Annotated in this window: 47 protein-coding genes and 1 other annotated feature (2 of these 48 running past the window's edge); of the genes, 8 read left to right on the top strand and 39 right to left on the bottom strand. The window is 46.8% G+C overall.

Annotated elements, in window-relative coordinates; genetic code table 11:
- The 5 genes from HP552_RS15870 to speB (HP552_RS15850) form a co-directional block, all read right to left on the bottom strand.
- Nucleotides 1-17, bottom strand: partial view of an ABC transporter permease gene (locus HP552_RS15870; RefSeq protein ID WP_175396383.1) — the 5' end (the start) only. The gene continues 934 nt to the left of window position 1, outside the view; only the first 17 of its 951 coding nucleotides appear in the window; it begins with the start codon at nucleotides 15-17; its stop codon lies beyond the left edge, outside the window.
- Between the two features lie 35 nt (nucleotides 18-52).
- Nucleotides 53-1066 (bottom strand): ABC transporter ATP-binding protein, encoded by a 1014-nt coding sequence (locus tag HP552_RS15865; RefSeq protein WP_175396382.1) that lies wholly within the window; start codon nucleotides 1064-1066, stop codon nucleotides 53-55.
- Nucleotides 1067-1098: 32 nt separating this feature from the next.
- Nucleotides 1099-2058: an ABC transporter ATP-binding protein gene (locus HP552_RS15860; RefSeq protein ID WP_175396381.1), complete on the bottom strand. Its 960-nt coding sequence runs from the start codon at nucleotides 2056-2058 to the stop codon at nucleotides 1099-1101.
- 22 nt (nucleotides 2059-2080) lie between these two features.
- The gene (locus HP552_RS15855; RefSeq protein ID WP_175396380.1) at nucleotides 2081-3718 is read right to left on the bottom strand and encodes an ABC transporter substrate-binding protein; all 1638 of its coding nucleotides are present in this window, start codon (nucleotides 3716-3718) and stop codon (nucleotides 2081-2083) included.
- Between the two features lie 64 nt (nucleotides 3719-3782).
- Nucleotides 3783-4763 carry an agmatinase gene (speB, locus tag HP552_RS15850; RefSeq protein ID WP_175396379.1) on the bottom strand — a complete coding sequence of 327 codons (981 nt, stop codon included), beginning with the start codon at nucleotides 4761-4763 and terminating at the stop codon, nucleotides 3783-3785.
- Nucleotides 4764-5218: 455 nt separating this feature from the next.
- Here speB (HP552_RS15850) and HP552_RS15845 point away from each other — a divergent pair, with 455 nt between their 5' ends.
- A complete protein-coding gene (locus tag HP552_RS15845; protein ID WP_175396378.1) occupies nucleotides 5219-5659 on the top strand; it encodes an ANTAR domain-containing response regulator in 441 nt (146 codons plus the stop codon).
- A 60-nt stretch (nucleotides 5660-5719) separates the two neighbouring features.
- Here HP552_RS15845 and speB (HP552_RS15840) read toward each other — a convergent pair whose 3' ends face one another.
- The 5 genes from speB (HP552_RS15840) to HP552_RS15820 form a co-directional block, all read right to left on the bottom strand.
- Nucleotides 5720-6691: an agmatinase gene (speB, locus tag HP552_RS15840; RefSeq protein WP_175396377.1), complete on the bottom strand. Its 972-nt coding sequence runs from the start codon at nucleotides 6689-6691 to the stop codon at nucleotides 5720-5722.
- Nucleotides 6692-6878: 187 nt separating this feature from the next.
- Entirely contained in the window at nucleotides 6879-9503 is a 2625-nt protein-coding gene (locus tag HP552_RS15835) for a PAS domain S-box protein (RefSeq protein WP_175396376.1), read from the bottom strand.
- A 268-nt stretch (nucleotides 9504-9771) separates the two neighbouring features.
- Complete coding sequence (locus HP552_RS15830) at nucleotides 9772-12162, bottom strand: polyprenyl synthetase family protein (protein ID WP_175396375.1); 2391 nt, start codon at nucleotides 12160-12162, stop codon at nucleotides 9772-9774.
- 188 nt (nucleotides 12163-12350) lie between these two features.
- A complete protein-coding gene (locus tag HP552_RS15825; RefSeq protein WP_175396374.1) occupies nucleotides 12351-13148 on the bottom strand; it encodes a sulfite exporter TauE/SafE family protein in 798 nt (265 codons plus the stop codon).
- 433 nt (nucleotides 13149-13581) lie between these two features.
- Entirely contained in the window at nucleotides 13582-14049 is a 468-nt protein-coding gene (locus HP552_RS15820; RefSeq protein WP_175396373.1) for a DUF6376 family protein, read from the bottom strand.
- Nucleotides 14050-14191: 142 nt separating this feature from the next.
- On the opposite strand from HP552_RS15820, the gene HP552_RS15815 reads away from it, so the two are divergent.
- On the top strand, nucleotides 14192-15160 hold the full coding sequence (locus HP552_RS15815) for a bile acid:sodium symporter family protein (protein WP_175396372.1): 969 nt from the start codon (nucleotides 14192-14194) through the stop codon (nucleotides 15158-15160).
- Nucleotides 15161-15269: 109 nt separating this feature from the next.
- On the opposite strand, the gene HP552_RS15810 is transcribed toward HP552_RS15815, so the two are convergent.
- The 6 genes from HP552_RS15810 to HP552_RS15785 all read right to left on the bottom strand — a co-directional run bounded on the left by HP552_RS15810 (nucleotide 15270) and on the right by HP552_RS15785 (nucleotide 22384).
- Nucleotides 15270-15941 carry an SGNH/GDSL hydrolase family protein gene (locus HP552_RS15810; protein ID WP_175396371.1) on the bottom strand — a complete coding sequence of 224 codons (672 nt, stop codon included), beginning with the start codon at nucleotides 15939-15941 and terminating at the stop codon, nucleotides 15270-15272.
- Nucleotides 15942-16083: 142 nt separating this feature from the next.
- A complete protein-coding gene (gene asd, locus HP552_RS15805) occupies nucleotides 16084-17169 on the bottom strand; it encodes an aspartate-semialdehyde dehydrogenase (RefSeq protein WP_175396370.1) in 1086 nt (361 codons plus the stop codon).
- A gap of 167 nt (nucleotides 17170-17336) precedes the next feature.
- Nucleotides 17337-17610 (bottom strand) — a binding site (T-box leader).
- Nucleotides 17611-17799: 189 nt separating this feature from the next.
- Nucleotides 17800-18672 (bottom strand): UTP--glucose-1-phosphate uridylyltransferase GalU, encoded by an 873-nt coding sequence (gene galU, locus HP552_RS15800; RefSeq protein WP_175396369.1) that lies wholly within the window; start codon nucleotides 18670-18672, stop codon nucleotides 17800-17802.
- A 1-nt stretch (nucleotide 18673) separates the two neighbouring features.
- On the bottom strand, nucleotides 18674-19111 hold the full coding sequence (locus HP552_RS15795) for a GtrA family protein (RefSeq protein WP_175396368.1): 438 nt from the start codon (nucleotides 19109-19111) through the stop codon (nucleotides 18674-18676).
- Nucleotides 19104-20090 carry a glycosyltransferase family 2 protein gene (locus HP552_RS15790; RefSeq protein ID WP_175396367.1) on the bottom strand — a complete coding sequence of 329 codons (987 nt, stop codon included), beginning with the start codon at nucleotides 20088-20090 and terminating at the stop codon, nucleotides 19104-19106. Before HP552_RS15790 ends, HP552_RS15795 begins: the two co-directional genes overlap by 8 nt.
- A 47-nt stretch (nucleotides 20091-20137) precedes the next feature.
- On the bottom strand, nucleotides 20138-22384 hold the full coding sequence (locus HP552_RS15785) for a glycosyltransferase family 39 protein (RefSeq protein WP_246310906.1): 2247 nt from the start codon (nucleotides 22382-22384) through the stop codon (nucleotides 20138-20140).
- 201 nt (nucleotides 22385-22585) lie between these two features.
- Here HP552_RS15785 and HP552_RS15780 point away from each other — a divergent pair, with 201 nt between their 5' ends.
- Complete coding sequence (locus HP552_RS15780) at nucleotides 22586-23269, top strand: response regulator transcription factor (protein WP_175396366.1); 684 nt, start codon at nucleotides 22586-22588, stop codon at nucleotides 23267-23269.
- Between the two features lie 11 nt (nucleotides 23270-23280).
- The gene (locus HP552_RS15775) at nucleotides 23281-24795 is read left to right on the top strand and encodes a sensor histidine kinase (protein ID WP_175396365.1); all 1515 of its coding nucleotides are present in this window, start codon (nucleotides 23281-23283) and stop codon (nucleotides 24793-24795) included.
- A gap of 76 nt (nucleotides 24796-24871) precedes the next feature.
- Here the strand turns inward: HP552_RS15775 and HP552_RS15770 are convergent, their stop codons facing one another.
- The 7 genes from HP552_RS15770 to HP552_RS15740 all read right to left on the bottom strand — a co-directional run bounded on the left by HP552_RS15770 (nucleotide 24872) and on the right by HP552_RS15740 (nucleotide 30237).
- Nucleotides 24872-25468 (bottom strand): HAD-IA family hydrolase, encoded by a 597-nt coding sequence (locus tag HP552_RS15770; protein WP_175396364.1) that lies wholly within the window; start codon nucleotides 25466-25468, stop codon nucleotides 24872-24874.
- Between the two features lie 76 nt (nucleotides 25469-25544).
- A complete protein-coding gene (locus HP552_RS15765; protein ID WP_175396363.1) occupies nucleotides 25545-26090 on the bottom strand; it encodes a hypothetical protein in 546 nt (181 codons plus the stop codon).
- A gap of 46 nt (nucleotides 26091-26136) precedes the next feature.
- Nucleotides 26137-26487 carry a VOC family protein gene (locus HP552_RS15760; protein WP_175396362.1) on the bottom strand — a complete coding sequence of 117 codons (351 nt, stop codon included), beginning with the start codon at nucleotides 26485-26487 and terminating at the stop codon, nucleotides 26137-26139.
- Entirely contained in the window at nucleotides 26484-27080 is a 597-nt protein-coding gene (locus HP552_RS15755; RefSeq protein WP_246310905.1) for a GNAT family N-acetyltransferase, read from the bottom strand. Before HP552_RS15755 ends, HP552_RS15760 begins: the two co-directional genes overlap by 4 nt.
- A gap of 134 nt (nucleotides 27081-27214) precedes the next feature.
- Nucleotides 27215-27508 carry a hypothetical protein gene (locus HP552_RS15750; protein ID WP_175396361.1) on the bottom strand — a complete coding sequence of 98 codons (294 nt, stop codon included), beginning with the start codon at nucleotides 27506-27508 and terminating at the stop codon, nucleotides 27215-27217.
- Between the two features lie 159 nt (nucleotides 27509-27667).
- Complete coding sequence (locus HP552_RS15745) at nucleotides 27668-29398, bottom strand: ATP-binding cassette domain-containing protein (protein WP_175396360.1); 1731 nt, start codon at nucleotides 29396-29398, stop codon at nucleotides 27668-27670.
- Nucleotides 29383-30237 carry an ATP-binding cassette domain-containing protein gene (locus HP552_RS15740; protein WP_175396359.1) on the bottom strand — a complete coding sequence of 285 codons (855 nt, stop codon included), beginning with the start codon at nucleotides 30235-30237 and terminating at the stop codon, nucleotides 29383-29385. Before HP552_RS15740 ends, HP552_RS15745 begins: the two co-directional genes overlap by 16 nt.
- A 113-nt stretch (nucleotides 30238-30350) precedes the next feature.
- On the opposite strand from HP552_RS15740, the gene HP552_RS15735 reads away from it, so the two are divergent.
- Nucleotides 30351-30941 carry a biotin transporter BioY gene (locus HP552_RS15735; protein WP_175396358.1) on the top strand — a complete coding sequence of 197 codons (591 nt, stop codon included), beginning with the start codon at nucleotides 30351-30353 and terminating at the stop codon, nucleotides 30939-30941.
- A gap of 124 nt (nucleotides 30942-31065) precedes the next feature.
- Here HP552_RS15735 and HP552_RS15730 read toward each other — a convergent pair whose 3' ends face one another.
- The 6 genes from HP552_RS15730 to HP552_RS15705 form a co-directional block, all read right to left on the bottom strand.
- Nucleotides 31066-33327 (bottom strand): FAD-dependent oxidoreductase, encoded by a 2262-nt coding sequence (locus HP552_RS15730; RefSeq protein WP_175396357.1) that lies wholly within the window; start codon nucleotides 33325-33327, stop codon nucleotides 31066-31068.
- 5 nt (nucleotides 33328-33332) lie between these two features.
- Entirely contained in the window at nucleotides 33333-34178 is an 846-nt protein-coding gene (locus HP552_RS15725) for a carbohydrate ABC transporter permease (protein WP_175396356.1), read from the bottom strand.
- A 22-nt stretch (nucleotides 34179-34200) separates the two neighbouring features.
- Nucleotides 34201-35082, bottom strand: coding sequence for a carbohydrate ABC transporter permease (locus tag HP552_RS15720; protein ID WP_175396355.1), 882 nt, complete (start codon nucleotides 35080-35082; stop codon nucleotides 34201-34203).
- Nucleotides 35083-35348: 266 nt separating this feature from the next.
- The gene (locus tag HP552_RS15715; RefSeq protein ID WP_312884299.1) at nucleotides 35349-36662 is read right to left on the bottom strand and encodes an ABC transporter substrate-binding protein; all 1314 of its coding nucleotides are present in this window, start codon (nucleotides 36660-36662) and stop codon (nucleotides 35349-35351) included.
- 154 nt (nucleotides 36663-36816) lie between these two features.
- Complete coding sequence (locus tag HP552_RS15710; protein ID WP_175396354.1) at nucleotides 36817-37578, bottom strand: response regulator; 762 nt, start codon at nucleotides 37576-37578, stop codon at nucleotides 36817-36819.
- 25 nt (nucleotides 37579-37603) lie between these two features.
- Nucleotides 37604-39400, bottom strand: a complete 1797-nt coding sequence (locus tag HP552_RS15705; RefSeq protein ID WP_175396353.1) for a sensor histidine kinase — start codon at nucleotides 39398-39400, stop codon at nucleotides 37604-37606.
- A 446-nt stretch (nucleotides 39401-39846) separates the two neighbouring features.
- On the opposite strand from HP552_RS15705, the gene HP552_RS15700 reads away from it, so the two are divergent.
- Nucleotides 39847-41571: a cellulase family glycosylhydrolase gene (locus tag HP552_RS15700; RefSeq protein ID WP_175396352.1), complete on the top strand. Its 1725-nt coding sequence runs from the start codon at nucleotides 39847-39849 to the stop codon at nucleotides 41569-41571.
- 127 nt (nucleotides 41572-41698) lie between these two features.
- The gene (locus HP552_RS15695) at nucleotides 41699-42598 is read left to right on the top strand and encodes a manganese catalase family protein (protein ID WP_175396351.1); all 900 of its coding nucleotides are present in this window, start codon (nucleotides 41699-41701) and stop codon (nucleotides 42596-42598) included.
- 83 nt (nucleotides 42599-42681) lie between these two features.
- Here HP552_RS15695 and HP552_RS15690 read toward each other — a convergent pair whose 3' ends face one another.
- From HP552_RS15690 to HP552_RS15680, 3 genes are all read right to left on the bottom strand, one after another.
- Nucleotides 42682-44643 carry a sucrose-specific PTS transporter subunit IIBC gene (locus tag HP552_RS15690; protein ID WP_175396350.1) on the bottom strand — a complete coding sequence of 654 codons (1962 nt, stop codon included), beginning with the start codon at nucleotides 44641-44643 and terminating at the stop codon, nucleotides 42682-42684.
- A gap of 26 nt (nucleotides 44644-44669) precedes the next feature.
- Nucleotides 44670-46145 carry a glycoside hydrolase family 32 protein gene (locus HP552_RS15685; RefSeq protein ID WP_175396349.1) on the bottom strand — a complete coding sequence of 492 codons (1476 nt, stop codon included), beginning with the start codon at nucleotides 46143-46145 and terminating at the stop codon, nucleotides 44670-44672.
- A gap of 163 nt (nucleotides 46146-46308) precedes the next feature.
- On the bottom strand, nucleotides 46309-47292 hold the full coding sequence (locus HP552_RS15680) for a LacI family DNA-binding transcriptional regulator (protein WP_175396348.1): 984 nt from the start codon (nucleotides 47290-47292) through the stop codon (nucleotides 46309-46311).
- Between the two features lie 540 nt (nucleotides 47293-47832).
- Here HP552_RS15680 and HP552_RS15675 point away from each other — a divergent pair.
- Nucleotides 47833-48915, top strand: coding sequence for a bifunctional 3-deoxy-7-phosphoheptulonate synthase/chorismate mutase (locus HP552_RS15675; RefSeq protein ID WP_175396347.1), 1083 nt, complete (start codon nucleotides 47833-47835; stop codon nucleotides 48913-48915).
- A 121-nt stretch (nucleotides 48916-49036) separates the two neighbouring features.
- Here HP552_RS15675 and HP552_RS15670 read toward each other — a convergent pair whose 3' ends face one another.
- From HP552_RS15670 to HP552_RS15640, 7 genes are all read right to left on the bottom strand, one after another.
- Nucleotides 49037-50710, bottom strand: coding sequence for a ribonuclease J (locus tag HP552_RS15670; RefSeq protein WP_175396346.1), 1674 nt, complete (start codon nucleotides 50708-50710; stop codon nucleotides 49037-49039).
- A gap of 206 nt (nucleotides 50711-50916) precedes the next feature.
- Nucleotides 50917-52188 carry an L-rhamnose isomerase gene (gene rhaA, locus HP552_RS15665; RefSeq protein WP_175396345.1) on the bottom strand — a complete coding sequence of 424 codons (1272 nt, stop codon included), beginning with the start codon at nucleotides 52186-52188 and terminating at the stop codon, nucleotides 50917-50919.
- A 17-nt stretch (nucleotides 52189-52205) separates the two neighbouring features.
- Nucleotides 52206-54275, bottom strand: a complete 2070-nt coding sequence (locus tag HP552_RS15660; protein ID WP_175396344.1) for a bifunctional aldolase/short-chain dehydrogenase — start codon at nucleotides 54273-54275, stop codon at nucleotides 52206-52208.
- 260 nt (nucleotides 54276-54535) lie between these two features.
- Entirely contained in the window at nucleotides 54536-55468 is a 933-nt protein-coding gene (locus tag HP552_RS15655) for a glycoside hydrolase family 5 protein (protein WP_376768962.1), read from the bottom strand.
- Nucleotides 55469-55819: 351 nt separating this feature from the next.
- A complete protein-coding gene (treR, locus tag HP552_RS15650) occupies nucleotides 55820-56530 on the bottom strand; it encodes a trehalose operon repressor (protein ID WP_175396417.1) in 711 nt (236 codons plus the stop codon).
- Between the two features lie 115 nt (nucleotides 56531-56645).
- The gene (locus tag HP552_RS15645; protein WP_175396342.1) at nucleotides 56646-57299 is read right to left on the bottom strand and encodes a carboxylesterase family protein; all 654 of its coding nucleotides are present in this window, start codon (nucleotides 57297-57299) and stop codon (nucleotides 56646-56648) included.
- Between the two features lie 16 nt (nucleotides 57300-57315).
- Nucleotides 57316-57671 carry the 3' portion of an SDR family oxidoreductase gene (locus HP552_RS15640; RefSeq protein ID WP_175396341.1) on the bottom strand. 661 nt of this gene lie beyond the right edge of the window, so only the last 356 of its 1017 coding nucleotides appear in the window; its start codon lies beyond the right edge, outside the window; the stop codon is at nucleotides 57316-57318.

Raw genomic sequence — 57671 nt, 5'->3', positions numbered from 1 at the left:
AGCACGTAATTCAACATAAAAGGCCCCCTCTGTGCATACATGGTTAGAACGTTTATCCAAGCGGATCATGACAAGCATACAAGTGTCCTTTACGGAAGATATCCTCAGTAAGAAGCGGCTCCTCCTCCTGACATTTGGTACTGGCGAGTGGACAGCGGGTATGAAAACGACAGCCTTGTGGTGGTGATGCGGGACTTGGTACATCCCCTTCGAGTACAATTCGCTCTTTGTTTCTCAAATGGGGATTCGGAATAGGATAAGCATCGAGCAATGCTCGGGTATATGGGTGTCTGGGCGAAGAAAACAACTCTTGAGCCGGGGCGAGTTCTACCACTTTGCCGAGATACATTACAGCTATGCGATTACTCATATACTTTACGGATCCAAGGCCGTGACCAATAAACAAGTAGGTTAAGTTAAATTCACGCTGCAAGTCCTTGAGCAGATTCAGGATCTGGGCCTGAATGGAAACATCAAGTGCCGAAACAGGTTCATCACAAACAATCAGTTTGGGTCTAAGGGCAACCGCACGCGCGATACCTATTCGTTGACGCTGACCTCCCGAGAATTCATGTGGATATTTCCCCAAACCTTGAACCGATAATCCTACAATCTCCATTAACTGTGAAGCTTCCCGCAAGGCTTCGGCGTCCGACATGCCTCGTAATACATGAAGAGGCTCTGTGATGAGATCGACAATCCGCTTTCGGGGATTCAACGATGAATAGGGGTCTTGAAATATCATCTGAATATCCCTGCGCAATGTTCTCATCTCTGCGCCCGACATTTGGGTCAGATCCCTTCCTTCAAACAGCACCTTGCCTGAACTAATATTCTCCAGCCCGATAATGCTGCGTCCAAGCGTAGATTTGCCGCAGCCTGATTCTCCGACCAGACCAACAGTTTCTCCGGGGTACACCTGAAGGTCAATTCCATCCACTGCTTTGATCTGTCCAACTGTTTTTGAAAATATACCCTTCTGAATGGGATAATGTTTATGGACCCCTTCCAGCTGAAGTAACGGTTTATCCGCGCTTTCCTTGATCGGCTTTCGCATCGCTGACATGTCATATCCCCCTTATCCTGTAGGTTTAAGTCTTACGCCGGAAACCAGCAGCGTACTTTATGAGCTTCGCGAATCTCTGTCAGTGGTGGGGGTGTATGGCATTGGGCTGCCGCCCTGCTGCAGCGTTCCATAAATCTGCAGCCTGAAGGCATGGATTGCAGTGAGGGTACCGAACCGGGAATGGAACGCAGCTCTGCGTCTTCAATTTCGATATGTGGGATGGATTCCATTAGTCCAATGGTGTATGGATGTTCGGGATGATCGAACAGCTCATATACCTCTGCCTCCTCGACGACCTGCCCTGCATACATCACGATGATTCGATCCGCCATTTCGGCCACGACACCCAGATCATGCGTGATTAACATAATTGAAGTCCCAGTTTCCTCACGAATTTGTTTCATCAAACTCAGAATCTGGGCCTGTATGGTTACATCAAGTGCTGTTGTCGGCTCATCAGCAATAAGAAGTTTCGGTCTGCATGCCAGTGCCATAGCAATCATGACACGCTGCTTCATTCCACCGGACAAGGTGTGGGGATACTGGCCAAGCAGCTGCTCGGCCCTTGGAAATCCAACCTGTTTTAACAGGGAAATGCCATGCTGTTTCGCCTCCTTGGCTCCCATCCCAAGATGCAGTCGAATAGTCTCCGTCAATTGATTGCCAATGGTAAAGACCGGGTTAAGAGAAGACATCGGATCCTGAAAAATCATGGAGATTTCCTTGCCACGAAGCTTGACCAGTTCGTGTTCAGGAAGTTCGGCCAGATCCCTTCCATCAAATCGTATGGAACCACTGCTGATATAACCGCTTCGTCCAAGTAAACGCAGGATAGATAATGAAGTGACACTTTTGCCGCATCCGGATTCTCCTACAATGCAGAGTGTCTCTCCTGCTTTCAGAGAGAAGCTCACATCATCCACCGAAGTCACTTCCCCTTGATTGGTACGGAAGTTAGTCCTGAGATGCTGTATTTCAAGCAGTTCATTCATACCTGTTCCTCCCCGATTCCATTTATTTGCGCTCCCATATGTTAACGTCATAATGCATGCCGTCCACCACGCCGCCTTTACCCTCGATCTGTTGTGAGATCGCCATCAGATTAAATTCGGAGTATACCGTAATCAGCGGTACGTCTTCCTGAATCATATTTTGCAGCTTGTTGTAGATCTCTTGACGCTTGGCTGAATCTGTCTCTGCCATTCCCGCATCAAATAATTCATCCACTTCCGGATTGTTGTAGCGCATATCGTTAAGTGCTGCTGTGGAGCGATATACGGTTGCCGGGCCATCAGGGTCCATAATACTGCCAAAGCTGCTAAGCACCAGATCGAATTCTCCTGCAACAAGCTTCGAAACCGTCGTTGGAAAATCATAATTCACCTGGTTAACCTGAAGTCCGATGGCTTGAAAATTTTGCTGAATGATATTGCCTGCCATCTCACGAGTGCGGTCGCCGGTAGGCACAATCAATTCAATGGGGCGTTTCATATCGAAGCCGGCTTCTGCTAACATTTGTTTGGCTTTCTCAGGGTCATAACCATAGCTGATAATATTGTCGTCATGATAAGGATGACTGTTGGCATACGGGCCGTCCTGCAATTCTCCGGTGCCTGGCATCAGCTGTTCTACAATCATCTGCCGGTTGATCGCATAGGCCAGGGCTTGTCTTACTTTTTTGTCCTGAAAACGTTCCGTATTAATCTCGATCGAGTTGTATCTTCGGGTCTGCTCCTCTTTGGTTGTCAGCCCCTGAATGGATTTTACGGTCTGCCATTCTGAAGCCGGGATATTCCCTACCCCCTGCGCCGCATTCATGTCCAGCTCTCCGGATTGAAGCTGTGCAACCATATTGGAGGCAGGCATGATTTTGATAAATACCTTTTCAATCTTGGGAGCTCCCCGGTAATACTCCGGATTGGCAGCGAGTTCCACATAAGATTTGTTCTCATATTTTACAAAAGTATAAGGACCTGAAGTTACATTGGGACTGCGCCAAAATGAGTTTTGATTCAGCTCTGCCGGATTTACATCCTGCAGCACATGTTTGGGGACAATCAATACATCGGAGAAGCGTTCATAAACCAGATTGGGGTCCACCGGCGTTTTGGTTCGAATCTCAAGATGTTTCTCATCAATTACCTTGATCGAATCCAGTCCTTCAGAGCCTTCAGGCAGCGTTCCTTTCTCATTCAATCCATCCAGGGAAAATATAGCGCTGCGCTGTGTAGTGATCGTCTTGGGATTGGCAATCAGATTGATCGTAAATTCAACATCCTGTGCAGTAATAGGTGTACCATCTGTCCAGTTTGCATCCGGTTGAATGGCGATGCGGAACGTTTGGTTATCCTCCGTCTCAAAGGACTCGGCAAGCTGCATTTCGAATTGAAGCGGACCTGTTGTTTTGACCAGACTATCGAAGAAATATCGGTAGGTGAATACAGCACCACTTGAGCCACTTCCGTCCGAATCGATCGGATTAAACATCAGAGGCGGGTTCGTTATTCCAATGGTCAACTGGTTTGCTTGAGTATGGTTACCATTGGCTGCACTTGCAGATGTCCCTGATCCTTGTCCTGCTGAACCACAACCTGTGATAAGCATCATTCCGAACAATGGAAACAGCGCTGTCCTCTTCAACCATTTTTTCATATGAACGCTTCCCCCTTATGTTTTGCTATCATTTATCCTTCCACGCCGATAGGTCTTTTCAACGCTATAATGCTGCTTCAGCAGTCTCCGTCACCTGCATATCCGCTCTGCGCTTCACAGCAAGCAAGCTGATAAACTCAAAGGCAATATTCGCTGCATTAAGCGCTGTGACTTGACTTGGATCGCGATCCGGAAGCACCTCTACCAAGTCAAATCCGATAAAATCGATACCGGCTAGACCCCGAAGCATTTTCTGTGCTTCGTAAGTCGTAAAGCCGCCAACCTCCGGTGTTCCAGTACCAGGTGCATATACCGGGTCCAGAAAATCAATGTCAAAGGTTAGAAATACCGGGCGATCTCCCACGCGTTCTTTAATTTTCTGACATAACTCAGGGATGGTAAGCTCCCTTACATCATCAGTTGTCATCACTTCAAACCCCATCGCTCGTGCCTCATCCAAACCTCCAGCACGATAGGTCGTTCCTCTCATTCCCATTTGAATCGAGTGGTGTGGATCAATCAGCCCTTCATCCACGGCGTAGCTGAAGACTGCTCCATGAGACCACATTCGTTCAGGTTGTTTGGAACGTCCTGTATCCGAATGAGAATCAAAATGGACAAGGCATACAGGTCCATGTGTTCGCGCAGCTGCCCTTAGATGCGGAAGCGATATGGAGTGGTCTCCACCCAATAGAACGGGAACGACTCCTGCCTCAAATACAGGCGCTAATTGCTCTTCGATCGCTTGATAGGATTGTTCAATATATCCGGGATGTACAAGAAGGTCACCAAAATCGATACCTGATAAAAATTCTGAAATATCAATCTGGTGAACGGGAGATATCGGCCGAATCCGCTGTGACATCGTACGGATGGAAGCTGGACCAAAGCGTGCACCAATGCCATAGCTTACACCTGTATCAAAAGGAACTCCGATGACTGCAAAATCAACCTCTTCCAGTGTTTGTACATACGGCAAATGCATGAAGGTGTGGATGCCGGAATAAAGAGGCTTTCCCATGTCGATCTGTGGACGGTATTTCATGTTTGATCTCTCCCTTTGTTTATGATTTCAACTTAAAAAAATACAAAAAGAGGCCGCTTGTGAGTAAGCGGCCTCTTTGCCATAGACAACCATCCTCCAGATAAAGGATGATTGCTTGTATGCAGTTGTGTAATGCCAATTATAGAAACAGCCTCAATCAATGTCAATATATTTGACACAAATTCTCGAATAAAAGATTTTACAGCTAAACTGCGTTATGTTATATCACTTGTTCTGTTGACTTTTGTCGGGATGTATTATATAAATTAACATTAATCAGGTCATCCACATCCAGTTCATACACGAAGATGTTGTCTCAATTCCGACTTCGAGGTGATGGGTAAATTATGAAACCAAGACTATTGCATGTTCATGATATCCCGACTACAAAATGTCGAGTTGATGTCAAATTCAACGAATTAGGTTATCGGGTTGAGTCAATTGAGGCTGAATGTATGAGTCAACTGACCAAGAGCAGGTTTGAAATGATTATTTTGGATGTTCCCGCATGTCGACTGAAGAAATGGCTGTATTCAGCCAGTCACTTGTTCTCTTACCCTATTCTATGGTGGTGTGACGAGCGTAAACCTGCCACCACTGCGCCTCATGAGAAGCTTGACGGTGTACTCTGTTCAGGAATGAATGATAATGAACTTCAATGGTCTTTGCTGATCGGTCTTAAAAATTACCAGACCCGTGTTCATTTGGAGCGGGAATACCGTTTCTTATCCACCAAACTGGAAGAAATCAAACGAGTGGAGTGTGCCAAAATATCACTTAGCAAGCAAAAAAACATCAGTGAAACCAAAGCCTATGAATGGATGCGCACGCAGGCCATGAATGAACGCAAGAAACTGGTTGATATTGCAGAATCAGTGTTGACTGAAATTAAATAATAGCTAAATCGTCAAGAAACCCTGCCTGTTGAACAGGCAAGGTTTTTTTTATGCATTTTTTTAACCTGTAACACTGACAGTCAACGCTTCCTTGGTACTCCGGCGATACAGGGCCAGCAGTGTAATAAATTCAGATACGATGGAAGCCGCATTGAGGGCTGTAACACGTGTAGGATCACGATCCGGCAGCACCTCCACCAGATCACAGCCGATCAACCGAATTCCCGCAAGCCCCCGAATCATCTGAATCGCTTCATACGTCGTGAATCCGCCCACTTCCGGCGTGCCTGTCCCGGGAGCAAACACAGGGTCCAGAAAATCAATATCAAAGGTCAGGAATACGGGCGTATTGCCCACCCGGTCTTTGACTCGCTGACACAGTGCCTCAGGCCCCAGCCTTTTGACGTCATCGGTGGTGAGCAGATCGAAGCCGAGTCCCCTTGTTTCTTCATAATGTGTCAAACTGGAATGCCCCCTCATTCCCATCTGAATCGAGGTTTCGGCATTGATCCAACCCTCTTTCACCCCATGATAAAACATATTGCCGTGTGAATATTTACGGATCTCGTCCATAGGCTCCCACGCATCAGAATGCGAATCAAAATGCACCAGACTGATCGGCCCGTATTGCTCCGCTGCTGCTTTCACATGAGGATAGGAAATGGAATGATCTCCACCCAAAATAATTGGTACGATTCCGCTTGAATAAATGGGTGCTAATTGTTGCTGTACCGTTTCATATGTCTGTTCAATGTATCCGGGATAGATGGAAAAATCACCATAATCAATACCTGATAAGTATTCACTGCTATCAATGCCTTGAGCAGGATTGGTTGTTCTGATCCGCTGCGACATTTCCCTGATGGCCGAAGGGCCAAATCTGGTGCCTACCGCATACCCGGCTCCTGTATCAAAAGGGTTGCCGATAATCGCATAATCTACGTCCTCCAATGTCTGAATATGGGGCAAATGCATAAACGTTCGCACCCCGGCAAAGGCCGGCTTTCCTCTTTCCAGTAAGGGACGATACATGAACAACACTCCTTTGGATTTTTTCGCATATAAAAACAAAAAAACCGCTCCCTTATCTATGATAAGTTAGCGGCTCTATTGCCGATCAAGTGTTAATCTATCCAGAAACAACACTTGAATATATGCATTTGTTATGGGTGTAATATAGCAAACTTTGCGATTATCGTCAACTTTTTCTTTTGCCTGATTATGGATTGATCCTATAATACGTCTCCATCACTTGCATAATGGACTCTCTTTTAATAGGTTTGCTTACATACGCATCCATGCCTGCCTTCAAGCACTTGTCCATGTCCCCTCTCACGGCGTTTGCCGTTACCGCAATAATATATGGACATGCTTCAGGACCCAATAGCTCCTTAATCGCTTTTGTCGCTTCGAATCCATCGAGTCTTGGCATATGCACGTCCATAAAGACAATATCGTATGCATTACGTTTGACAGCCTCTACAGCCTCAACACCGTCCGCCACATGATCTACAAAGTGTCCCTTTTTCTCGATCATCCTGCTAAGGACAAGCTGATTCACCTCATTGTCTTCCGCGATCAGAATTCGCAGAGAGGCTGCTCTGTTTTTTTGCTGTTGTCGATCAAACCTGCTGCTCTCTTCACTGTTGTTTAATTTGAAGCTGGTTGTAAATATAAAGGTTGTACCCGGTTCATCCGACTCTTCAATCCAGATATCACCCTGCATGAGCTCCACTAGTTTCTTGCTGATGGCGAGCCCCAAACCGGTGCCTTGAGGTTTGCGGGTCATGAAGTTCTCCAGCTGGTAGAAGGGCTCGAACAATTGTTTTCTTTTCTCAGCCGGAATCCCTATTCCTGTATCCTTGACTTTAAAATACAGCTGTACGTTATTGCCGCACTGCTCCTTAACCCCAACTTCGATATCCACGCCGCCTTCTGAAGTGAATTTGACCGCGTTGCCGATGATATTGGTAAGTACCTGCTTAAGGCGGTAAGCATCGCCATACACCGGAGTTGGAATGGCATCATCCAGCGATAAGCGGATATCCAGCTTTTTCTCGCGAACAAGTGGTTTTACGATTTGCACGGTCTCTGTCACGATTTCTCCAATATCAAAGGGATCGTCCACCAGATCGGTTTTGCCTGATTCGATTTTGGAAAAATCAAGGATATCATTAATAATGGCCAGCAGGGAATCTCCACTCTTCTGGATAATTTCAATATATTCTTTTTGTTCCCCGCTAAGTCCAGGGGTATCCAGGAGCAGGTCCGTCATCCCGATGACACCGTTCATGGGGGTACGGATTTCATGGCTCATCATCGCCAGAAATTCACTTTTGGCCTTATTCATTCTCTCGGCTGTCTCTTTGGCTACAAGCAGTTTTTTCTGCTCGGTAATATCCTTCGCAATCAGGTAAAACCCAACATTGTTTTTATTAATAATGATCGGAGCAAGCGTAGCCAAGACTTCTGTCTCACTGCCATCCGTGTGGCGAACGGCGTTAATCTCCTTCTCGGCCATCTCATAATTACTGCGCAGGATCAGGCCCAGATTACTGACTCCGATAAATCTGCTGATGCTTGTACCAATCATCTCAGATACCGGACAGCCCGTCATGTTCACGGCTACAGGATTCGCATTCATAATGTTACCATCCATGTTAAACGAAATGATGGCGTCATGATTATATTTCTTAAGTGAAGTGTACCTTTCCACAGATTCCTGCAACTTAAATTCAATGAGTTTCCGTTCGGTGATGTCCTGCAGTGTTCCATTTAACTGGACTGGCTGATGGTGTTCATCGAGGGTAATCAACCCGCGCAAGTGAAGGTATTTTTCACTTCCATCTGACCGGACGTGCTTGTATTCAAAATCAAGCGGCTCCCCTTGTTTTACCCATCCAATTTGTTCTCGTAAAGATGCTGCATCCGCCGGAGTCATCACATTGAAAACATCACTTGCCCGATATGGTTTGCGGGTACGTTCAAGTTCAAAGATCTCAAAAATCTGATCTGAAATGGCAAGCTGGTCATTGACCATATTCCACTCCCAACTGCCGATCATGGCTATGCGCTCCGCTTCTGCACTGATTTCCTCATGTTTCTTTCGCTCGGATACATCCCGTCCAATCGAAAGAATCTGCTGCTCGTGTTCAGGATCCCCGATAATCTTGTACGTGGTTTCAAACCAAAGATAATGCCCATCTTTATGACGGACCCTTATATTCAGCAAATTACCAGAACTCAAGTCCATTTGCGAGATCTGCTCCAAATCTTGTGGATGGAAATAGGCATTATTATTTTGGCCAATTACGTCTTCTGGCGAGTAACCCAGTAAATGTTGGACTGAGGGTGAGCAGAACCGGCATATCCCATTAAAATTGGCGATATAGATGATCTCCTGAGCGTTATCCGAGATAAGCTTAAACATCTCTTCACTATGCAAAAGTTTTTGTTCGTACACTTTCCGATCGGTAATATCTACAATATGGCAAATGAAGTAAAGAGGCTCATCCGTTACTTCGTCTCGAGCCAGAGATACATGCAAGGAAATCCATAGTACCTCACCATTTTTTCTGATGTATCGCTTTTCATATTTTTGCTCGTTGGACATGCCCTCAAACAGCTCGCACACATAGACCGCATCTTTTGGTGTATCATCCGGATGGGTAATATCCTGGTAACTAAGATGGATTAACTCCTCACTAGTAAAACCCAGCATACAGCAAAAAGCAGGATTTACTTTCATCCATTGCCCTGTTGGAGCAACGAGTGCAATTCCAATAGGCGCTTGGTTATAGATCTGCTCGAACAATTCATGATGGTCGACCTTTTGAACCTGCATGTTAAGCTCTCCTTTGGTGTATAACTCTAGTTAATCATTGTCGAATATTTTAATTTTGTTAGATATTCTTTGCTCACTATTTAATCGGTTTAATAACGATAATCTCTGCTTAGTACCCAGTATTTTAACCATTGAAACGGTTCTTTTCAAGAGATTTGTGTCTTTGAAACCAAACAAGGCCTGGAATCCATTATCATGGAACTCCCGACCTATGTCGCTATATATCATTATAAGTCATATGAGTACACGGAGTCGTAAGTAAAAAATGTCAACGTTCCCGCCCAACGATATAATCCAGCAGATGCTTCAGAAATGGAACATGCTTGGGCATATCGTTTAGCGCATCGGTTGCAAGACAATAATGTTCCCACATCTCCTTTTTCGCCCCATCTTCCCCTAAAATGGATACAAAAGTTGAATTGTTGTTCCGTGCATCCTGTCCTGCTGGTTTACCAAGAACAAGATGATCCCCTTCCAGGTCCAGCAGGTCATCCTTGATTTGAAAAGCGATACCTGCATGATATGCAAATTTCTTCAAAGAGGCGATTTCCGATTCCTTCACTTGTGCCAGAATGGCCGGCATTACAAGTGCTGCTTCAAAGGCAATGCCTGTTTTGTAGAAACAGATCATGTTTAATTGTTCCAGTGTCAGTGCTTTTCCTTTGGAGTTCAGGTCCATCGCTTGCCCCATGCACATGTCTTCTGCTTTTTCAGCCGAATACCGAATAAGAGTTAGCACCGTTGCTGCGTCGAATTGTCCGAGAGAAGATTGTTCCCCTATGGCTTTCTGGATGAGAAACAGACCCGTCAATTCCGCTGTGGCGCTGTTATGCACCTGATGCAAGGTCGAACGTCCCCGCCGGGTTGAAGCATTATCCTGTGTCGGCAGATCATCAAAAATGAGGGAAGCAGTATGCATATACTCCAGTGATCTTAATAGGGGAACGATCGATGCTTCTGTAAGTCCATACTCACGCACACCCATTACCCAAGTTAAGATAGGCCTCAGTCGTTTGCCATCTCCCTGCAAACTGTAATTGGCTGCATCAATCAGCGTTTCTTTCATCTCCGGTATTTCAGTCGGTTTGGAGATTTGCAATTCAATATTAATCTGTTCGCGAACCGTTCGAATCGTATGAAGAAAGTCTTCTTTTTCCTTTTTGTCATTTTGCAGATGAACAATCACCTGATCCCTGAGCAATTTGTCGAGAAAATCCACATCATCCGCTTTTCGAACCATTTGCTGAACAAGCTGATTAAATTCGGGCTGGCCCGAAGCAAATATGTTCATGATCTCATTGTATTTCGCCTGGCCAAGGCGCTCTTTGCTGCGCTTGAGGCCGTTAATGGCGCGATCCAATATGACTTCACGTGTCTTCTCGTCCGAGTCATACACGCTATGGATCAGATGAGAGATGACCGTCCAATACAGCTCATACGGATTAATTAAATCGGGACGCAGATCACGATATTTCAAATAGTACGTATACGGGGTGACAGCCCCCTCTTCCATATCGTCAAACATATCGGCAAAATCATCAGCAAGCTGATTGTATATTCCATAGTAGAACGTCCGCAGATCAAATCCTTCGTCCTCCGAAGCGCTAAGAACTGAACGAACGATGAGTCTCGATGAAGATGACTTGATAATAATCGGTACATACAGCTCTTCATTGGTATAATTCGCATTGCTGATTTTCTTCGCCCGGTCCAGTTCCTGGGATTGGAAAAATACATAGGATTGCTCGAAAAATGTACGCTGCATCTCAGGTCGCTGGTAGTTCTTGATGTATTCAAATGCTTCCCGCAGCTCCGAATGAACATACTGAATGACTTCCTGGTTCGCTCCATTCCACTGGCCAATGTCAGGTACAATTCCAGTGAGCAGCGCTTGGCGAATCATCTGGGAATACTGCTCTTTCTCCTGCAAACTCAATGCTTGTGAATCCAGAAGGTCGTCAATAAAAGGATAGGTCAATCCATATGAATAGCCCAGTCTGATCGCTGCATCAAACCTCTGCGAACGTTCCACAATTGGAGTCATCTCATCCATTTCATCATTCACGTGGAGGACAACGCCAAGAATAATTTTAATGAGCTTTCGCTGTGCCTGCTCTGCGTCCAATTCCTTTGGAATATTCGAAGCTACATTCTTAAGCTTCTGGATTAGCCAGATTACGGCTGTCTCCACATTTTCCTTCTGAGCCCAGCGATACAATGAGGCCACACTGATATAATCGGGCTGCTCTTTGCGTTTGCCTGCATTGGAGCTGGAGCGCATGAAATACTTCTTGGTATCCCGCGCTACGCGCTGAATGCGAGCCTGCGTTTCGGGAGAATCCAGCGCCTTGCCCAGATCTCTCATGTAAATGTATGAGATACTCCGATCCAAGTAATCATCCAGTTTGCCTGTAACGTTAAGCCATTGGATGTATCGATACACATCCCGGGAATCGGGTTTTCTTTTGCTTCGTGATACCAAGGGCAACCAGGAGTATCGATGAATATGTTTTTTTTGCCATAATTGAAAATCTTGGGTAAGCTTAGTTGTATATGTGTTGTTCATTAGCTGCTCGTGTAGGGAAGTAAAATACTGGGCTGCCTTTTGCTCAGCCAACTGATATCCTGTCTCAGCCTGATCTATAAGTACGTTATTCATAGGATGGATACCTCAACTTCTATTAATGTTAAACATGTATCCATGAGATGAGTATGAAGGCGCTCCATGGACGAAACTGTTGTGAATTCATGCTGTAACAAATTCGCCAGCTCATGTTCATAACCTATATACGGTGTTCCAACGTTTTGGTTACGAAATCGTCATGGGTACACCACGAATGCTTGTTTCTACAGAATGGAAGCCCAGACTTTAACTGCTGTGATGGCAATGAGCACGATTAATCCATAGCGAAGTACACTCACATTGATCATCGAACTGACCCTCGAACCGAGGGACGCCCCCAGAAGACTGCCAATAACCGTATAAATAATAGGTTCAATTGGAATGTCTCCGCCCGTAATTTTCCCGATCACTCCACCGATGGCGGATATAAACACGATGGCAAGGGAAGAAGCAATGGTTGTTCGTGTAGGTATTCGGAGCACCGTCAGCATGATCGGTATCAGGATGAAAGCTCCACCCGCACCTACGATTCCCGAGACAATCCCCACGGCAAAAGCGGCACCCGCAGCAATCCATCTGTTAAATACCAGATCATCAGCAGCCACTTCTGTTCCCTTTCCAGGAATCAGCATGAGCACAATCGCCACAATCGCCAATATTCCATAGATCAGATTAATGACATCCCCATCCAAATGTCCGGATAGGATACCTCCAATCAGACTGCCGGCAAGAATGCTGGTGCCCATGTATGCCACAAGGGCTCTGTTCACCAAAGCATGCCCGTTTCTTGCTTTTCTTTTCTTTCTCTGAAATGCCACCACACCTGCCAATGAGGAAAAAAACACCTGGAACATACTAATGGACGAAACCTCATGTGCAGTGAAGGGCTCAAGTCCCGTCAGAGAAGGAACATACAAAAGCAGCGGGTAGTTAATGATAGCTCCACCAATACCGAGTAAACCCGAGAAGAAGGAACCGAACAGACCAAGTATAAACATGATGATAAAAAGCAGAACATCCATCGGGTTATTCTTCCTTTCATGTGATGAAAAATCTTGTCAAAAAACAGTATACGCAGCGAATATAATCGGCTATAATAAAAACCAAGTAAATTAATCAGAAATGAGTGATTAAGCATGTTCAATGTGTTGAAGACTCTTTTTGAAAATAAATGTCCACTCTGCAACGAAAAATTGCATGTCCATAATGACGCACTGTGTGCCACCAAAGCTTGCTCACAATGCCATTACAAAGAAGAGAGCTATGGCTCTCTCGGTGTACGTATTGTGTATGACACCACAAAATGATAAAAATTACATGCCTGCTTATTGTATCACGTCTGAGCTGACTCGATAAGCACCCGGTACTAGATGAGATATGTTCTTATAAATATAAAAAGGTGCTAAACGAATTGAAATCGTTCCGCACCTTTTTGCTGTCTATTCGAAAATTCGGTTAATTTCCAAGCCCGCTCAACGGGTCTTTTAAATTGTTGATATTATTGATCAAATCGGGAATCCCGGTATTCTGCCAGTTTTCCGCGGTAAACCCCTGCTCTGCAATCGTTGTCTCGAAACGATCCACTACTTCGGTTAATTGATTGTTGTAACTGACCAAATTTTCATGAATGCTCTCTCCGATGGCGGGAGCCGTAAGCTGCGAGAATTCACTCGCTTCCGCTTGAATCTGATCGATTTTCGCTTGGATCTGCTCTGTCACTTCCGGGTTGTTTACCGCTTCCGTTGCCAGCTGCTGAAGATCCGCCCCAGCACTGGATACCTGCTCTATATATTCGGTAGCCCCACTGACGTAATTCAAACTTTGGTTCGCTTGTTCCACGACAGAACAGGCAGAGATGATCAAAATACTTGAAGCAATAAACCCCGTCATTAACAGTGTTTGCCTTCGTTTACGTTGAATCATGAGCATCTTCCCTTCCTCATAACAGAAGTATTATCCCAACTTGAATGATAGCTGTTCCACATACCCGAATGCAAATGAGTCTGCACTCACGGGATTGAACATGTATAATGGAAGAATCACACGGTAAAGGGATGTCATGAATATGCTTCAGGCTTTGAATCAGCGCTTGAACCGCATCATGCCACTGATTACTCCAATCAGCATTATCATTGGCGTACTTTGCGGAAATCTTCTTTCTTCGTATACTTTTTTATCACCATGGCTTTTTGCATTTATGACGTTTGCAGGAAGCATCAGTCTCGGGATCAGGGATTTTCTGAACGTGCTGAAAAAGCCTTTCCCGCTGTTTGTTTGTTTATTTATATTACATTTGGCGATGCCTCTGATCGCGCTCGGTATGGGACATCTGGTTTTCCCGATGGATGCCTATACGATAACCGGACTTGTTCTTGCAGCCGTCATTCCGACAGGTGTAAGCAGCTTCATCTGGGTAAGCATTTACCGGGGCAATATTGCACTGACGCTATCCATCATCCTAATCGATACCATGCTGGCTCCGTTTGTCGTTCCTGGTGTGTTATCTCTGCTGATCGGCACCAGTGTTACGCTGGATATGGGAGCAATGATGAGCAGCCTGTTCTGGATGATCGTCGTGCCTTCTCTGCTCGGCATGCTGCTAAACGAGTGGACCAAAGGAGCAATCGTTCCGGTGTGGGGCCCAAGACTAAACCCATTCTCCAAGTTGTTTATGGCAGCCGTTGTTGCGATTAACGGATCCGTTGTAGCCCCATATCTCGCCGATTTCAACTGGAGACTGGCCGGCCTTGCAGCAATCATCATTTTTCTGGCTTCCTTTGGCTATGCATTAAGCTACTTCATTGCTAGATTGCTGGGCTGGAATGAGGCTGACCAAGTCGCACTCGTGTTCAATGGAGGCATGCGTAATATCAGCGCAGGAGCGGTGCTGGCCGTCTCCTATTTCCCACCTCCGGTAGCTGTTCCGGTTGTTCTGGGGATGGTATTTCAACAGATGCTGGCTTCGCTGACAGGGTATCTGCTTGGACGACGCTCGCAGCTGCTGCAAAATGCGGATAAAACATCCGCCGCCTAACATTTGCAAAGTTTGCTATAAAAAAAACAGCAACGCTCCAATATAAAAAATGGAGTACGTGCTGTTTTTTTATTAGCCACATAAATCATAAGACGCTTCTTAGTTAAACCTACAACGTATTAAGGAAGCCCACGATTCTTGCCGCCAATCTCGAATGTCCGGCCTGGTTGGGATGAAGCCCATCAGGCACACCGTTTTCGCCAGTAAAGTATAAATTTTTATGTACCTTCAATAAAGGTTGTATTCCCGCAATGTTCCACAGATCACAGACTGGAATGGAGTACAATGATGCCACCTCTTTGATCGCAGCAATATACTCTGAGTATACTCGTCCGGTCACCGGATTGGGCAAATATTCAGGTACGGCTGTACTTGATCCATGCGGAGGAGTCAAAAAGACAATCAGCTTGGTTGGGTAGCGCTGGATCAAGCCCTCTGCAACATGCTTAAGTGCCCCATAAAATGTATCTGTCGAGCTCGGGGAGATGTTGATGTTACCAAATGCAGTCGTACCGCTGGAAAAATCATTTCTTCCTCCCATAAAAAAAATGATATCTGCATCAGCATTCAGTTGTTCCATTCGATTGCACATGGGCTCAAGCCCTCCATCGACTACACTACTCCCCGAAATTCCATGATTCTCATAGGATCGAAACCCTAATGCTCTACTGACAAGCTCCGGATATGGATGCTCTCCTTCGCTCAGCCCATAACCATAAGTAATGCTATCTCCTAGAAAGACAGCCTTTTGTCCTTTATATAGCTCAGATTGCAGCAACATACCCCACTCCCTCTTTTTCCCATTATAATATATCCGCATAACCTGTCTGGCTCTGGATCTTCATTTTTTCCCGATGGGTGTAATAAAAACACCATCAGCATGTGATGGTGCTTTTATCCTTAACACTTACTTTTACATTTGCTTATTTCGGCTGAATATATCCTTCAGCTTTAAGCAATTCCGCGATCAGAACCGCACCGCCTGCTGCTCCGCGGAGCGTGTTGTGGGACAATCCCACGAATTTATAATCATAGAGCGAGTCCTCACGCAGTCTGCCTGTCGATACGCCCATTCCGCGCTCGATGTCACGATCCAGTTTCGTTTGTGGTCTGTTTTCTTCTTCAAAATACGTAATAAACTGTTTTGGCGCACTTGGCAATTCGAGTTCTTGTGGGCGTCCTTTGAACTGCAACCAGCGGTCCAAAATTTCATCTTTGGATGGTTTTTTCTCAAAGTTTACAAATACGGTAGCCAGATGTCCATCCGTAACCGGAACACGGATACATTGCGTCGTGATTAGCGGTGATGAAGCCTTCACAATCTCATTATTTTGAACGCTGCCCCAGATGCGCAGAGGTTCTTGCTCACTCTTTTCTTCCTCGCCACCGATGTACGGGATCACGTTATCCAGCATTTCAGGCCAATCCGTGAAGTTTTTGCCTGCTCCCGAGATGGCTTGGTAAGTGGAAGCTACCACTTGAGTTGGGTTGAACTCACGCAACGCGTGAAGTGCAGGTACGTAGCTCTGAATGGAGCAGTTTGGTTTAACTGCAATAAATCCGGTTTTGGTGCCCAGACGTTTACGTTGCGCTTCAATAACTTCCAAATGCCCTGGATTGATTTCAGGAATAACCATCGGTACATCAGCCGTCCAGCGATGAGCCGAGTTGTTGGAAACCACCGGTGTGCCTGTTTTGGCATAAGCCTCTTCGAGCGCTTGGATCTCATTCTTTTTCATATCCACTGCACAGAAAATAAAATCAACCTGGCTCGCAAACGCTTCGACCTGGGAAGCATCCTGCACTACGATTTTTTTCACCGCTTCCGGAATGGGGACCGCCAGTTTCCATCTGCCCTGAACGGATTCTTCGTAGGTTTTGCCTGCCGAATTGGCACTCGCCGAAATAGCTGTTACTTCAAACCATGGATGACCATCCAGCAGATCCACAAAACGCTGGCCCACCATTCCTGTTCCTCCAACAATACCGACTCTCAATTTTGCTGTCATATCATCATCAATTCCTTTCGGTGTGAGTAGAATATTAGTTATTTCATTTCCTGTAATGGTTGCTGGGACTTCGTGATTCTTCCCTTAATAAACACTATTCAGGTGATTCCAAAGCGTGTAGCCAACACCCCGGAAAAACCAAAAAATCCCACCCCCAAGACAGAAGTCTCAGGGACGAGATTGAATACTCGTGGTACCACCCAGATTCGCCAATATGTCGCCATATCCGCCTCTTTGAGTTAAGGATAACAACACGTAATAAGTTGTCATTGCCTATACTCCAGCTCTGTAACAGGAGCTCCTGTCACACCATCCCTTACGTTTAAGTTCCGATGTGCTGCTCTGAGTCTTTATTCAACAAAAAATTCTTTACCCCTTTTCAGCTGCCGGGGCTCTCTGAGAAAGAATACTTTTATCTACTCATCTCTTCGTCGCATTTGATATTGCGATTATAATATCAAAGTTACCATTGCGAAGTAAACATATTTTTTATAATTTGCTGCAAATGGATATTTAATTACTGCATTTTAGTGACAAAAGTATAAGTTACCAGGTAGGTTGAAGATTTAGCGCAAAAAATTTACCAGTGTGCCCCTTCAATATTCAGGTGCTGTTTGGAACAGTCATTAACTAGCCCCATTGCGTCGCAAGCTGCTTGAGATACGGAGACAGCATGGGCTGCAGTTCCTTGCGCATGAGTCCGATCTCAAGGATCGCCTGAATGTATCCGAACTGATTGCCAATATCATAGCGGCGGCCCTCAAGTTCAAGAGCCAGCAGTTCCTCTATCTGACTGACCTCTTTTAAAGCATCCGTTAACTGATACTCTCCTCCTGCACCTCTCTCGATCTGGTCCAAAATTGGAAATATGGACGGTTTCAGAATATATCGGCCCATCACCGCTGTTCTTGAAGGCGCTTCCTCCACTGAAGGCTTCTCCACAAGATTGGTAATCCGGTGAACCCGGTCCTCTGCACCTGCTGAATCGATGATGCCATATTTACTTACGTCCGCAGCCTGAACTTGGCATACACCCACGATCTGGCTGCCCGTTTTTTCATACAAATGAATCATTTGTGCAAGTGCCGGTGGATCAGACACCATGATATCATCCCCCAGCAGTACGGCAAACGGATCATCTCCCACGAACTGACGGGCACAACCGATGGCATGTCCAAGTCCCAATGGTTCTTTTTGACGGATAAAATGAATGCTAGCCATATCACTAATCGCCTGTACTTCTTCGAGCAATTCCTGTTTTCCTTTGGCATATAGGGAATGTTCCAGTTCCACCGACTTGTCAAAATGATCCTCAATTGATTTTTTGTTGCGTCCGGTCACAATAATGATATTTTCAATGCCCGATTGTACCGCTTCTTCCACAATGTATTGAATGGCCGGTTTATCCACAATGGGCAGCATCTCTTTGGGCTGTGCCTTGGTTGCTGGGAGAAAACGTGTCCCAAGTCCGGCTGCCGGGATGACTGCTTTTGTAATTCTCATATCATGAAACACTCCTTTCATTGGTACCAGGATTCGGATCGAGCACGGTCGCGGACACGGCCCGGAAAACCCAATACCGACTGGCAATATAGTTTAAGCACATTCCCGAGAGCGTCGCCGCTACCTTGCTAACGACCAGATTCCAGCCAAGTATACGGTTCGAGAGGAACAACATCAGGGATGAAAACACAAGAACAAACAGATTCGTAATCACAAATCGCAGCAATTCATGTTTCTTGCCTTGTCTTCGCGCATCCCGAAACGTCCATCTTCCGTTCCACCAATAACTGTTCACGACCCCGCAGCTATAAGAGATAACCTGGGCGATTAAAACAGGTGTACCCAAGGCGGCGAGCAAGGTGAACACCAATGCATCCACCGCCGTATTCATGACACCCACAATCCCGAATTTGATCAAAGTGACCACACGATTAGTCATGGTGAGCAACTCTGCCTGTCAGCCGCACTTGCCCGGACTGACTCTCCGACGGATACACATCTCGCACAATATAGAGAGGTCTTGCCTTGGTTTCATCATAGATGCGGCCAATGTACTCGCCAAGAATGCCGAGCATAATGAGAATGAATCCATTAAAGATCAGCATGATACTGACGATGGAAGGCCAGCCTTTGATCGTAGAATCCGTAAATATCGCGGAAGCAATCACGCTCAGCATATAGATAAATCCGCCTATGGAAAGAATAGCTCCCAAGTAACCCGCAAGCTTGAGCGGTTTATATGAGAATGAAGTGATGCCATCCAGACTCAATTTTAGCATGCGCTTTAACGGATACTTGGTTTCCCCTGCCAGCCGCTCATCCCGTTCATATTCAATCGCTGTCTGTCTGAATCCGACCCAGCTGACCAAACCACGGACATAACGATTTTTCTCCGGGAGGCGTTTCATCTCATCACATACTTTGCGGTCAATCAGCCGGAAATCACCCGTGTCCACAGGAATATCCGTATCGGTCGAGGCGCGCAGCACGCGATAAAACATGCTTGCAGACCACTTTTTGAAGCGGGTTTCTCCGCTTCGTCTGGTTCGACGGGCGTATACGACTTCATAGCCCTCTTTCCATTTGGCAATCATGTCTAGAATCAATTCGGGAGGGTCCTGAAGATCTGCATCAATAATGACGACTGCATCACCTGCTGCATAATCCATCCCTGCTGTAATCGCAATCTGGTGACCGAAGTTGCGTGCAAACTCAATCAATTTCACACTCTCGTCCCAACGTGCGTAGTCACGGATCATCTGCGCGCTTCGATCGACGCTGCCGTCATTGACAAACAACAGTTCATACGTCTCTCCCATACTGCCCATGACCTTTTTTAAACGTCGATAGGTTTCTTCAATGACCGCCTCTTCGTTGTACATCGGAATAATGATGCTGTAACGGCACGTTTGAGCCATATTCGTTCCCTCCCTTTTCAATTTCGGTTCATTCCACTTGACCATCTCTATAATTTCACTTCATACAGGGTACTCTGTCCGCCGAAGCCAGCTCCACTGTCTGTGCCTGTCGTCCACTCTGATGTTGGGATTTCGGTACCATGCTCCACGATCCAGTTGCTGATGTCCGAATTACCTCCCCGGCCGCCCATACCACCAACCATGAAGTATTTCACTTGCCCACTCTGCACGAGCTCTTCCAGTTCCTCCGTGGTATACACCGGATCAGAACCCGAGAAGCCTCCAAGCGTAATGACTGCCTCATTCTCATCAATAATGTAAGGGGCTGCCTGGTTATAATCTGTTGTTGCAAAAAGATACGTTTCTCCTGTGTTATGCTCTCTGAGATAATTCAATGTTGTTGTATCCACTTCTTCATTCCTGCTTCCAGCTCCGCCTCGTCCGCCAGCTGCTCCCATTCCTCCGCCGCCAAACATGTTTCCGCCTGATGCAGGAGGTGTTCCTGTACCGGAATTATCGACATCAGATTCGTCGCTCGAAGAAGACGGGAAGGATTGATCCGCATCACCTGAAGCATTTGGTGGAGTCATGCCCACGTTGCCATTCCCTTGTCTGCCGCCCATACCCATTCCTCCGAACATTCCATTGGAACCTGTAGGACCAGCCGCAGGAATCATGCTGTTACCGCCATAGGTAATGGGCGTGAACGCCCAATAGACCGGACCAATAAGCATAACCATGAATCCTGCGATAACCATTCCTTGTTTCCATGGATGCGAACTATTGAGCATCACGATCAGGATGATCGTCATCAAAAAACCTGCAATCAATTCGCTGATGGACCAACCGGCACCGATGGTGTCATTATAGACCTGCATAATATACCAGCCGAAGATCGTAGTGAACATGACCGAAAGAGGAAGCAGCCAGGCCTGCCAGCCATTACGTTCACGATATGCCTTCCACATGGCTACAAATCCAGCGCCAGTAAGTGCGGCAATCGGTGGAGCAAGCATGATCAGGTAATATTGATGGAAGAAACCAGCCACACTGAAGAACGCCCCAACCGGAAGCAGCCAGATCAGCCAGAACGCAGCTTCCTTATGTTTCATCGTTATATTTCTTCGTCTTAACCCTGCAAAGAGAGCAATGCATCCAAGCAGTACCGTGGGCAAAAGCCAGCTGGCCTGGCCGGACAGTTCGGTCTGGAACAGCCGCAGCAGTCCTTTTTCTCCCGTGCCAAACATGCCGCCCATTCCGCCACCATTGCCTCCTCCGAAGTCCCTTCCGTTCGGCATCTCGCCGCCATTTGGCATCTGTCCGCCTTGCGGGAAATTCATTCCGTTCATGCCCCGACCCATTTCTCCCATTCCAACATCGTCAGATGGATTGCCTGAAGGAGCCGAGTTGCCCGTTTGACCAGAACCTTGGACGGAGGCAGAAGCATTATCCCGATTATTTCTGTCATCTGCAGCGTTGGGCATACCTGCACCCGCTGCTCTGTTCTGCTGGCCTGTGAGACGGGACAGACCGTTATAGCCAAAAGCAAGCTCCAGCACCGAATTGGTTTCGCTGCTTCCTATGTAAGGCCGCTGACTTTCCGGTATAGAATCAACCGTCACTGCCCAGGATAGGGAAACAACGGCCAGTACTGCCGTACTGCCTATAAGCAGGATGATTTTTTTTCTCCATTTCGCCTGGAATGCGAGCATGTAAAATATATAAAATGCCGGTAGAATCATGTAGGCTTGAAGCATTTTCATGTTAAATGCAAGTCCAATGAGTGCAAATGCTACGAGGATTCGCCATGGACTGCCCTGTTTGGTACCTTTGAACAAAAACCAGGAACCCAGCAATAACGTAAACACCAGCATGCTGTCGATATTGTTGGTACGGCTTACTGCTGCCACAACGGGTACAGTCGCCATGGCAAGAGCAGATATACGTGCTGCTGCTAGCCCGAATGTTGGCTTGACCATAAAATAAATCAGCAGGACTGAACCAATCCCCGCCAACACTTGCGGCAAAATAACACTCCATCCGTGTAATCCGAAGACGTAGGCAAAAGCCGTCTGGATCCAAAAGACGACGGGTGGTTTATCTACGGTTACTGAGCCAGCCGAGTCCAGCGATGCATAGAAGAAATTGTGGAAATTTCTCAGCATGCTCCCTACGGCGGTCGTATAATAGGAATTGGCATATTGATCGTTCCAGATCCCATACCCGTTCAGAATTGCCGCCAATAATACGATCGGCAGAAGGACAAGATCAATCCTTCGTTTGGCATTATTCAATGTCAATCACTCCTTCTCGCTCTTCATGATTGTATTGTGACATGCCAAAATAAAATTGGGATGAGTGCCCGCTGAATGTTACCTGAGGATAAGTTCCAAACCTTTCAGCTAATTTTCAGTTTGGCAAGCGATAATACATCATAAAGCCCTCAAGGATCAGGGCGTTCTTTAGATGGATTTAACAGGGAGGCATGCCCACTTATGAAGCTAAGTACGGGAATTAAAATCCTTTTGGCCGATGATGAACCACATATTTTGCAATTTCTGGAGCTTGGACTCAGCAATGAAGGCTTCGATGTACGAACAGCACCGGACGGTGCTGCTGCACTGGAACTGGCGCTGGAATTTCGGCCACATATGGCGATTCTGGATGTGATGATGCCGGAGATGGATGGATTCGAGGTGGTTGAACGTTTGCGCAAGACTGGGGCTCAGGTTGGAGTCATCATGCTGACAGCCAAAGACGAAGTCGAGAATCGGGTTAAAGGTCTTTGGCTCGGTGCTGACGATTATATGATCAAGCCCTTTGCCTTTGATGAGCTGCTGGCCCGGATTCAGGCAAGACTGCGTAATCAGTTTCCATTATTGATCGGTGCCGTAACACACGGTCCGTTCCGAATTGATGATCAGCGCAAAGAGATTACGTATCATGAACAGATTCTTGAATTGTCTCCTACAGAATATGAACTATTAAAGTTCATCGTACTGAATCATGGTATCGTGCTGAGCAAAGCGACCATTCTTAGTCGTGTATGGGGATACGATTTTGGCGGGGAAGAAAATATTGTTGAAGTCTATATACGTTCATTACGAGACAAACTCGGGGATAAAGAGCATAAACTCATTCGCACCCTTCGAGGTGTTGGATACAGAGTGGATCTTTGATGAATTCTTCAATGAAACAACCTAACACACGTTTTGGGCGGCTGCACCAGTGGCTCTGGCCCCATTCGCTGCGCTCTCAGTTACTCGCACGCTCCCTGTTCATTCTTGCTGCATTGCTATTGTTAATCGGAATTCTTCAATTCTGGATTATGGAGAGCTTTCTATATCGCAATCAGGCAAAAACGATGGAAGAACAGATCATGTCCATGCCCCCTGTCTGGCTCGGACTATCTTCACGGAATGAGTCATTCAACAACCCGTTTGCGGGACAGGCAGGGACGGATGCACGAGCCTCGGGTAACAGGCTGCTGTACATTCCCGATCGTTCACTCGCCCTGTTCGACAACAAAGGGACTTTTGAAGATGTTTTTGGTGAAGATGGCCTGACGGCCCCCCATCTCACTTCTGCTGAATACCAGGAAATCACAGATCAATTAATGGACAAGCGGCACGTGCCCTACCGGATTGTGACCGATCGTTTAGGCAATGAGCAATTGATTGTTTTTGCCTCGCCTGGGCCGCGTAATCGGAATTTGTCCATGGTTCAAATGGGCACCCCGACGAAGCCGCTGAGAGATCTGATTATGAAACAGCTTCTTATATTCGTAATGCTGTCCCTTCTGGCGATGATCGCGGGTCTAATTCTGTATACCAAAGCCCTTCGCCGCACATTGATTCCGTTGTCCAGTATGGTAGATACCGTACAGCGGATCGATGCGGGCAGCTTGGCAGAACGCCTGCCCGCTACGCAGGGTCAACAGGAAGTGGACCAACTTGCGCTATCCTTTAACGGTATGCTCGAAAGACTAGAACGATCGTTTGAAGCAGAACGCGAATCCAAGGAACAAATGCAGCGTTTCCTGTCCGATGCTTCCCATGAACTGCGGACTCCGCTGACATCCATCCACGGATTCATAGAAGTCCTGCAGCGGGGCGCGGCCACCAACAGTCAGCAATTATATCGTGCACTGGACAGCATGTATGGTGAATCTGTTCGAATCAATAAGCTGGTCGAGGACTTACTGATGCTGAACAAACTGGATCAGGCTCCGAAGCAGGAGCAAGAAGTCGTTCAGCTTGATCATCTGCTGCTTGAGATGCAGCCACAGCTTGCCATGATGGCTCGGGAACGCCATGTCCATCTGGACCTGACCGCTGGTATATATGTAATGGCCGACCCACACAAGCTGAAGCAAGTGGTTCTCAATTTGTTTCACAATGCGGTGCAGCATACTCACTCGGAATCGGGTTCCATTACTCTGACGTTGTATGCTGTTCACAACAAGGCAGAACTGACTGTGAAAGATAACGGAACCGGCATTGAGCCGGAACATCTTCCCCATATCTTTGAACGCTTTTACCGTACCAGTTCTTCCCGTTCAAGAAAAGAAGGCGGAGCCGGCCTTGGTCTTGCCATTACACGCTCCATTATTGAGTCGCATGGCGGGAGTATCACGGTAACAAGTAAGGTAGGCAGCGGAACGACGTTCACCATTGTATTGCCCCTATCAGAGGCGGCTGCATGATTACAACAAATAACCCTTTCATCTCTGCGGAGAACGGGAAAGGGTTATTTTCTATTTATGTTTTAAAATTTCCATCTCAAATCGAAGCTCGAGCAGTAAGGATGTGGTCCACTTTCTCAATCCAATGATGGTGTTCATCTGCAAGCAGTGTTTCCCAACCTAGGTCCGCAGCAGGCTTGAGATTTTTTATTTGATCATCCACATATAATATACGTGTGTTAAGGCCCATATGGGATTGTACGAGTTCATAAATCTCTCTGTTGGGTTTGCAAAATCCAACCTGATTCGAAATGGTGATGCTCTTGGTGTACTTTTGGATCGTCAGCAATGTGGGCTCAACCCACTCATGACAATGGTTACTTAGGAGATGTATATCTGCATGCTGGCTCCATCGTTCAAGATAATCTAACGCAGGTAATGTTTCTGTCGTGCGTTTCAGTAAATCATAGGCATAGATTTTTTCGACGCTGGGGTATTGTGCTTGCAACCAGATCCAGAACTGCTCCTCTTTCCATTTGCCAGTCCACAGATCTCTCCGAATACCGCTCAGTTGTTCAATTAAAATAGGAAAAGTCGTACCCGCATGAATTGCAAGCTCTTGCCAAAATGATTTGGACAGATTAGTAATCAGAACTCCCGCCAGGTCCAAAACAAGCTGAGGTTTGTTTTCCATTAAATCACCTCGAATAGATAAGAATCGTTTCTTGCTAAGGGTTATATGACCCACCACCATCGTTAACAAAACTTCATCAATGCGGATTCCAGGACTGTATGACCTTATTTCCTGCATCGATGGCATGGACATTGCTGATCGTCTCCATCAGACCCAGATGATCTACTTTTTGATAGGTTAATGGCATCTTCACAATAAACGTATTATTTTTCGGTTTTACCTCCTGAGTCTCTCCATGGATGTATTCAATTCGAATTTTGGCAATAGGGATGTCGGAATATAATGCCCCCCACATGAAATTGCCCTTATTGTTTTTGGGCTCCGCGACAACGAGGAAGGCAGGACCCAGATCTGAACTGGCTGACCAACCTGACTCCGTATCTGCATCAACATGAAATCTGCTGTACTTCTGTTCATAAGCTGCGAACACATACTGTGTTTCATCCAGATAAAGAACCAACTCATTCTCCTGATCTGTATTTACGATCTTCACCGCTGTCTTCCAATTCGATTGGACAGCCTGGTCCAATGTTGGATATCCGAAGATACGATTCCATAGAAATATGACCGCCAGTATTAACAGTAGGAGCAGACTGATACTTATCCATATTATTTTCTTCATACTTCCCCTTTTGTTCCTTCCGTGTATTCACTTCGGCAGTTAACACTTAGCACTTGCACACCATTAACGTATTCCCATCTGGATCCTGAAAGTTAAACCAATGATCATGCTCAATTGGCGTCGTTATATTTACATTTTTGGATTGCATGAATGCATAGGCTTTTTCGATATTGTGCGTATCAAAATGAAATGCTGGCACCTTAAACGTATGCTCCTCGGCATAAATTTTGCTGTCCAGCACAATCCGTGTTCCAGTCATCGGAATGATGAACAAGTGTCCAAATAATATCTCGCCGCCTGCAGGCAAACCCAAGATATCACAATACCAATCTCTCGCTCTCTCAACGTTACTGACAGGAATAAACACCGTGCCAATCCGATTCAGAATGGGACTCACGCCAGTCCCTCCTTTTCCATAAACTCGTCTTTGGTCAAACCAAAAAGAATCAGGTCATGATACTTACCATTTGTATAAATCACCTTGCGCCGCACGCCTTCCTGAACGCATCCGAGCTTTCTCATCATGGCTGCAGAAGGTTCGTTCCCTTCAAGCACAGAATCATTAAATTTGTTGAGTCTTCGCTCGAAGAAGGCATACTTCAGCAAAATCCGAATAGCTCGCGTTCCAACCCCTCTTCCCCGGTGGTCCCGGTCAATCTGGATTCCAATGCTAAATGTGCCGTTCTTTTCATCAATACTGTTTATATTTGCGCCCCCAACATACTCACCATTCAACTTCTCAATCGAGAACATCAGCCGTCCATACGTCATGGAAAAATCGGAGAATCTCTCTGTAAAATTCTTCGCTTCGGCGAACGTTGGCGGCAGTTCCACAGCACATTCCAGCAAGCGACGAGCAGGTGTATCAAACCGGTTATAATAATGATCCTCCCAGTCTTCTTCGCGTAGAGCACGTAACCTGATCTGTTCATCCTGCCAAAAATAATGACTATAGTCGATTTCTCTCATCTGTTCATTCCCCATTTCCATGCGGCTCGTTTTCACCCATAAAGTGAACTAAGCTTATAATAACCCATATTGTGGAATTAAAGAACGCCAAATAGCCCCCCGGCAGGGTATCCTGCCAGGAAGCTATTATTCATCTATACGACCGATCAAGCGAATTATTCCGGATATTGAGGTTTGGTCACGTTATCAGGAACGGATTCGTCGAAGACATCCTGACCTGGATAATCCCGCACTTCCCCTTCGTGAAGCTCATGGTTCTCATAATCAAAACGATGCGCGGATCTCTGATCCACTCGCCATGGTGAGCTTTTCCCGAGAGATTCGGACAATAAAGATGAGCCATAGGGCCCCTCCGGGAACTCCTCGAATGCCAGGTCATTTCGCTGCGACTCCACTGTAGACACATCGGTGTATTCGCGCCTTTCTTCCTGTAGAAATTTATCCTTCATCGTTCGTCCCTCCATATCCGCTTTAAGGTATCCAAAAGATATCCAAGGCACGTCTATTTTGAGCGAAAACCGACCCAATTATGCATATCTACTGGAAAAACGCAGCGTTTTTGCCTGATTCCCGGGATGAATCCGTGTTGAGATCCCTCTCATTAAACCCTACCGTATCAATATAAATAAAGCAAAAATTATAAGGCCTATCACACAGATGACGGTATCCCGTTTGGACCAACTCAACAAGGTGGAGCGTACTCCAAGCAGAGAGTTCTCTCGTACTTTTCGCATTTCCATCGCGATCGTCATCTCTTCGGCTCGCTGGAACAACGACATTAATAAAGGGATAACCATCGGTCCCAGATCCCGGATCCGAACCGTATTCGGTTTCAGCGCAGCTTTACCTCGCGCCCGGACAATCAGTGAGAATCGCTGCCACTCGCTCCAGATCATCGGGATAAAGCGAAAAATTAACGAAACTGCAAGTGCAAACGAGGCAACGGGCAGCCTGATTTTTTTACCGATGCCCAGCACCCAGTTTAACCCCTCCACCATGCTTCCGTATGGAGTGGTTAGCGAAAACCAGAGACTCGCTAAAGTGACGATAAATAAACGATACACATTTAAAAGCGTTGCCTCTGCCTGTAACAGAGAAAAGCCGAACCGAAGATTTCCTCCTTCTGCTGCAAGCGTTGTTCCAGATAACGCCGTTGATATGATGAAGAACAGCAATAAGGGCTTCATCAGCTTAACGCAGCCCGCGAGTGTCTGTCGGGGTAAAGCACTTAGAGCCAAAACTACCGGTACCAGTGTGAGGGACAAACCGAGCCAGTGGTGCTGCAGCATTGCTGCCGTCACTAGCAAAATGTACAGCATCCATTTGAGACGCGGATCCATGCTGCTATAGAGGTCCTGAGGTTGCGGTACAGCTTTAACTTCAATTGAATTTTCCACATTAGCCGGCTCGTGTTGGTTCACATGACTTGTCCCTGGCACTTCAGATGAATGCTGCATACGCTGGTGAAGCTTATCGGAGGTAACTAACTTAGACTGAATAATATTTGCGGCCATCTCCTCTGGCGTCAGTGCAGTAGCCAAATAAATGTTTGCAGCTCTGAATTGCTGTGCAAGTCGCATGGAAGGCGGCAACCCGATTGCAGCCTGTTCCAGCAATTCAGGCCGAGAATGAAGTTCTCTCGGTGTGAGATCCCCTATCAATGTTCCTTCCTGCAGCAAGAGAACACGATCGGCAATCGGTAAAAATGTATCCAGGTCGTGAGTAGCCACAACCGCTCCCTTGCCTGCATGTCGATGCTGTTCAAGCATGTCAAGCAGAAGCAACACACTCTGTGCTTCCAATCCGGCGCTGGGTTCATCCAGCAATAGCCACTCAGGCTTCGTTGCAGTCCCCAGTGCCAGACCGAGTCTTCTCCGTTCTCCCCCACTCAGCGCAAAAGGTGATCTGTCCAAATGGAAGCGCTGCTCCAGCTTGTCCTGTCCAGATGGCGGGTCCCACTGTCCAAGAGCCTCGATCATCTGACTTTTCTTTTGTTCGTCCGATAATCGATATGGACGCAGAGAGTATGAGAACTCTCGCCTAATGCTTCGTGCAAATAATTGTTGCTCCGGGAATTGAAATACCAATCCCATCTGCAGCAAAATGGACTGCGGTACCTTCCCATGCTGCCAGAAAGGTTCACCGTTCAGTGTAATGCTGCCTGCACTTGGCGGTTTGAGTCCTCCTATCGTTTGCAATAACGTGGTTTTTCCCGATCCCGTGCAGCCCAGAAGCAAGGTAATCTCCCCGCTGTTGAGTTGCACGGACAGATTCTGCAGAAGTGCTCGTGATTCGGTTTCAGGCGCTGCAACAGTCAGGCGATCTAATTCAATATGCAACGGGATGCCTCCTTCACCAGCTGTTCTGGTCGCAGTGGTGTGGCGTGATTCAACATGCCTTGCCGTTTGAGCAGGAGAGCCGTTTTTACGGTAAAAGGGGGATCCAGCCCCAATTGTTCACATGGTGATTGTGTCTCAGCATCTGTTGGAGAGGAGTCCTTGTCCGGACTTCCATAGAAAAACGATGACAGTGCTCCGTCATACACACAGCGGCCCTTTTCCAGCGCAATTATTCGATCACTTAAAGTTGCCTCTTCCAAATGATGTGTAATCCAAATGACCGCGGTTCCTTGCCGGACGACTGATTGAACAATGGTCTCCATTCGTTCCCTTGCTCCCGGGTCCAGCATGGCTGTGGGTTCATCGAGGATGAGCACATCAGGCTTCGAGGCCAGCGCTACCGCAATATTGAGCAATTGCTTCTGGCCGCCAGACAGGCGGGAAATCGTTGTTTCTGGTGGATAGTTAAGGCCAACCATATGTAAGGCATCTTCTCTACGCCGTATTTGTTCCTCAATGGAATCAACCAATGGGGATAAGGTGAAATGAAATTCTTCCTCGATCGTATCTCCAAGCACCTGCGCATCTGGCTGTTGGAGCACTCCCCGGACCGCAAGCTCAGGAGTAGTATGTCTTTTCCCGCCAGAAAGGGGGGTGAATCCGATCAACACCGCGGCAAGCGTGCTTTTCCCGCTGCCATTCGCTCCTACAACACTGACCCATTCTCCTGAATGTACGTTCAGAGAGACGCCATCCACCGCCTTGCGAACTTGGCCTGCTTCGGCGGCATAATGGACACGTGCATGTTCCAGTGTAATTAAAGGTGTAACATCCTGCATCGAAATTTGGTCCTTTCCCTTTTGCCTCATTTGTGGTACGATCCAAATCGTTAACCACCGTTTATTGTTTTGGTTAACAATAAGATTACCAAAATGGAAGGGATTGTTCAATCATGAAATTATCTTTGCGGGGTATTGTTTTCAGTGCACTGATGGCAGCCATACTTGTCCTTTTTGGTTACATAAGTATTCCCATCGGTTTCTCGCCTGTCCCCATAACTTTGCAGACGCTCGCCGTGATGCTTGCAGGAGGATTACTGGGTCCATTGTATGGTTTTCTAAGTATTGCACTGGTTGTTATTCTGACTGCTCTCGGGTTCCCTCTTCTGCACGGAACTGGCGGACTTGCAGTACTTCTCGGCCCTACTGGCGGGTATGTAATGATGTGGCCATTCTCCGCACTGCTCATAGGACTGCTGCTGTCACGGATTAAATTGAGAGGCATCGGCGGTTATGTATTGGCATTTATCGTGTTCGAGCTATTCGGATCATTGTTGATCTATGTTTCCGGTGTGCCTTGGCTGGCTTATGCCTACAAAATGTCATTCTCGGAAGCGATGATTCAGGGGTTCTATCCTTACATTGTCGGGGATCTGATCAAAGCACTGTTTGCAGCCATCATCATCGCGCCAGTGCGTATGGTATTTCCGCCACAACGTCTGACAGGCGATCTCAATTCGACTATTGTGCGGGCAGATTCCTAAGCGTACAAAACATTACAAATAAGTGTAATGCAAAAAGTGGTTTCTCCCGTCCAAGAACATCATTACGATTCAACCGAAATAGGTAGTTGTATACACAAAAGAGCAGCGCCATAAGCGCTGCTCTTCATGAATATACGCGTATTTCAACCAATTCGGCACATGAGCCTCCATTGGTCTCCTCCATTATGATACGTAAAGTCTTTGTTGAGATGGGACATTTCAATACAATCCGATTGGTCCGCAGGTGATTGTCCCGTACGGATTCAATAAGAACCCTGCTGCCTTCTGCCTCTGCATCTGCCTCAATCCGATACGTTTTGACCAGCTCTGGAATGATATCGAATGGAGTCCGGTGATGATGCAGGTTGATCAGATCTTCATTCACATCATCATTCCATGTTAGAAGAATCTCCCTGATCGTCACTGAACTCTCCCATTGTAACTCCACCCAGGCTTCCCCGTTCTCATTCTCATTCAGTGGAAGAGACATCCATGAATGAGGGCCACCGTAAGGGCGTTTATAACCATCGATCACTTTTTCAGGCTGATAGGCTTCCGTCTGTCCCGCAATGCGAAAACAAAATGGCCTGCGGTTTAGCGCCTTCATGCTCCAGGCTACAACAGGCTGACGCTCGTCATGCTCCTCCAAGGCAGCAACGGCGTGCGGTGCAGCACCCTTCTCAAAGGCCAAGATGCCGATTACTGGCTGGCTCGATTGATACAGTGTAACTTTGTCATTCTGCCGCACAACAACAAATGCATTCTGTGGATGGGCAGGCTCCCATTTTATGTCGACATGCACCCATTGTTGTTCTCCTTGTGCTACACGAATGATCGTATCCATCTGCTGACTTGCCGGAACGTAGTTCTCTCCCCGACCTGAATCCCAAAGCTCTACCCGAAGTTCGGTATCTTCCTCTGCCGATATCAGTAACTCCATTCCCTGAAGTGAAGGGGCAACGGGAAAGAGTATTCCGATATCTCTCTCCAGTACATAGGACGCATCCGGTTGGTCGATTGCAATAGTGCTGTATGTCGTTGAAGCTGTAACTACGGCCTTAGGAGCCAAATCCTGCTGGTCTTCATTCCGTAGTCCAATTACCGATGCATCCTGCCGCAGCAGCGTTTGCTGCAATTCCTCCAGATGCTGGTCATGGATCTCACGCGGCGAAACCCCTTTGGCCGCACAGAGCGCAGCAGCTGTTCCCGCAGCTTCTCCCATTACCGCACAGGTAGCCATAACTCTTGTGGTGCCAAACGCCACATGTGAAGCACTTACATTTCTCCCTGCAAAAAGCAGGTTTGACACATTCACCGAATATAATGAACGATAAGGAATATGATAGATACCGTCGGCATGCATATGCTTGGAACCGCTGGTTTCAGCGTACATGCCTTGTGGCGGGTGCAGATCAATGGACCATCCGCCAAAAGCAACCCGGTCGGCAAACGGCTCCTGCGCGAGGATATCGTTCTGGTTCAGTACATAATCTCCGACAAAGCGTCTGTATTCTCTCTTCCCTGGAATGGAGCCTACCCACTCCAAAGTCATGGTGTCTGCGTCAAATTGTCCGGAATTTTTAATATAATCCCAGATTCCATATATCACCGACCAGAGTTCGTCCCGGATTCGTTCGTTCTGATGAACGGTGTCCAGCTCGCCCCCCCACTCGATCCACCAATAGTGACAGCCCGAATCGCCGCTGCGAATAACACGTTTGATTGGAATGGGTGTTTCTTCAATGTTTTTGGCGAAAGACGGAGGCACGAAACGAACAGGTCTGCCGGCATCCTGGGTATAAAAAAGCAGTGTGCTGCCCAGCGTAATCTGGTCAGCAATCTCAGGCGCCCATTCTTCACCATATTCATGTGCAGCCTCCCGGCCCAGACGATAGCGGGCTCCCGCCAAAAATCCAATCAGGCCATCTCCTGAACAATCGAGGAATACCGGACTTTCGAAGCGAATGCGCCGTTCCGATCCCATCATCCATCCCGTTACCGAGCGAATATGTCGGTCTTCCTCCGTACCTTCTGCCTCCACCTCGTGAACATCCGTATTCAGAAACAGGGTGATCCGCTCTTCTGCACGTATAGCTTCCAATAGAACCAAATCCCATATATAGGGGTTTCCTTCCGGATTGCGGTACTGATTCTCCACAAACAATTCACCCATAATCCCCGTCTCACGGGCATAACGATTGGTTCCATGTGCCGTTGCACCACACACCCATACTCTGACTTCACTGCTTGAATTGCCACCGAGCACAGGCCGGTTATTGATCAGTGAAACTGTACTGCCCAATCTGGCCGCTGCGATCGCAGCACAGATGCCGGATAACCCGCCTCCGACAATTGTGATGTCACTGGAGATCTGTTCTGTTTTCATGCTCATCACCCTTTCACAGCAGAATTGGTCAATCCTTGAATGATATAACGCTGTCCCACAGCAAATACAATGATCATGGGGATAATTCCCGCAGAAGCAGCAGCCATCATGCCGTTATAATCCACTGTATTTTCCAAAATAAAATTTTGCAGTCCCAGAGGTACCGTGTACAGATCCTCGTCAATCAAAAACACAAGTGCATTTTCATAGTCGTTCCACTGCCAGGAAAAATCAATGATGGCCAGCGTGGCGAGTGCCGGCTTGGCAAGCGGCAGAATCAGGCGGAAGAATATGCGAAAATGTCCTGCACCATCAATAAAGGCCGACTCCGATATTTCATTCGGAATGGACAGGAAAAACTGGCGAAGCATGAACACTCCAAAAATGGTGAACATACCAGGCAAAATCAGCGCCCAATGGGTATTATAGATTCCCGCCCACTCAAACATGATGAATTTGGGCACAAAAAGGACTTGCGGCGGGATCATCATCATCGACAGATAGAGCAGAAACAGCGTATTGCGGCCCTTGAAATCAATACGTGCAAACCCATACGCCGCAAAGGCGGACAGAAACGTGGCGCCTACCATGCCGATGATGGATATTTTCAGTGAATTCCAATAGTAAGTACCGAAGCTTTTGGCCCCAGACCAAACCTTTTGATGATGCTCCCACGTCAGATTGGACGGAATCCACTCAATGGGATATTTGAAAACTTCCATAGGTGTCTTTAGAGAAGTGCTTATCATCCAAAGAAAAGGAATAATCATGACAATAGCTAGAGCCAACATAATGATTGTGATGAGCAAACTGCCAGGCTGCACAATGGATAGACGTTTTTTGACTTCCATACTTCCTGTCCCCCTTCTTGGTTTAGTAATGGACCCAGCGTTTTTGGCCAACCCACTGAAGAACGGTAATCAGCAGAATGATGGCAAACAGTGCCCAGGAGACTGTTGCGGCGTATCCCATGTCGTAATACCGGAAAGCATTCTGATACACATACAAGGATAGAATGGTTGTACTGTTACCCGGTCCTCCCTGCGTCGTAGCCTGGATTATCCCGAACGTTTTGATGGCCATGATCAGTCCTGTGATCAACAGCAGGAAAGTAGTCGGACTAACCAGAGGCCAAATAATTCTTCGCAAGATCTGAAGCGGTCTGGCTCCATCCATCTTTGCTGCTTCCAGCAGCTCCGAGGACACTTCCTGTAACGCAGCCAGATAAATAATCATGTTGTACCCCAGCATAAACCAGATCCATATGATATCGATGGCATACATGGATGATGTTGTCGTCGAGAGCCATCCAGGTGGGTTATCCACACCGATACTGCGCAAGAAACCGTTAATCGGGCCCTGATTCGGCTGAAACAACAGCATCCAGACGAACGCCACCGCCACCCCGCTCGTGATGTAAGGCATAAAGTACAACCCACGCAGCAGCTTTTTCAAATAAATCTTTTGGTTCAAAATCACGGCTACAATGAAGCCCAGCACGATAGAGACAGGCACTGCGAGCAGAAAAATCAGGGTGTTGCGCAAGGAAAGATAAAACAGCGGGTCCTTAACCAATCGCTTCATATTGTCCATGCCGATAAACGCCATATCCGGGTTCATAAATTTGTAATCTGTAAACATGAGACCGAAAGAATAGACTGCCGGGATCAGGAAAAAGAGCAGTACCCCCAACATGTTTGGACCGACAAAAATATATCCCAGCATGCGCTGTCTTCTCATCCAGTTGTTATGCATTGGTCTTCGCCTCGTTTCTTCCAGGGATAACCCAAGTCTACCAACCTGTCGGGGTTCCCATAAGTAACAAATCCACCTTGTTCATAAAACAGATTGATGCAAAAAAGCGCTTTGCCACGGCGGTCTTGTTATGGGGAAACATCAATTTGTTCTATTCAATAGCAGCGCAGCATGCTGCCGAAAAAACAAAGAGACTGCCACCATGAAACGGGGCAATCCCTTGTGATATTCTACATTTTTGATTAAAACTGTAGTTCTTTCCTTAATTATTTTGCCGTCTTGAGATATTCATTATGACGAGTGACCATGGCCGAGATGGTCGTATTCAGATCCTGAGCGCCCAGAAAATACTTTTCGTACTCCTGCGCACGCAAATCCATTACTTCCTGAGGCACAGTTCGAACATAAGTTGGCGCTTTATAATCAAACATGACATACATCAAAGACTCCAGATCATACGTATCTTTCTTGTCCCCAAGCATGCTCTCCAAGGCTTTATCCTGATCTGCATCCTTGGAAGCCGGGAATCGACCGCCCTCTGCCATCGGAGCCATTCCGCCATCTGCATACCATTTCAAAAATTCCCATGCCGCTTCCTGGTGTTTGGATTTTGCATTGATGGAAATGTAGTCTCCCAGACCACCTCGTGTCACATAACTATCCTTATCTTCTGACAATCGTGGTACCGGTGCGAAGGCAATTTTGAAATCACGCGGGTAATCGGTGAAATTGTTGGAGCTGCGCAGGAGCCAGGCCCCAATGTTCAGCATCGGCACCTCCCCGCTCAGAAACATTTGTTCCACAGGCATCTTCGAAGTCAGCTGCTCTCCGAGCGGGGGTGTCGTCTTGTCTTCAACCATCATGGCATTCAGCGTTTCCATCCACTTTCTCACCATGGGGTGATCCAGGTTGGAAGTTCCGTCGGCTTTGGTGTACCCTTCCTGTGACAGCACCGAATCAATTGAATCAACAAATGGTTCCGTGTTCTGGATAAAGCCATATCCAGTGTCTTTTTTTAGCTTTTTCGCATATTCTCGCATTTCATCCCAGGTCCAATCCTTCGGAACAGGAAGATTGGCTGCGTCGAGCGCGTCCTTGTTCAGTGCCACAAAATAAGTGCTCTTCGTGGTTGGAACTCCATAATACTTCCCATCGATTTTCCATCCTGCTGCATCCGTGCCCATTTTCTCGTCGATGTTATAGTCCGTGAATGAACTGAGATCCGCTGCTGCGCCGGATGCCACCCTTTTGGCCGTATGGGAAATCGTATAGTTCACAAACAGATCCACGTCCTGCCCTGTCATAATCGCCGTATCCAGCTTCAGATTGCCTTCGTCATCATTTACAAAACGAACATATTCAATCTGTGTTTCGGGATGCTCTTTGTTCCACACATCAATAACAGCCTGTGGTCCTGCTTCCGGCGGTACACCTCCCCACATTTTCAGCTTGACTGTATCACCGGAATTTTCAGACGCACCCGTCTGTGCATTTGAACCTGAATCATTGGAGCAACCTGCGATCATGCCCACGACAAGGACAAGAGATACCATTCGTGCAACCAAGCTTTTTTTTCTCACCAAGAGACGACCCCCTCGTAAATTCTGGATTGAAGTTTGCAACTTAAGGATAGCAAATGAGTGAGAACGGTCGTAAGTAACAGAATCATGATTGCCATGGAACAGAAATACACAGATGAAACCGCTATCAATTGTTCTTGGTAATCATTTTGTTCTATTGCTGCTGCCGGTACTGACTTGGGGTTGTCCCCGTCATTCGTTTGAAGATTTTGATAAAATAATTATCGTTCATAAAACCAACGTGGTGACCAATTTGATTCACTGGCCAATCGGTGTCCGTTAGGTATTCTATTGCCTTGTTAATTCGTATTCGATGCAAATAGTGAATTAATGTCTCCCCGGTTTTCTTTTTAAACAGGGCACTCACGTAGTTTTCCCCCATCATGACATGACGTGCGAGGAATTTCAGTGTAATATCCTGATCATAATGCTGTTCGATATATTGAATGATTTTATTCACTTCCGGATGCGTGATCTTTTCCCTGGGTGCTGTGGATGCAGTTACAGGGCGACTTGCCCGCTCGGTCGTCACGCCCTGATTCGATAATTCCTTGCTTACCTTAACGAGGGTTTCCCGCAGATCCTTAACACTCATCGACAATTTCAGAATATAATTGGAAGCCCCGTATTCCATAGCCTGTCGCATCGACTCAAAATCGCCCATGCACGTCAGCATCACGAACTTGGATTGAATTCCGGCCTTTCTTGTTTCCTGCAGCAGCATTAATCCGTCCATTTGCGGCATCACAATGTCGCATAGGACAAGATCAGGAGGATCCTGCTTAATCATTGGTAACGCTTCCAATCCATTACTTGCTTCTCCTGCAAGCGTAAAGCCCATGTCCTCCCAGCGAATAATCTCTTTCACAGACTCCCGGACGAATGTCTCATCTTCTACCAGCAATACCTTCCACATCGAAGTCCCTCCATTCCGCTAAATCCTAATGATCGTTGTTGCCTAATGTTTCGTTCGCGTACGGCTCGGACAGTAATACCGGCAGATGAATTTGGCAGAGCGTACCCTGTTCTAATGAGATTACTTCGAGTTCCGCTTTGTCCTTGAACAGAAGCCTCAGACGCTCCCTGATATTCTGCAATCCTATACTCGGTCTCTGGCGTCCCTGCTCCCTGTTGTTTTTTGACTGCTCCATGCCTACCCCGTTATCCTCTACCTCCAGCGTCAACCGATCGGGATTCGCAGCATTTCTGAACATCCGAATCTGTATCCGTCCTCCCTCCGTCATGTTGCCTATGCCGTGACGAATTGCATTGTCAATCAGAGGCTGCAGGCTGAGCTTGGGAACGAGTGCATATAGCAATTCTTCGTCATAACTGAACTCCACATCAAAAACATTGCCATAACGGACTTGCTGAATATACAGAAAAGCTCGCGTTAGCTCCATCTCATCCCGAAGCAGAATAAGATCCACATCTGAATTGAGACTGGTCTCCAGCAGTTTCCCGAGTGACAAGCATATTTCCACCGTTTCTTCATTCCCGTTGCGCAGGCCGATCCATTTCAGCGTGTTAAGCGTATTCAGAAGAAAATGCGGATTCATCTGGGCAAGAAGCATCTGAAAATGAACGGCATCCTTCTGCCTTTCCTCGATACGGAGTTGTTGAACCAATCTGTTCATGTCTACCATCATTGCATTGAAGGTGCGGGTGAGATCCAGAATTTCTCCCTTGTGATTCTCCTCAGGCAGCCGAATACGCAGGTCCTTCCCAACGGCCTCCTTCATTTTGACCTGTAAACGGGATAATGGTCTTGTGAAGGTATAGGCAATCATAAAGGCTATGGCAATAAACATGGCGGTAATGGCATAGAAGGTTACAAAGTAATGTCTCTTCAGGCTCTCAATCTCACCAAACAATAATTGCAGCGGAATGCGGTTCACCATGTACCAATCCAGGGAAGGCAGATAACTGTAATTAATGAGTGATTCACTTGAGCGGTCTGTCCAGTAGCCGTTACTGGCCTCCCGGGAAACTTCCCGAACGACTTCATCTGACAGCCAAGAGTCAGAATTGGAACGAGCAATCACTTCGCCTTGGCGTGTCATGATAAAATAGAGTTGGTCACTCTCAGACTTTTGCAATACAGACTGGAACCAATAGGAGAAATCGATGCTGATTCTTGCCAGTCCGTATGTATTGTTATTGCGATCACGCAATTTGGCGTACAGGGATAATAGCGTTGGGCTCCTTGTGACGTCACGGGACACATAATTCTCATCATTGGACGTCCACACGTATGAAGTCCCGCTGTTCTTGAGTGCCAAAAAGGAACGATCTGATGTAATGGTGTCATAGTCTAGCGGAACCTTGGGTTGATATGAGGTGTAAATATGCCCGTCTTGATCGAGCAGTGTAAAATAAACGGATGGATTGTAGAGGAAAAAGCTGTTATTCAAACCTTTGAATTTGTCCTCCATACGCTCCTTGTTATCCAAAATGGTGTGCTCGTCGGGATTTTGAAGAATCCGGCGAACTTCGGAGTCCTGTTCCAGAAAGATTAAAGTTTTAAAAGCGATACTTAGCTGATCCTCCAGAGACTGGTGGAGATTATCCAGCTGCTCATGACTCTGTTCACTGATTTTCTGCTGCACGAGCGATTCGATTTTTTCATAATTGTACAGATTGAGAATGCTGAATGGAAGCAGAATGACAAGCGCGAAACCTGCAAACAAACGGTATTTAAGCTTATGGGGGATCATCCACCCCAGCCACTTCCGCATCTAAACCGACTCCTTTTGCTGCCTCTGGTGAACTCATTATATCACCTGCAGCTAAACCTGGATGGCTGACTTTCCCACCTTCATTATTCATTTTAAGGAACAATACACTTCTGTCATAGAAACATATTTCTCTTTGAATAGAACATATCTACACATAAGCGTGTATTTTCATTAATATCAAGCTTGTTATGGAACGATTTCGTCTCCTACATCCCGATATGCAGTATATCACTAATTTTTATATGAATTCTATTCCAATTATAATGGTACTCACTTCTTTTATATCATGATATATTAACATCTACGAAAACGCTTTCAATACATAATTTAGAGGTGATGCATCCTTCGTATAATCTGTCTGGACTGTTTTATGAATGAGCTTTTACTCAGATCAAGCAAGCAAAATTCTTCAGTTCAACCATCCCAAAATGAAGGAGACACTGTTAATGAGGAAAAATCGTAAAAACGTTCTATCCCTGACACTGGTAACAGCAATGATCCTGTCCCTATTCTCTTCTGCCATCGTCTCTGCGGCTCCTGATCACCAAGCCAAGCCAAGCAAACCGGCTGCTCCTACCAAAATTCAATCCTACGTCAGCGCCATGGAACCAGGCTGGAATTTGGGTAATTCACTCGACGCTGTGGGCGAAGATGAGACCGCCTGGGGCAACCCGCGGATTACCAAGGAACTGATTCAGCAGATTGCGAAACAAGGTTATAAAAGCATTCGTATTCCCGTAACCTGGGAGGCTCATATCGGTGAAGCACCCGACTACACCATTGATCCCGCTTACATGAACCGTGTGCAGGAAGTTGTGAATTGGGCACTCGATGCCAACCTTTATGTCATGATTAATCTTCACCATGATTCCTGGCGATGGATCAGCTACATGGAGAAAGACCATGACCATGTGCTCGCACGTTACAATGCGGCCTGGACCCAGATCGCGAATCAATTCAAAAACGCTTCGTCCAAACTGATGTTCGAGAGTGTCAATGAGCCCAGGTTCACCGAGGGAGGAACGACCGACACAGCTGTCTCATACCGTTTGCTCGATGAGCTTAATACGTCTTTTCACAAAATCGTAAGAGACTCGGGTGGAAAAAACAAGACACGTCCACTCGTTCTCCCAACATTGCATACATCGTCTGCACAAGCCGATCTGGATGCGTTGACTCAAACCATTACGAAATTAAATGATCCGAACATTATCGCAACCGTACATTACTATGGCTTCTGGCCATTCAGTGTAAATATCGCCGGATATACCAAATTTAACGATGAAGTACAAAAAGACATCACCGATACATTCGATCGTGTATACGACGCATTTGTAGCCAAAGGCATTCCTGTGATTGTCGGTGAATATGGCTTGCTGGGCTTCGACCAACACACAGGTGTCATCGAGCAGGGTGAGAAATTAAAATTCTTCGAATTCATCGGACAATACCTGCGTCAGAAAAAGATGACGACCATGCTGTGGGATAACGGCCAGCATTTCAGCCGCACCAACTTTACCTGGTCTGACCCTGACCTGTATAACACGATGAAAGCGAGCTGGAAGGGTCGTTCATCCACTGCCGAATCCGACTTGGTCCACCTCAAAAAAGGTGCAGCCATTCAAGATCAAACGATCAAATTGAACCTGAATGGGAACACCTTCAAATCCCTTGCTCACGGCAGCAAAAAACTTGCCAAAGGCAAAGACTACACCATTCGCGGTGATGTTTTGACCCTGAAATCCAGTCTGCTGACCAGACTCACGGCTTCCGGCAATCTGGGCGTGAATGCGAAGCTGACAGCCAAATTTAATAAAGGCGCCAACTGGAACCTGAATATCATTACGTATGATACGCCCGTACTGAGCGATGTAACGGGAACTACTGAATCTTTTGCCATTCCAACGACCTTTAACGGAAACCAGCTGGCTACCATGGAAGCGACTTATGCAAGCGGTGGTAACGCAGGTCCGCAAAACTGGACTTCGTTTAAGGAGTTCTCCTACACCTTCAGCCCGGATTACAGCCGCAACGTTATCGAACTGAAACCCAACTTCTTTAACGAAACGAATGATGGTGAGGTTATCCTCAAATTCCATTTCTGGAGTGGAGACGTAATTACGTACAAAATTACGAAGAGCGGCACAAGTGTCGTTGGAAAAACGTCTTAACATCGGAATACAAACGTTCTGTTCAGAGCACGGCTCTGGCAGAACGTTTTTGTTTTATCTAAATGTCCGAATAACGTACAAGTAATGCCTCATACCTTTACAGTAATTTGGCTTGAGGAGGAATATTATGTTTAAACGGGTAGATCGCCTGGCGATTGAACTTCCGATCTCCAACAACCCGGATCCCAATGGAGCAAGCGCAGTTCAGGAACTGCTGGGTGGAAAGTTTGGGGAGATGTCCACGCTAAATAACTACATGTTTCAGTCCTTCAATTTCCGGGGCAAGAAAAAGCTGCGTGCCTTTTACGATATTGTGGCAAGTATTACGGCTGAAGAATTTGGTCATGTGGAGCTTGTCGCCAATACCATTAATCTGATGCTGGTGGGAACCACTTCCCCGGGAGACCCCGACACTACTCCACTGCGCGCAGGCAAGGATGCTCGCATGACTTCACATTTTATCGAATCGGCTCAAACGGCACTCCCTTATGATTCCATGGGCAGACCCTGGAACGGTTCATATGTCGTCAGCAGCGGCAATCTGATCTTTGACCTGCTGCATAACTTCTTTCTTGAATGCGGCGCACGTACCCACAAGATGAGAGTTTACGAGATGACGGATCATCCGACTGCCCGAGAGATGACAGGGTATTTGCTTGTGCGTGGAGGCGTACATATTCTGGCCTATGCCAAGGCACTGCAGATTGCAACCGGCGTCGATGTAACGAAGATGTTCCCAATTCCGCGCCTCGATAATAAAGTGTTTGATACGACCCGAAAATGGGAAGCTATGGGCGAACATCGCAGGCTGTACACCTTTAGTGACAAGGACTATCAGAACATCGCACAGATCTGGAAAGGCACACATCCGACAGATGGCGGAAAACTGGAGGCTTTTGCAGGACTTCCTGGTCACAGTGGCAGCATCCCCGAACTGCCCGATCTGCCGGAAGAATTCGCCCCGGGTGTATCAGCAGAGGATCTGCTGCAAATTGCAGAGCGGCTGAAGCGGCACGCCGGACTATAGTTTTTTTTTTTATGGATACCAAAAAACAGGCAAAGAATCTGGTATACGGCAGTGCACCAGATCTCTCTGCCTGTTCAAGAGTTTTAATTAAATTTTACAACAAGGATGGCTTCCCCATTGGCTTGCACATGGCCAGTCTTCGCAGTCTGTACCTCTTCAATGGTTTCATTTCCGTTCGGGATCAATACAGGCGTGATTAATGGCAGGCCCGCAGCCTGAATGGCGTTCATGTCAAACTCAATCAATAATTGTCCTGCAGTGATCACATCGCCGCTTTGGACATGCGCCGTAAATCCTTCTCCCTTCAAACCTACCGTATTGATTCCAATATGCACAAGCATCTGAAGACCAGTCTCATGCTCCAGAATAACCGCGTGTTTGCTCTTGTTCATGACATGGGCGACGACACCATCAAAGGGCGCGTATACTTTGCCTTCGGTAGGTTCAATGGCAATGCCTTCACCCATATGTTTCTCTGAGAATGCAGGGTCAGGTACGTTGGCCAAAGCAACCGCTGTACCTGTCATCGGCGAAGCAATCTCCAGCTTATCCACTTTGGGACGATACGTCTCTGTATGGTTGGTATTGTCATCCATACTTGCGGTTGGTACAGCGGAAGAATCACTCTCATTCCCTCTGTTCGTTATCTCCTCTGCAGCAAGCGGCTGATCCTTGTAACCAAAGAACCAGGTTAACGCAAAGGCCACACCCACGGCAACCACATTGACAAGAATGTAGAGGGGCAGCTGGCTGTTCAGATACAGCAATGTTCCAGGGATCACCGTTACAGCCATGCCCGTTCCCTTCAGATGGAACAAGGATGCGAGAAAACCGCCGACTCCGCCGCCAACCAGTCCCATAATGAACGGTTTCATGAAACGAAGATTTACTCCAAAAATGGCGGGTTCGCTAATTCCCAGAAAAGCGGACAATGACGATGGCAGCGCCAGTGCCTTGAGTTTCGTATTCTTTGTTTTTAATCCTACGGCTAAACAAGCTGCTCCTTGTGCAGCCATCGCAGATGTGACGATGGCGTTAAACGGATTATAACCCGTTTTCTCCAGCAGCTGGATTTCCAAAAAGTTAAAGATGTGATGTACACCGGTAACGACAATAATCTGATTGAAGAAACCAATAATTATCCCGGCAATGCCGAATGGGAGGTCCAAAACGGCTGTCGTCCCATGCAGCACCCACTCTTCGAGTGAATGAAAGACAGGACCGATGGCAAAGAGTCCCAATGTGATCATAACCGTCAGTGTGATAAAAGGCGTGAGGATCAGGTCCAGCGCCTCTGGCACGCGTCTTCTCAAAAACTTCTCGAACTTTGCTCCAATGAGACCTACGAAAAACGCTGGCAAAACAGATCCTTGATAACCGACCACGGGTATAAATCCAAACATGTGCAGTGCCTGCGCTGATCCATCTGCAACCGAATAGGCATTCGGCAATGCCGGATTCACAAGCATCAGACCGAGTACGATCCCGAGCACAGGGCTGCCGCCAAACACGCGGAATGCAGACCATGCCACCAGTGCTGGCAGGAATGCAAAAGCCGTATCCGTCAGAACTTGAGTAAACAACAGGAAATTGGGCGAGATGTCCTCAGGTGTTGCACCGAACAAAGACAGAATTTCGTTCTGGGTAAGTAGTCCGCGCAGCCCCATGAATAACCCTGTAGCCACCAGCACAGGAATAATGGGTACGAACACATCTCCGAACGTGCGGATCGCCCGTTGAAATGCATTGCCTTCCTTTTTCCCCTGATTCTTCACGTCTTCCTTGGAGGACCCTTCAATCCCCAGCTTCTCGACTTCTTCGAAGATCCGGTTCACGGTTCCTGTCCCAAAGATGATCTGATATTGCCCCGAATTGAAAAAGGCACCTTTGACCTTATCTATGTTTTCGACCTGTTTCTGATCAATTTTGTCCTTGTCATTCACCATAATTCGCAGCCGTGTCGCGCAGTGAGCAAATGAAGCAATATTATCCTTGCCCCCAATGGCACGAATGACTTCCTTGGCGATCTGTTGATTATCCGACATGGTATTTCATCCCTCTCACCTGATATCTAGTAATCCCATTTGGTTGCTTTAAATTCTGCCTTACCTCCACTTGCAAAAAAGCGAATTCCCCCGCTTTCCGGACTCGGGAAAATCCGGCTTGTGAACACCTCTTCCCCATCGTTGACAAAGATTTCAACCGAGGAAGTATCCACAAACAGTTGTAACTTGATCACATCTCCGTTCAGCTTGCATTGGCGTACCGTGCCATTCACACCTTTCATTGGAGCACCTGATAAGGATCGGTCCAGTATTAATTTCTGCTGGAGTCGATCGTATTTCAAAACGGTCTTTTCTTCAGCGCCAGTTCGAAATTCAATCCCGAAACGCTCAGCATTAAAATGACTGATTTCACATTCCAGCTCATAGGCAATCCCGTCAAATGCAGCAATGGTTTCAGAGCTGTTCTCCAGAGTTGTTTGGTAACAACTCCCCTGTGCCTGCTGACGCAGCTTCGCCATTTCAGCTACAGGCTGCTGAATGAGTTTGCCGTCTCTCAATGACAGCTGCCTCGGGATCGTGAGACAGTGCGCCCACCCACTCGCATCCGTTGGATACTCCACTTCGGGAAGTCCCAACCATCCGACCAAAATACGTCTTCCATCCGGCGCTGCCATTGTCTGTGGAGCATAGAAGTCGAATCCACGGTCCAGTTCCTGAAACTCACCATGCTGGAACTCTCCTGTCTGAAGATTCAATGGTTCGCCAATGAGGTAGCCCGACTGAAAAATGTTGTTATATAAATCCCCATCACTTTCAATGCCCTGAGGCGAAAAAAGAAGTATGCCCTTGCCATCCATTTCGATGTAATCCGGACACTCCCACATGTAGCCGAAATGTGATAGATGAGTCTGGATCTCACCCAGAAACTCCCACGCTGTGAGGTCAGATGATCGATAAAGCACCGTACATCCTGTCTCATCCGTCCGCTGTGCTCCAATTACACAATAATAGATATCCCCATCCTGCCAAACTTTCGGGTCCCTGAAATGTTCCGTATACCCGGGTGGTACCGAGGATATAACCGGCTGCTCGGCTTTCACAACTGAACCGCTTTCATCCATAATCGCCAAACACTGATACGGATGTCTGACCCATGCTTCATCCCGAGTGTTGCCGGTATAGAGCAGATGCAGTTTGCCATTCTTGACAATTCCACTCCCTGAATAGGCACCATGTGAATCGAATGGATCACCAGGCGGAATGCCGATCCCCATCATCTCCCAGTTCACAAGGTCTGTTGAACGAACATGGTACCAGTATTTCATTCCATGCTCTGTTCCCAGAGGAAACCATTGATAGAAGAGATGATAATGTCCTTGATAAAAGGAAAATCCGTTCGGATCATTCAGTAAGCCCGTAATGGGCTGAATATGATAGGACTGTCTCCACGAGCAGGCAGAAATCAATGCTTCCAACTTCTCAATTTCTCCCTCTTCCGCCTGCTCAATGAGTCTGTAGCGCTGCTCTCTGGTCATTTTCATAACGTATCTCCCATCCTTACCAAAATCATAAACACCAAGAGGAACCGGTTCCAATGCAATCAAAAAAATAATTCCATATGGCACAATCTGCCAGAACCTTCATTCCAATTCGTACAAAAGAACGAATGGAACCGGTTCGATGGAATTATCATAAAGGATATGTTTATTGATTGTCAACGCTTTCTCGGGGAATCAGTTCCACATCAAGTACAGTTCGTTTCTCTACCGGCTCACCTGCAATCTGACGAATCATATGATTCGCTGCCAATTTACCCGCTTGTGAATAATGATACTTCACCGTAGTCAGTGCCGGGTGAATCATTTCCGTAATATCATATCCGCCGAATCCGGCAACCGATAGTTCATGAGGTATTCGGATTCTGTTGGAAAAAGCCGTCTTCATTACACCAAGTGCAATATTGTCGGTTGCACCTACAATCATGGTCGGTCTGTTGTCGTTCAGAACGGCTTCTGCTGTAACAGTCGCTTCAGACATTTTGAAACTTGTCTCATAGTAGGTCACATCACACTCGCCGCATTCGGCAATAGCGCGCTGAAAGCCTTGTCTTCGGTGAATGCCAACAGCTTGGTCTTTCTCTGTTACCCCAATATAGACGATCTGGCGATGTCCCTTCGCTACCACATATCTACCCATTTCATATCCGGCCTGATCGTCATTATGTACCAGACTGTGCAGGCGTTCATGCTGCTGTCCCAACAAGAGTACCGGAATACCAATCTCTTCAACGGCTCTCAGATGTGCTTCCGTCACTTCAGCAGCAAGTAGGATAATGCCCGACACCTTCTGCCTTGCAAAGTCATAAATGGCATCAATCTCACGCTGCATGTCCTGACTTGTATTGGCGATCAGCATCTGGTAATGATTGCTTCTTAATTCTTCATCAATGCCGATCAATGTCTGAGATGTCGCAAAAGAGTCGAGCCTTGGAACGACCGTGCCGATAATGCTGGTCTTCTTCGCTTTGAGGCTCTGCGCAAATGTATTTGGTACGTAATTGTATTGTTTGATGATTCGCTCAATCTTCTGACGTGTATCTTCACTGACGGAGCCGCCATTGAGAAAACGGGAGACCGTACTTTTGGCCACACCGGCCAGTTGAGCGATATCGGAAATGGTTTTGTTCATAGTTACTCCTCTTGTGTTCAGCTTGAAATAAAATGGATGATACATCCTTCTTATTATACTTGGTTGTAGTTGTCGTGGCGAATGTCATTGTGATGCAGTACAGCGTTATTGTTTTGTGGCATTACTTCGTTTTATTGCATACAGAATGAGTACATGCTAGTATAACTTCAATTCATATCGTGCACGATGGAATAGAAATTCATGATGAATATAAATGACAGGCTATGACGGAAAGAGTAAGCGGAATAAAGCGTTGATTACAGGGACGTGGTGCCAGAGACTGAGAGCATCCGAAGCAACCAACCGCCGAAGTTCACTCCTGAGCCGATTGCTGAAGAGCTGATTTTTTGTGATCCAGCTTCTAGGACAATCCGTTCCTTGCGTTAAAAGGTCAAAGTGAGAAACAGGTGTTCCTGCAATTTGGCAGGGCCGTTTCTAATTAGGGTGGTACCACGGCTTCTTCGTCCCTTGCGGATGAAGGGCCTTTTTGCATTTTTCATTAAACCAATCCATATACAAATTACAGAGGAGAGTGTGAACATGGATGAGAATAGAAATTTGGAGCAATTACGAGGCCGTTTGAATGAGATTAATCATAGTTTACTTCACCTGTTATCGGAGCGCGCCCAGATTACACAGGAAATCGGTCAGATCAAGGAAAAACAGGGAGTTCCCAAATTTGACCCCGTTCGGGAAAAAGAAATGCTGGAAGAACTGACTGCGGCCAATCCTGGGCCGTTCCACGATGATGCCATTAAGCTGCTGTTCAAGCAAATTTTCCAGGCTTCCCTGCATCTGCAGGTCGACGAACACAAAAAACAGCTGCTAGTCAGCCGTAAAAATCAGCAGGAAGACACGGTCGTCTCCATCGGTGAAATCAAGGTTGGCGCAGGCAAACCGATCATGATTGCTGGACCTTGCTCCGTTGAGAGTTATGAGCAGGTTCGGGAGGTTGCCAAAGCTTTGAAAGAAGCCGGTATCCCGGTCATGCGCGGTGGTGCCTTCAAGCCACGTACCTCACCCTATGATTTTCAGGGCTTGGGGATTGAAGGATTGAAGATTCTCAAAGAAGTGGCAGATGAGTTCGGACTTAAAACGATCAGTGAGATTGTGCATCCAGGTCATATCGAGCTGGCAGGAGATTATATCGATGTGATCCAGATCGGTGCCCGGAATATGCAAAACTTTGAGCTGCTCAAAGCTGCGGGAGACGTCAACATTCCCATTCTGCTTAAACGCGGGTTGGCCGCAACCATTGATGAGTTCGTGCATGCTGCGGAGTACGTTGTCTCCCGTGGGAACAAGCAAGTCATGCTGATTGAAAGAGGTATTCGTACCTATGAAAAAGCGACGCGCAACACCCTCGATATCTCTGCCGTGCCTATTTTAAAACAAGAAACCCATCTACCCGTTCTGGTGGATGTAACCCACTCTACAGGCCGCAAGGATATTCTGGCTCCGTGCGCCAAAGCTGCTCTGGCAGCTGGTGCCGATGGCGTCATGGTAGAAGTTCATCCGAATCCGGCGGTGGCGCTTTCCGATAGTGCGCAGCAGTTGAACATCGAACAATTCCATCAGTTCCTCTCCTCGGTGAGACAATCCGGTTTATTGAACGATCAATAAATTGCGGAATGAGTGAGCAAATCGTATTTAAATGAAAACAAGAAGAAGCCTGATGGAAATTGCCCTTCCATGGAAACATCTGATAGGGCATCCCTCAGGCTTTTCTTATTGTGACCACTACTCATACCTCAATGATTATAGGCAGGATCATCGGTCTTCGTTTCGTCTGGGCGTAGATGTAATGTCCGATTTCGTCCTTGAGCTTTCTTTTGATGACATTCCACTGGTTCACACCGGCTCCGGTCAGTTCTTCCATTCTGGATAGCACCAATCCATGAATCTCTCGCATAAACTCTTCCGAGTCTTTCACAAACACAAATCCTCTGGAGATGATCTCAGGAGATGTGACCATTTGTTTCTCCGTTTTGCTGAGTGTCGTCACAATAACCAGCATGCCGTCTGAAGACAGCTGTCTGCGGTCACGAAGCACAATATTGCCTACGTCGCCCATAATCAATCCGTCAACCAGACTGTTGCCTGAAGCAATTTTCGGCCCTGGAGATGCTACGCCGTCCTTGTACTGAACCATATCCCCGTTATTCACGATGAATACATGATCAGGGTCGATCCCAACCGATTCAGCCAGCAATCTGTGCTGATACAGCATGCGGAATTCGCCGTGGATGGGCACCAGATAATCCGGTTTCATCAGCGTCAGCATCAGTTTGAGTTCCTCCTGACTGCCATGCCCTGACACATGCATGCCCCCTGAACCGCTTGAACCATAAAGGACTCTCGCCCCCAATACGTACAGATTATCAATAACGTGGGCAAGGTTGCGCTCATTGCCCGGGATTGCCCCTGCTGCAATAATCACGGTGTCTCCTGCTGCTACTCTCACATGAGGATGCTTACCTGTAGCCAATCGGGACAGCGCAGCCATTGGCTCTCCCTGGCTTCCCGTACAAAGAATGACGACTTGCTCGGGAGGAAACTGATCCGCATCAATCGCTTCAATCAGCAAACCGTCAGGAACATCCAGGTACCCCAGATCACTTGCAACTGACACGACATTGACCATACTTCTGCCCAACAAAGCCAGTTTGCGGCCGGTCTCAAACGTGGCATTCACAATCTGCTGGACCCGGCTGACATTGGAAGCAAAGGTGGAGATAAATATTTTTTGCTTCGCTCGGATGAATGCATCCAGAATACGATCACCGACAACGCGCTCTGATGGTGTAAAGCCAGGCCGTTCCGCATTCGTACTTTCGGACAGCAGCAGATGAACGCCTTGTTTACCGATCTCCGCCATTCGGTACAGATCAGGATAAGGCCCGTTCACAGGTGACATATCGAATTTGAAATCGCCGGTATGTACCACATTTCCTCCAGGCGTGCGGAAGAAAACACCCAAGCAGTCTGGTATACTGTGGCTGGTTGCAAAAAAAGATACCTCGATCTCCCCCAGCATGAAGGTGGAGTGAGCATCGATTGTGTGAAGATCTGCTGTTCGAAGCATATTATGCTCTTTGAGTTTCAATTCAATCAAGCCACGGGTAAGTCTGGATGCATACACAGGGATATTCATTTGTTTTAAAAAGTAAGGGATGCCCCCAATATGATCTTCGTGTCCATGGGTAACGACAAGTGCTTTTACATGGTCCAAGTTCTCCAGCAGATAGGAGACATCCGGAATAATCAGATCGATGCCTGGCAAGGTTTCATCCGGAAATTTGGAACCACAATCGATGACAATGATGTCCTTATTGTACTGGATGATGTACATGTTCTTACCGATTTCGTTTACGCCGCCCAGTGCGGCGACATACAATTTATTGTGGGCGAGATTCAATTTAAATTGATCCTCCTCTTCGTTTTACTCATGTGCAATGATGATTCTGTAAGCCTGTTATGTATTTCTAGTATGTAATTTCTTAGAACACTTATGCATGGGGAACGATAAACACGTCAAAAAGTCCGCAGTGGACCGGTTGGTTCCACTGCGGACTTTTATTAATGTACGGAAAAGGATAGATAATGGCTGTACATATACACTTACTATACGAGCGAAGCACCACGCTGAAGCAAAACGTTCTCTTCATAAGTTTTGATCACGGAGATCCACTTCTCTCGAACAGGTACCCCCTGCTTGGCACAATAGTAATCCCAGATGGCACCAAACGGATAGGATTTAAATTCTTCCGTCAGTGCAAGTCTCAAGGTATAATCGCCTTGCAGTTCAGCAGTCTTCAAAGCCTCTACTGGCTCCAGCATGGCGCGCAGCAGCGCTTTGATCGTATTGCGTGTACCTACTACCCAGGCAGCAACCCGATTGATGCTGGCATCAAAGAAATCGAGTCCAACATGTGTAGTTGGCAGCAGGTCGTGACGAACGAGTTCCCTTGCAATTTCCAGCAGCTCATCGTCCATAATTACGACATGGTCACTGTCCCAACGCATCGGACGGCTGACATGCAGCAGGATGCCACTGGTAAACAGCGCGAGGGACGACAGCTTGTTGGAGATGACTTCTGTGGGGTGGAAGTGACCTGCATCCAGACAGATTAAGGTATCATTTTGTAATCCATATCCCATGTAAAACTCGTGTGACCCAACAACGTATGCTTCCGAACCAAGGCCGAACAGTTTACTCTCTACCGCATCCAGATTATGCTTCGGATCGAGCTTCTCCGCAAACACTTCGTCCAGGGAATCCTTAAGACGTTTCCGAGGGGTCATACGATCAACCGGATTATCCTTGAAGCCATCGGGTACCCATACATTGGTGACGCACGTCTGGCCAAGCTGTTCTCCGAAGTATGCACCGATACGCCGGGATGCCTTGCAGTGATCAATCCAGAACTTGCGAATTTCAGGATCCGGATGACTGAGTGTAAAACCGTCGCTTGACTTCTCGTGAGAGAAGCAGGTTGGATTAAAGTCGAGACCAAGTCCCTGCTCTTTCGCCCACTGCACCCATTTCTCATAATGCTTGGGCTCAATCTGATCCAGCTCTACCTTTTCGTCCGTATCGGTGTAGATCGCGTGCAGGTTAACCTTATGTTTGCCGGGAATCAGGGAAAAGGCTTGTTCCAGATCTGCCCGAAGCTCAGCAGGAGTCGTTGCAGCTCCCGGATATTGACCCGTAACGGAAATGCCTCCGGTCAATTCTCCATCCTGGTTCAGAAAGCCTTTGACATCATCCCCTTGCCAGCAATGTACCGATACCTTGATCTCTGCAAGCTTCTCCAAGACTTCATCCGTATCAATTCCATGCTGGGCATATAACAATTTGGCCGCTTCATACGCTTGCTTCACTTGGTTATCCATTCGCAAGAACCCTCCTCTTAACGTGTAAATGCTGCCGGTACACCACCATCAATGGTCATCATGCATCCGGTTGTTTTTTCGGATTTGGAAGAAGCGAAGAATGCAATTCCTTCCGCGATATCTCTCGGGTAAATATTAACGAGCAATGTGGTGCGTTTGCGGTAATACTCTTCCAGTTGATCCGGTTCAATGCCATACGCTGCCGCCCGTTCATTTCGCCAGGAACCATTCCAGATCGCAGAACCTTGCAGGATGGCATCAGGGAGTATCGTGTTGACACGAATGCCATATTCACCGCCTTCTGCTGCAATACAACGGGCAAGGTGTGCTTCAAGAGCTTTGGCCGAGCTGTAAGCGGAAGCGCTTTTACCTGCATAGACCGAGTTTTTGGACCCGATGAAGACCATGCTGCCTCCAATTCCCTGCTGCTTCATCAGCTTGAACGCTTCACGGGCAACGAGGAAATACCCGGTACCCAGCACGTTCATGTTGAGGTTCCATTCCTTCAGGGATGTTTCGTCAAAAGGACTGGATGTGGCAAGGCCCGCATTGTTAACGATGATATCCACACCGCCATATTGTACGGCTACTTCCGCGTACGCTGATTGCACGGCTTCCTCATCAGTGACGTCCATTTTCAAAGCATATGCACGATTGTCACCATATTGGTCATTGATTTCCTGTGCCACTTTTTGAGCACCTTCCAGGTTCAGGTCAGCCAAAACGACATGCGCGCCCTCGGATACCAACCTGCGTGCAGTTTCGCTTCCGATTCCGCCGGCGCCACCTGTAATAAACGCCACTTTCCGGGAAAATTCCGTCTCGGCTGGAGCGAGAGACAATTTATACAGCTCAAGCGGCCAGTATTCTACATTGTAGGACTCATTAGCGCTGAGAGATACGAACTTGCCCAAGCTGGTCGCACCACGCATAACGGCAATAGCCCGGTGATACAGTGCCCCACTCACTTGCGACAGGGCCCAGCTCTTGCCTGTATTGATCATGCCCACACCTGGGATGAGAATAACGCGAGGTGCTGCTTCGAACATCACATCGCCATCATTTTTGTTAATCTCAAAATATTGTTGGTACTGCTCTTTGTAGGCAGCAACGCCTTCGACCAGCTTGGCTTTCAGACCTTCAATATCTTCAGCATCTGGTGTCCATTCAATAAATAAGGGTACCACTTTGGTATGTACCAGATGATCCGGGCATGCTGCTCCCACCTGAGACAGTTGTGGCGAATCCGCTCCACCTACAAAGGCAAGTACATCGTCCTGATCGTCATAGGACAATATCATTTTTTTGCTATCCGATACTGCACCGCGAAGCGTTGGCATCACTTTGGCTACGATCTCACGCCGCACTTCAGCTGCGAGGGCCGGGTGTTTAACACCGCCGAACAGACTTCCCTCATTCACGCGTGCTTCGATAAAAGCTTCAGCCTCATTGATGATTTTGATGGTTTGTGCATAGCATTCCTCGGATGTTTCTCCCCATGTTACGAGTCCATGCTTCTCCATCAAAACCAGTTCAGCATTCGGATTCGCGAATACGCTTTCAGCAATCATCTTGGATAATGTGAAGCCTGGGCGAACATAAGGCACCCATACAAAACGGTCTCCATAAATTTCTCTTGCCAACTCTTTGCCGTTATCCGCACAACACAGACTGATAATCGCATCCGGATGTGTGTGGTCCACATGTTTATATGGAAGGAACGCATGCAGCAGCGTCTCGATGGAAGCACGCGGGTGCTTGGAATCAATCATGCAATGCCCCAGATATTCAACCATCTCTTCATCGGTCATGGATTCACGTTCAATCAGGGGACGAATGTCTTCCAGAGCCAGACCTGTAAAATGCTTCGCTTGCATCGAGCCTAAATCGGATCCGCTTCCTTTCACGTACATTACTTCTATATCGCGGCCACGAAAATCCTTCACTGTCGTTTTGGTAGATGTGTTTCCTCCGTAAATGTTACATACACTGCGATCTGCGCCAATCAAATTGGATCGATAGACCAGCTGCTCCAGACCCGTTGTTTGCTCTGAAGCCTGTGAAGTGTTCCATAAACTCTGTACCATTCATTTCCCTCCGATAATGTTTGTTTTATTCCTAATCAGAGTTTATCATCTTTGTTTTGTTTTGAAAACAAGAGTTTTTAAATATAAACGGAAAAAATCAAAAGGACGGTGTTTTGATAATTGAATGATCAAAAACACTCTGACGAAATATGATCAGAGTGTTCAGCTATTCTTGTATTCCTACTATTCTGTTGTAAGACCATTTTGATCTATATATTGAAGACTGGAAGTCGCTTATTGGATTTATGCAAAATGCTCACTTAAAAAATACCAGCCTTTTGGGAAGTATTTTTGATGCCATAAGTATCATTAACGACCGTATTGCCAAAGCTTGTTAAGCTTCCGTTAGGTCCTGTGGCCATATCCAGGTAGTTCAGGCCTGAGCTATTCCCGTACCAAGACCACGCAAGCCAGCCGACCCCTTTTTCCTGACCATATTTCATGATGGCATATTCATCGACATCTCCATTGGTGTGGTATCCTCCGAATTCACCGATAATTAATGCAAGCCCCTTGTTCAGCACACTTTCCATATTGGATTTCACGGTTGCTGCATCTTTGCCTGCATACTCATACATGTGAATGGAAAATACCGTGTTTTTCTGTGAATCCGCGGCGAAGACACTTTGCCCATAATCCACGATGGATTGAGGATATTGCCCCCAGCCTGCTGCATCCACGATTAATGTATTTTTAATGCCTGCATTTCTTAACTTTGGAATGGCTTTTTTGTATCCGTCTGCCCATGCGCTTCCGTTCCATGTGCCATACCACTCGTTGGCGATATTCACAATAACCCGATCTTCCTTGCCGATCAATGCTTCCTTGATACTGATCCAGTAGTCAACTGCTGCATCCAATGAATTGTAGTCATCTTTGCCTGTGGCGTCATGTACTTCAAGGACTGCAATCATTTTGTTAGCGTTTACAACATTAATGATGTTTTTAACGGAGTTCAGATCATCTTTGGTGTACTGTGTTCCGATGGACAAAACAATACGGACCGTATTGGCACCCGTTTTCGCAATTGCAGGAATGGCTGTGTTCAAGTCATTCTTGAACCAGGAATGTCCATGATTGATGCCTCTCATGTAAAATGCTTTTCCCGTGGAATCATACAATTTGCCGCCGCTCACGTAAAAACCGGCAGCTGCTGATGCTTTGGGGGCAGCGCTCCCCAGAATGACAAACATGAGTGCTGCAATGACGGTGAAGATTGTGGCTTTTTGCAACTTGGCCATAGATTGAAACCTCCCTATAATTTTTTATATTTCAATTAACCCTGCTCAAGGCAATAAGTTAATTAAAATTATAAAACATTAAACTAAAATAAAACTCAAAAAGTAAACTAATTAAAGTGATTTATAATTAGTTAAAATTACTTTATCGTTTAAGTTATGAGGTTATGATAAAATGAAAACGCTTACCAGTCAACTCTTTTTTTACTACAAAAAGGAATTTTTTCTTTCATGAAAAGACTTACCTACAACAAAAAGAGCACCCGTCCATGTGAACGGGTACTCTTTTTTACCTGACATTACAAATTATTTTCGCCTTGCAAAATCAACAAATCTGAACTTGTCCGGACGATGCCGGGATTCCGTGAACTGAAAAGGACTCGCATCCTCCAAGTAGACCTGGCTGCGTACAACCACGACATTGTGAAAGCCGTCCAGATCCATCAGTCTTCGATCCTCTTCGGTAGGCTCTTCCACCAGGATTTCCTTCTTGGCAAAAGAAATGGACAACCCCAGTTCCTCCTCAATGTACTCATAAATGGAGTTGTTGCATATCTCTTTGCTCAATCCCGGAACGAGACGCTGACTGATATAGTCCTTGTCCAGAATGACCCGTTCTCCATCTACATTACGAACGCGTGCGATTTTCCACACCTGTTCATCCATCCCGAAATGAATGGTTTTGAACAAGGATTGGTCTACCTTTTGATCCTCAAACACCTCAACCTGCGTTTTGGCCCGATGTCCCATCTTTTTGGCCAGTTCCTTGAAGCTCACCAGACCCGAGATGGGAAAATCGATTTTGCGAATATCCAGTACAACCGAACCTTTGCCCTGAATTTTCTGAATATAACCTTCCTCATATAACATTTTTAATGCTTTGCGAATCGTCTCTCTGGACGTCTGATAGCTTTCAGATAAATCGAGCTCTGACGGCAGCATTGTACCTGCCTCGATTTCTCCAGTCCGAATATGAGCTGCTATATCTTCATAGATTCGGATAAACTTGTTATTCATCATTCATCACCATAGTTCATTACCCTTTTTTATCATATTGGCAACCTATTATAGCATTAAAAACAGGGTTAATACACTTGATGATTCCAAATATCAATGGCTGATGAACAATGGATTACAAGGTATGACTAAGAAACCACTTGTACAGTTCAGGATTGCTATATGTCTCGTCCCACGCATTGTGATTGCCTTCAGGATAGACTGTAAGCTTCACGTTTGCATCCAACGCTTCAAGTGCATCCACAATCCCCTGTGATTCCGATAGCAAAACAACGTCGTCCTTGGCACCATGGAATGCCCAAATGGGCACATTGCTCAAGGCTTCAGCTTTGGATGGGTTTATTCCTCCACACACGGGAGCCACCGCTGCGAATACATTCGGGTAGTCGACTGGCAGATGCCAAGCCCCGTAACCGCCCATGCTTAATCCTGTGAGGTATACCCGTTTCGGATCTGCAGGATAGTTGTCCAGCACATGTTCGACAATCGCAATCAGTGCCTCCTTTTCCATTGCCCAGAATTCATCCTCCGGACACTGTGGAGATATCACGATGAACGGAAAGCTCTTGTCCTGATCCACTATTTGCGGCAGCCCATGCGCTTTGACCTTTTCCAGATCACTGCCGCACTCCCCAGAACCATGAAGAAACAGAATAACGGGCCACTTCTGTTCCGCAGGTTGTTCTTCCGTTTCGGGAACGTGCAGCAAGTAGTCCAGCGTCAACGTTTTGGTTATTTCTTTTACTATTCGATGCCCGGTTTGGGTCATATCTGTTCCCTCACTTCTATTCTCTGATCTTCTTCAATGCTTCGTCCAGTGCGCCAACCACCTTATCACACCATCTGTCAAATTCAGGATCCTCGGTCTGCAATTCAGGATGAGCAAGAATAAACTGAATCGTCTTCCTGATTCCCTGATCTGCCCTCGTTGTGGCCACAAATTCAGGTACAAGTCTCTTCAGCTTGCTATTGTCGAATACCACGGTATTGGCCTTGTCCCCAAGCAAACCGCCGCGAAGATCCTGATCACTGCATGCCGCCAAAAACTCAGACGGTACATGAACCGCATTCAGTTTGACACCAAGTACTCCTGCGATAATCTCATAGATCTGATTCCACGTCACTGACTCGTCCGATGTAA

The organism is Paenibacillus xylanilyticus (assembly GCF_013359935.1).
GTDB classification, from domain to species: Bacteria; Bacillota; Bacilli; order Paenibacillales; family Paenibacillaceae; genus Paenibacillus; species Paenibacillus xylanilyticus.
Note: the sequence above shows the minus strand (reverse complement) of the source record. Positions and strands in the feature narration are given on the sequence as shown.

Excerpts from the sequence above, each read along its gene's own strand:
- HP552_RS15865 (WP_175396382.1), bottom strand. The coding sequence starts at position 1,066 with ATGTCAGCGATGCGAAAGCCGATCAAGGAAAGCGCGGATAAACCGTTA.
- HP552_RS15860 (WP_175396381.1), bottom strand. The coding sequence starts at position 2,058 with ATGAATGAACTGCTTGAAATACAGCATCTCAGGACTAACTTCCGTACC.
- HP552_RS15855 (WP_175396380.1), bottom strand. The coding sequence starts at position 3,718 with ATGAAAAAATGGTTGAAGAGGACAGCGCTGTTTCCATTGTTCGGAATG.
- speB (WP_175396379.1), bottom strand. The coding sequence starts at position 4,763 with ATGAAATACCGTCCACAGATCGACATGGGAAAGCCTCTTTATTCCGGC.
- HP552_RS15845 (WP_175396378.1), top strand. The coding sequence starts at position 5,219 with ATGAGTCAACTGACCAAGAGCAGGTTTGAAATGATTATTTTGGATGTT.
- speB (WP_175396377.1), bottom strand. The coding sequence starts at position 6,691 with ATGTATCGTCCCTTACTGGAAAGAGGAAAGCCGGCCTTTGCCGGGGTG.
- HP552_RS15835 (WP_175396376.1), bottom strand. The coding sequence starts at position 9,503 with ATGCAGGTTCAAAAGGTCGACCATCATGAATTGTTCGAGCAGATCTAT.
- HP552_RS15830 (WP_175396375.1), bottom strand. The coding sequence starts at position 12,162 with ATGAATAACGTACTTATAGATCAGGCTGAGACAGGATATCAGTTGGCT.
- HP552_RS15825 (WP_175396374.1), bottom strand. The coding sequence starts at position 13,148 with ATGGATGTTCTGCTTTTTATCATCATGTTTATACTTGGTCTGTTCGGT.
- HP552_RS15820 (WP_175396373.1), bottom strand. The coding sequence starts at position 14,049 with ATGATTCAACGTAAACGAAGGCAAACACTGTTAATGACGGGGTTTATT.
- HP552_RS15815 (WP_175396372.1), top strand. The coding sequence starts at position 14,192 with ATGCTTCAGGCTTTGAATCAGCGCTTGAACCGCATCATGCCACTGATT.
- HP552_RS15810 (WP_175396371.1), bottom strand. The coding sequence starts at position 15,941 with ATGTTGCTGCAATCTGAGCTATATAAAGGACAAAAGGCTGTCTTTCTA.
- asd (WP_175396370.1), bottom strand. The coding sequence starts at position 17,169 with ATGACAGCAAAATTGAGAGTCGGTATTGTTGGAGGAACAGGAATGGTG.
- galU (WP_175396369.1), bottom strand. The coding sequence starts at position 18,672 with ATGAGAATTACAAAAGCAGTCATCCCGGCAGCCGGACTTGGGACACGT.
- HP552_RS15795 (WP_175396368.1), bottom strand. The coding sequence starts at position 19,111 with ATGACTAATCGTGTGGTCACTTTGATCAAATTCGGGATTGTGGGTGTC.
- HP552_RS15790 (WP_175396367.1), bottom strand. The coding sequence starts at position 20,090 with ATGGCTCAAACGTGCCGTTACAGCATCATTATTCCGATGTACAACGAA.
- HP552_RS15780 (WP_175396366.1), top strand. The coding sequence starts at position 22,586 with ATGAAGCTAAGTACGGGAATTAAAATCCTTTTGGCCGATGATGAACCA.
- HP552_RS15775 (WP_175396365.1), top strand. The coding sequence starts at position 23,281 with ATGAAACAACCTAACACACGTTTTGGGCGGCTGCACCAGTGGCTCTGG.
- HP552_RS15770 (WP_175396364.1), bottom strand. The coding sequence starts at position 25,468 with ATGGAAAACAAACCTCAGCTTGTTTTGGACCTGGCGGGAGTTCTGATT.
- HP552_RS15765 (WP_175396363.1), bottom strand. The coding sequence starts at position 26,090 with ATGAAGAAAATAATATGGATAAGTATCAGTCTGCTCCTACTGTTAATA.
- HP552_RS15755 (WP_246310905.1), bottom strand. The coding sequence starts at position 27,080 with ATGGAAATGGGGAATGAACAGATGAGAGAAATCGACTATAGTCATTAT.
- HP552_RS15750 (WP_175396361.1), bottom strand. The coding sequence starts at position 27,508 with ATGAAGGATAAATTTCTACAGGAAGAAAGGCGCGAATACACCGATGTG.
- HP552_RS15740 (WP_175396359.1), bottom strand. The coding sequence starts at position 30,237 with ATGCAGGATGTTACACCTTTAATTACACTGGAACATGCACGTGTCCAT.
- HP552_RS15735 (WP_175396358.1), top strand. The coding sequence starts at position 30,351 with ATGAAATTATCTTTGCGGGGTATTGTTTTCAGTGCACTGATGGCAGCC.
- HP552_RS15730 (WP_175396357.1), bottom strand. The coding sequence starts at position 33,327 with ATGAAAACAGAACAGATCTCCAGTGACATCACAATTGTCGGAGGCGGG.
- HP552_RS15725 (WP_175396356.1), bottom strand. The coding sequence starts at position 34,178 with ATGGAAGTCAAAAAACGTCTATCCATTGTGCAGCCTGGCAGTTTGCTC.
- HP552_RS15720 (WP_175396355.1), bottom strand. The coding sequence starts at position 35,082 with ATGCATAACAACTGGATGAGAAGACAGCGCATGCTGGGATATATTTTT.
- HP552_RS15710 (WP_175396354.1), bottom strand. The coding sequence starts at position 37,578 with ATGTGGAAGGTATTGCTGGTAGAAGATGAGACATTCGTCCGGGAGTCT.
- HP552_RS15705 (WP_175396353.1), bottom strand. The coding sequence starts at position 39,400 with ATGCGGAAGTGGCTGGGGTGGATGATCCCCCATAAGCTTAAATACCGT.
- HP552_RS15700 (WP_175396352.1), top strand. The coding sequence starts at position 39,847 with ATGAGGAAAAATCGTAAAAACGTTCTATCCCTGACACTGGTAACAGCA.
- HP552_RS15695 (WP_175396351.1), top strand. The coding sequence starts at position 41,699 with ATGTTTAAACGGGTAGATCGCCTGGCGATTGAACTTCCGATCTCCAAC.
- HP552_RS15690 (WP_175396350.1), bottom strand. The coding sequence starts at position 44,643 with ATGTCGGATAATCAACAGATCGCCAAGGAAGTCATTCGTGCCATTGGG.
- HP552_RS15685 (WP_175396349.1), bottom strand. The coding sequence starts at position 46,145 with ATGAAAATGACCAGAGAGCAGCGCTACAGACTCATTGAGCAGGCGGAA.
- HP552_RS15680 (WP_175396348.1), bottom strand. The coding sequence starts at position 47,292 with ATGAACAAAACCATTTCCGATATCGCTCAACTGGCCGGTGTGGCCAAA.
- HP552_RS15675 (WP_175396347.1), top strand. The coding sequence starts at position 47,833 with ATGGATGAGAATAGAAATTTGGAGCAATTACGAGGCCGTTTGAATGAG.
- rhaA (WP_175396345.1), bottom strand. The coding sequence starts at position 52,188 with ATGGATAACCAAGTGAAGCAAGCGTATGAAGCGGCCAAATTGTTATAT.
- HP552_RS15660 (WP_175396344.1), bottom strand. The coding sequence starts at position 54,275 with ATGGTACAGAGTTTATGGAACACTTCACAGGCTTCAGAGCAAACAACG.
- HP552_RS15655 (WP_376768962.1), bottom strand. The coding sequence starts at position 55,468 with ATGTTTGTCATTCTGGGGAGCGCTGCCCCCAAAGCATCAGCAGCTGCC.
- treR (WP_175396417.1), bottom strand. The coding sequence starts at position 56,530 with ATGAATAACAAGTTTATCCGAATCTATGAAGATATAGCAGCTCATATT.
- HP552_RS15645 (WP_175396342.1), bottom strand. The coding sequence starts at position 57,299 with ATGACCCAAACCGGGCATCGAATAGTAAAAGAAATAACCAAAACGTTG.